27 protein-coding genes are annotated in these 45,526 nt (G+C 46.7%); 13 read left to right on the top strand and 14 right to left on the bottom strand.

All coding sequences use genetic code 11. From position 1 onward, the window contains the following. Positions 1-38 precede the first annotated feature (38 nt). The 5 genes from QZT80_RS26640 to QZT80_RS26620 are packed head-to-tail and all read right to left on the bottom strand — an operon-like array spanning position 39 to position 6,712. Positions 39-1,463 carry a hypothetical protein gene (locus QZT80_RS26640; RefSeq protein WP_295129438.1) on the bottom strand — a complete coding sequence of 475 codons (1,425 nt, stop codon included), beginning with the start codon at positions 1,461-1,463 and terminating at the stop codon, positions 39-41. Beyond that, positions 1,460-3,481, bottom strand: a complete 2,022-nt coding sequence (locus QZT80_RS26635) for a DUF4175 family protein (RefSeq protein ID WP_295129436.1) — start codon at positions 3,479-3,481, stop codon at positions 1,460-1,462. The genes QZT80_RS26640 and QZT80_RS26635 overlap by 4 nt, the downstream gene beginning before the upstream one ends. Continuing rightward, the gene (locus tag QZT80_RS26630; RefSeq protein WP_295129434.1) at positions 3,474-4,805 is read right to left on the bottom strand and encodes a BatA domain-containing protein; all 1,332 of its coding nucleotides are present in this window, start codon (positions 4,803-4,805) and stop codon (positions 3,474-3,476) included. The genes QZT80_RS26635 and QZT80_RS26630 overlap by 8 nt, the downstream gene beginning before the upstream one ends. Before the next feature lie 13 nt (positions 4,806-4,818). After that, on the bottom strand, positions 4,819-5,697 hold the full coding sequence (locus QZT80_RS26625) for a DUF58 domain-containing protein (RefSeq protein WP_295129432.1): 879 nt from the start codon (positions 5,695-5,697) through the stop codon (positions 4,819-4,821). Positions 5,698-5,710: 13 nt separating this feature from the next. Continuing rightward, positions 5,711-6,712, bottom strand: coding sequence for a MoxR family ATPase (locus QZT80_RS26620; RefSeq protein WP_295129430.1), 1,002 nt, complete (start codon positions 6,710-6,712; stop codon positions 5,711-5,713). A gap of 126 nt (positions 6,713-6,838) precedes the next feature. Between QZT80_RS26620 and QZT80_RS26615 the strand changes: the two genes are divergently transcribed. The 5 genes from QZT80_RS26615 (at position 6,839) to QZT80_RS26595 (ending at position 13,273) form a co-directional block, all read left to right on the top strand. Next, on the top strand, positions 6,839-7,462 hold the full coding sequence (locus QZT80_RS26615) for a DUF4159 domain-containing protein (RefSeq protein ID WP_295129428.1): 624 nt from the start codon (positions 6,839-6,841) through the stop codon (positions 7,460-7,462). A 245-nt stretch (positions 7,463-7,707) separates the two neighbouring features. Then, the gene (locus tag QZT80_RS26610; protein WP_295129426.1) at positions 7,708-10,227 is read left to right on the top strand and encodes a DPP IV N-terminal domain-containing protein; all 2,520 of its coding nucleotides are present in this window, start codon (positions 7,708-7,710) and stop codon (positions 10,225-10,227) included. Between the two features lie 142 nt (positions 10,228-10,369). Then, positions 10,370-10,765, top strand: coding sequence for a BlaI/MecI/CopY family transcriptional regulator (locus tag QZT80_RS26605; RefSeq protein ID WP_295129424.1), 396 nt, complete (start codon positions 10,370-10,372; stop codon positions 10,763-10,765). A gap of 11 nt (positions 10,766-10,776) precedes the next feature. After that, on the top strand, positions 10,777-12,492 hold the full coding sequence (locus QZT80_RS26600) for a M56 family metallopeptidase (protein ID WP_295129422.1): 1,716 nt from the start codon (positions 10,777-10,779) through the stop codon (positions 12,490-12,492). 175 nt (positions 12,493-12,667) lie between these two features. Then, positions 12,668-13,273 carry a hypothetical protein gene (locus QZT80_RS26595; RefSeq protein ID WP_295129420.1) on the top strand — a complete coding sequence of 202 codons (606 nt, stop codon included), beginning with the start codon at positions 12,668-12,670 and terminating at the stop codon, positions 13,271-13,273. Positions 13,274-13,314: 41 nt separating this feature from the next. Here the strand turns inward: QZT80_RS26595 and QZT80_RS26590 are convergent, their stop codons facing one another. Beyond that, positions 13,315-14,550 carry a DEAD/DEAH box helicase gene (locus QZT80_RS26590; RefSeq protein WP_295129418.1) on the bottom strand — a complete coding sequence of 412 codons (1,236 nt, stop codon included), beginning with the start codon at positions 14,548-14,550 and terminating at the stop codon, positions 13,315-13,317. 896 nt (positions 14,551-15,446) lie between these two features. Between QZT80_RS26590 and QZT80_RS26585 the strand changes: the two genes are divergently transcribed. Continuing rightward, the gene (locus tag QZT80_RS26585; RefSeq protein WP_295129416.1) at positions 15,447-15,791 is read left to right on the top strand and encodes a hypothetical protein; all 345 of its coding nucleotides are present in this window, start codon (positions 15,447-15,449) and stop codon (positions 15,789-15,791) included. A 35-nt stretch (positions 15,792-15,826) separates the two neighbouring features. Here the strand turns inward: QZT80_RS26585 and QZT80_RS26580 are convergent, their stop codons facing one another. From QZT80_RS26580 to QZT80_RS26565, 4 genes are all read right to left on the bottom strand, one after another. Continuing rightward, entirely contained in the window at positions 15,827-17,167 is a 1,341-nt protein-coding gene (locus QZT80_RS26580; protein ID WP_295129415.1) for a RagB/SusD family nutrient uptake outer membrane protein, read from the bottom strand. Between the two features lie 14 nt (positions 17,168-17,181). After that, entirely contained in the window at positions 17,182-20,688 is a 3,507-nt protein-coding gene (locus QZT80_RS26575) for a SusC/RagA family TonB-linked outer membrane protein (RefSeq protein WP_295129414.1), read from the bottom strand. 424 nt (positions 20,689-21,112) lie between these two features. Next, positions 21,113-21,730, bottom strand: a complete 618-nt coding sequence (locus QZT80_RS26570; protein WP_295129412.1) for a sigma-70 family RNA polymerase sigma factor — start codon at positions 21,728-21,730, stop codon at positions 21,113-21,115. Positions 21,731-22,709: 979 nt separating this feature from the next. Next, positions 22,710-23,888: a FecR family protein gene (locus QZT80_RS26565; RefSeq protein WP_295129411.1), complete on the bottom strand. Its 1,179-nt coding sequence runs from the start codon at positions 23,886-23,888 to the stop codon at positions 22,710-22,712. 1,014 nt (positions 23,889-24,902) lie between these two features. On the opposite strand from QZT80_RS26565, the gene dnaE reads away from it, so the two are divergent. The 6 genes from dnaE (at position 24,903) to QZT80_RS26535 (ending at position 34,819) form a co-directional block, all read left to right on the top strand. Then, on the top strand, positions 24,903-28,538 hold the full coding sequence (gene dnaE / locus QZT80_RS26560) for a DNA polymerase III subunit alpha (protein WP_295129409.1): 3,636 nt from the start codon (positions 24,903-24,905) through the stop codon (positions 28,536-28,538). Between the two features lie 118 nt (positions 28,539-28,656). Then, positions 28,657-28,974: a thioredoxin gene (gene trxA, locus QZT80_RS26555; protein ID WP_295129407.1), complete on the top strand. Its 318-nt coding sequence runs from the start codon at positions 28,657-28,659 to the stop codon at positions 28,972-28,974. A 232-nt stretch (positions 28,975-29,206) separates the two neighbouring features. Continuing rightward, entirely contained in the window at positions 29,207-30,838 is a 1,632-nt protein-coding gene (locus QZT80_RS26550) for a nucleoside transporter C-terminal domain-containing protein (protein ID WP_295129405.1), read from the top strand. 205 nt (positions 30,839-31,043) lie between these two features. Beyond that, entirely contained in the window at positions 31,044-33,050 is a 2,007-nt protein-coding gene (locus QZT80_RS26545; RefSeq protein ID WP_295129403.1) for a M43 family zinc metalloprotease, read from the top strand. Then, positions 33,047-34,231: an aminofutalosine synthase MqnE gene (gene mqnE / locus QZT80_RS26540; protein ID WP_295129401.1), complete on the top strand. Its 1,185-nt coding sequence runs from the start codon at positions 33,047-33,049 to the stop codon at positions 34,229-34,231. The genes QZT80_RS26545 and mqnE overlap by 4 nt, the downstream gene beginning before the upstream one ends. A 78-nt stretch (positions 34,232-34,309) precedes the next feature. Then, the gene (locus QZT80_RS26535) at positions 34,310-34,819 is read left to right on the top strand and encodes a DUF192 domain-containing protein (RefSeq protein WP_295129399.1); all 510 of its coding nucleotides are present in this window, start codon (positions 34,310-34,312) and stop codon (positions 34,817-34,819) included. A gap of 65 nt (positions 34,820-34,884) precedes the next feature. On the opposite strand, the gene QZT80_RS26530 is transcribed toward QZT80_RS26535, so the two are convergent. The 3 genes from QZT80_RS26530 to smc all read right to left on the bottom strand — a co-directional run bounded on the left by QZT80_RS26530 (position 34,885) and on the right by smc (position 41,268). Continuing rightward, complete coding sequence (locus QZT80_RS26530; protein WP_295129397.1) at positions 34,885-35,262, bottom strand: hypothetical protein; 378 nt, start codon at positions 35,260-35,262, stop codon at positions 34,885-34,887. 53 nt (positions 35,263-35,315) lie between these two features. Next, a complete protein-coding gene (locus tag QZT80_RS26525) occupies positions 35,316-37,613 on the bottom strand; it encodes a c-type cytochrome (protein ID WP_295129395.1) in 2,298 nt (765 codons plus the stop codon). 124 nt (positions 37,614-37,737) lie between these two features. Then, positions 37,738-41,268, bottom strand: a complete 3,531-nt coding sequence (smc, locus tag QZT80_RS26520; RefSeq protein ID WP_295129393.1) for a chromosome segregation protein SMC — start codon at positions 41,266-41,268, stop codon at positions 37,738-37,740. Between the two features lie 313 nt (positions 41,269-41,581). Here smc and QZT80_RS26515 point away from each other — a divergent pair, with 313 nt between their 5' ends. Further along, positions 41,582-43,822: an FUSC family membrane protein gene (locus QZT80_RS26515; RefSeq protein ID WP_295129391.1), complete on the top strand. Its 2,241-nt coding sequence runs from the start codon at positions 41,582-41,584 to the stop codon at positions 43,820-43,822. Here the strand turns inward: QZT80_RS26515 and bshC are convergent. Continuing rightward, positions 43,795-45,408: a bacillithiol biosynthesis cysteine-adding enzyme BshC gene (gene bshC, locus QZT80_RS26510; RefSeq protein WP_295129389.1), complete on the bottom strand. Its 1,614-nt coding sequence runs from the start codon at positions 45,406-45,408 to the stop codon at positions 43,795-43,797. The genes QZT80_RS26515 and bshC overlap by 28 nt on opposite strands. Positions 45,409-45,526 lie beyond the last annotated feature (118 nt).

The raw sequence follows: 45,526 nt of genomic DNA, 5'->3' as shown, positions 1-45,526 counted from the left end.
AATTTAAAAAATATTCAGAGAATGTTTGTTCCCATTTATCACAATTTCCGCTCTATCCACAAAAAAGCCAGGCCGCCAAGTAATGGTATGATCAGCCACCATTCGTACCGGGTCTGTTTACGGGCAATATCTGTTGCCGCAATAACATGAGCAGCAGGCATTTGCTTCCAATCGTCCTTTCCAAAGATGTATAGCCATTGTTCAGAATGAGCTGATCTAAACAACTTCCACCCTTTTTCCCGTGGCCAGTATTTGCCATCCCAACTGCCCGCCCTTAAAGGATGGCCAGCCGGCGCAATCGCCACATCATCCTGCAAAATCCGCGGAATTTCATCAAAACCGCTTTGTAGCGTGACGGTTAAATGTTCATCTGCACGCGTAATGAAGGGCGAAAAACGCCATTGCTCTGCCGGTTTTACAGACCTTGACAAGTGTTGTAATACCAAATTCCAATATTGCTCGTACGACTTTTCCTGCCCGTTAAGTAACCAGCTGTATGTATGATGCAGGCTCGTATGCACCACGCGGCCCTGCCCCTGCAGGTTAACCACAGTATATACACGGCCGGCACTGTCCTTAGCCAGCGGCAACGCATTTTTATCCCGCACCACCGCTAAAGGATCCTGTGGTAATGCCGCCAGGGAAGCATGGCTCCCCAACAACTGCAGTTTGACTGATCCCGCACGGTGACCAGCGCTATCGGTTTTCAGCAGCAGGCCAAGCCCCTCCTGCCGCACCCTGCGATCTGCCTGCACTTTTTCGCCGCCTGTCATCGCATCTTTATCCGCTATCACCACGTCGAAAGTTGCTATGTCCAGCGGTTTTTCAGGCAGGTTCAGGAAACGGGTGACGTATTGATCGCGGCTTACCCGGCTTCTGGCGGCTACAGGGTAGCCATGCTGCCCCAACCAGTCGGCAAGGAAACGATCTTCAAAGTCGGGGGATGACGATAGCAGCAATATCTTCAGAGGCACGGGTTCCTGTACAATCAAGGGGACTGGCTCGCTCATTTGCTCATCATCACCCCTGATCACTTTTATCCTGTAAACGGCCCTGCCTTTGTGGCCGGGCACTGCCTGTAAACGGAAAGGCAAATTGCCTGTTCCATCAAGTGTTACGCTATCCATATCGGTATCGAACCCAGACAGCAACAGCTTTACTGGCTTTTCAGAAGTCTTGCGGAATACTCCGTCCAACGTCAGCGATTCGCCGGATGAAATTTGTAATGGCCAGTAACAATCGATAATACCATCTTCCGGTTTCGATGCTGTTGCTGATTTGGCTGGCACCTGCCGCTCAGTTATCGCGGGAAAAGCCAGCCATACAAGACTCACCACCACTATCACCGTAGCAATAACGCGCGCGGCTAACCTCCCTTTCTGAGGTCTTCGTATTTCCCGCCATAACAGTAATACTGATAATAGTAGCGCTATAATTGGTATGATGTAAGTCCAACCCGTCATTGTTTTTTGTTTTGAAGGTTGGAAAAATACAGCGCTGATAATGCTCCGGATCTGCCTGGGGTAAGTACAGGCAATAACGGCGCCTGTTCATTCATGCGTTGCAGCCCGCGCTGAGCAGCATTAATATCCTTTTCAAGGACCTGGCCTGCATTGATCTTTTTCAATGCCTCCAGCGCAGGAAGGTAAACGGATGGTTCCATCGCAGCTTTATTGGCCACCAGTAACGTAACTTCCTGAAGTAAAACCGCATCTGGTTTTCCTCCCGACTTCAACAATTCAAGTGCTGCCAGCGCTTTTGGAATGGGCGTTTCAGCAGGTGTTGTATTTCTTTGCAAACGTGCCGGATCAATTTTATCCTGTGCGCCTGTTAATCTCTTTTCGGGTTTGAGCGGGGTGGTTTTAGTTCCTGTTTTCCCAACATAAGCGCGCGATTTCTGTTGAAGGTCTTTTAACAAACGAAGTGCTCTGTACTCGAACGGCAGCGCCTCCCGGGGTTTAGCAAGCCTCAGTTGCAACTCCGCCTTCCACATTTCATTCAATACAGCCTTTAATTGTTGTTTAACGGCCGGTTCAAAAAATGTCGCATCTTCTGCGTTATCGTGTTGGTGTGAAAATTCCTCCATTATTGCCTTAGCATCACCAAATGCGGGCGTTTCGTCGTGATCGTGGTCGTGATCTTCACCATAAGTTTCCGACTCTTCGCCCAGGAACTTACCATAACGCAGGCGCAGCAGCTTCTGATCGGTCCCCAGTTCATTGCTATGATCTTTAAACCTGGTGATGGTGATAGTATCTTTTTCGCGTAACAGCTGTTCCGTTTCGATGATGATCTGGCGCTGACTGCGGAAGTACTCCGGTTTAATGTTCACGCCTGCGATCATGCCATCGAACGACATTAGTTCTGTGGTATCGGCGAGGGTAACTATCTGTATATCCGATCGACTCTCCTGTCCGCGAGTATCTGTAGCACGCAGGTAGAAATAAAGTTCGTCGCCTGGCTGCATGTGCAGGGCGGCAAGATCGAGGGTACGCATCAACTGATAGCTGTTACGTTTAGCGGCAAAATCGGCGGGAAACGATAACTGTTCTTCTCTGAACTTTACGCCCTCTCCACTCCCGCTGGCAATGGTAGCATAAACTACGGCGCTACTGATTCCGTAATCATCCGTAACAGCAGCCTGTAACGGCAATTTCAGCGATTCGCCGTATTCCAGTGCTACAAATGGTTTGGGGGCCGACACGCTTACTACGGGCCGGCGGTCGTGTACAACATTCACGGCGTAAAACTCAGAACTGTTGCCGTCAAGCACAACCTGGTAAAAGCCATTTTTGCTGATGCGCCGCGCTGCGCGCCAAACACCGTCGTTATTTTTGAGGTTCACCAAACTCGAATCATTAAACCGCAATTCGACAGACTTCCCTTCGCTCGTAATCTCCCAGGTAACCAGCGCATCTTCTTCCCCCGTAATATTCAGCGATGCCTGTTCCTTAGCGGAAACGCCTGTATAAGCGGGTGGCTCAATCCTTACTTTAACTGATGTAATTCCTGCCGGCAAAGGTTTTTCAAGAGATGCATTAATACCGGTTGTTATCCTTTCTTTCTTTTTTGCATCCACCCAAAAACTGCCAATAGCAAAAATGAATAATGCGCCCAGCAGCAGGAAGGCCGCTTGTTTTACATCCCGGTAAAACCGCCTGGGCAAGCTGACACTATCGATAACAGGCCTGATTTTATCTGCCTGCAAATGTTCCAGCAAATTGAGCGCACCGTCTTCTTTCAAAAATAAACCAGCACTGTTTTCCAGCTCTGGAAACTGTTGATTGAGGTAAATGGCTACATCGCCGGGGCGAAGCTGCCAGGGCCTATATAACAGTAACAACAGCGCAAAAAGTGATATAAATACAAGTACCCCGATAGTTATTGAGAAAATCGCAACCAGTAGCGATAGACCCAACGAAAGCAGCAAATACAACAACACCTGCTTACGCACCCATTTATTCCTGATCTGCTCAATCATGCGCCACCTCCTTCTTTTTACGAAGCGACAACCATCTTTCCAACCCAAAAACAAGGAATAACAATAACCAACAGTGCTTTGCCAGCGGCAATTGTGTATAGTGGTTCGTGGTTGAAAGTTCTCCCCTTACAGGTAGCAATTGTTGCGGATCTATAGCACGTTTGTCATGCAAAGCATCATCCTGCGGCATCAGCAAATCCAGCAGCATGCCCGGAAACGCATCATCCCAAACTAAACTGGTATAAGTGGGATTAAAATGGCTGTAGAAGATATATTCATTGCCCCGATGACCGAGCAGCACGCCGCTCGCGTATTTCCAATCGGCGGTGATTGTATCGGTACTCGTATTTTTTTTATATAGGTGGATGGGGGTATTACCGATTGTAGTATTTACCTGCCTTACCTCTCCTGTATCGTATCGTAATAATTTCTTAAAACCTGGTGGGACAGGCTTCTCCGACAACCAAAACACCCAATCAGACAAAGCATTATTTGTTTCCGTCCAGTTCTCAATGACCACATCCCTGCCAAGGTATTGCCGGATGGCCAGCAAAGCGGCTTCGAGGTAAGCGGCATCATCCTTATAAAGATCAGTGTAGATGGCCAGGCGCAGGGGCCTGGCATCTTTGCCCTTAATATCTTCCAAATTGTAGCGGGTAGCGGCCGGTGAACTCTCCCCCTTTATCAATCGCGTACTGTCCTTATCCATCGCATAACGCAGCGCTTCCCAACGCACTACAGAATCGGCCGGTATATAAGTATGCCAGTGCAGGTCCAGCGCTGTTGCCGGGCGGGCACCTTTTACTTTATCCAGGCGTGCGGGTGTAAAAAGATGGATCGTATAGGAGGATGGTAGTTCTAACTGCAATTGCTGTAAAAGCTGCCAGTAGCCCGAGCTGTCAGGCAGGCGTTCGCTACTCAGCTCGCTGAGCTTTGCTTCTTCAAATCCCGTATCGAAATAATGTAACTCATGCCCCTGGCTTAACAACGAATCTACCTGCGGTTTGAAGTGTTGATAGGTAATATCGGCATCGTGCCCCGGTATCATTACCCAGCCTTTACCTTTATCAGCAGTCATCAGGTTTTCCCAAACCGGTTGCGCCAGCAAACAGGCAAGCAACAGGATAAAAAGACAGCGAAGCAACAGCAGCAACAACTCCGTAAGATTAAAACTCCGTGCATGTTTGATGGAAGACGCCTGCAACAGCATAATACTTCCCACCCGCAACACCTTACCTGGCTTACGTTGCCACAAATGAATGATCACAGGAATAATAACTCCTGCCGTTAAAGTCAGCCATATGGGTTGTAAAAACTGAAGCAAACTATTTTTTATTTTATCTAACCTTGTTACGCTGATTCAAAAAATCGCGTAAGGCCTGATCTAAAGGTTCATTAATTACGATCTGCCGGTAATAAATATGTTTATCCAGCATCTGCCGTTGTATACCCGCCAGCCATTGCCGCAACCGTTCCTTGTAACCGGCGTCGTTCCTGTTGTCAATTTCCACCACCTCTCCTGTTTCCAGGTCTTCCACCGCTGTATAACCTTCGTAATTCTTCTCCAGCTCGTTGCGTGCTGTTAAATGAAATACGATCAGTTCGTGCCGCATGGCACTCAGCGTATCCAGCAAAGCGGTAATCTCTCCATGCTGGTAAAAGTCGCTGACGAATACGGTAAGCTGCCGTGTATGTGCGCCTGAAAAGAGATCGCGGTATTGTTGTGGCCCGGTAAACGTTCCGCCGGGTTGCATTTGTTCAAGCTGATAATAAAAGCGCGCCATGTGCTGCGATTCTTTGCGCGCCGCCAGCGAAAACAGCTGGCCCTGCGATAATACGCCCAGCCCTGTAGCATCGCCCTGCAGGTGCGCCAGGTAACCCAGCGAGGCGGTCAGGTAGCGCGCATATTCCATTTTGCTGATACCATCATCGGTATGCGCCATCGAATTACTGGCGTCTACCAGGAAACGTACGGTAATACCTGTTTCCATCTCTGACTCACGGATGTAATAGCGGTCGGACCGGGCGTACATTTTCCAGTCGAGCGAACGGAGATCGTCGCCTGGCTGATAACTCCTGTACTGGCTGAACTCCATACCACTGCCCTTCAGTTTACCCGGGTGCATACCCGCTAAAAGTCCGTCCACCATGGTTTTAGCAGCCAGGCGAAGGTCTTTTACAGACAGTAGTACTTTTGGATCAAGTAAACGGCTCATATTGGCAGGCGTATCAGGACAAAGGTGTTTTCGTTCTTGCGATTTCTTTCAACAGTGTGTCTGTTACCTCTTGCGGCGTTATTTGTTCCGCTTCTGCACGGAAGTTCATCAGTATACGGTGCCGCAATACAGGATAGGCCATCTTCCTGATATCATCCATCACTACTGCATAACGCCCCTGCAGTAACGCATGGGCTTTGGCAGTAAGTATCAGGGCCTGGCCCGCACGGGGCCCCGCCCCCCATCTTACCCACTCCTTAACATATGCCACTGTAGTGGTTTCGGGACGTGTAGCACGTATAAAACGGCTTACATAATGCACCAGCTCTTCATCAATGCTAACCTGCCTCACCAACTGCTGCAACTCAAGTATCTCCGCTGCGTTCAGCACCGGTTCCACTTTTTCTTTTCTGCTACCGGTAGTGTTACTCAGGATGTTTGTTTCCTCCTGTTCGCTGGGATAGCCGATTTTGATGTACAATAAAAACCTGTCCAGTTGCGCTTCAGGTAAAGGATAGGTGCCAGATTGCTCTATCGGGTTTTGTGTGGCGAGTATAAAAAATGGCCTGTCCAGCGCGTACGTTTGTCCGCCATAGGTTACCTCGAACTCCTGCATGGCTTCCAGCAAGGCCGACTGTGTTTTAGGCGGTGTACGGTTTATTTCGTCGGCCAGTATGATATTGGCGAACAGCGGGCCTTTGTTGAATTTGAAGAATCGTTTGCCGGTAACATGATCTTCTTCCAGCACTTCTGTACCAATAATGTCGGTAGGCATCAGGTCGGGGGTGAACTGGATGCGCCGGAAAGGAAGGTCCAGGGCTTGCGAAAGGGTACGTACCATCAGCGTTTTAGCGAGGCCGGGCACGCCTTCCAGCAAACAATGCCCTCCGGCCAGCAGGGCGGTAAGTATTTCGTCTACCACCACCTCCTGTCCCACAATAACTTTCGCAATCTCTTGTTTTAACCGGGGAAGCTTGCTAAGCAAAGGTTTGATCGTGTTTTCTGTAAGTCCCAAATTCGGGTCGTTTTAAATGATAATGGTTGAATAGGTTTCTTTTTCTCACTGTATTGCAGGAAAATAGAAATAAAAAGAAGAAATTTAGAAAAAAATCTACCGGCGGCACAGGCCCATGATAAACGCATGCAAAGAGGTAATTTCACATTTGTTAGGTTGCGCTACCGCTCGGGCGACTGGGATACAGACCAGCGTATGCCCTCCAATATCCTGAACTCGCTTATCGAATATACGACCATCCCGGTTAATATGCAGGAAGTAGTCGTAGACCTCGCAAGCGATGAGTTATTCAACTATCCTTTCTGCTACCTCAGCGGCCACAAGCTGGTGCAGTTCGACACCCGCGAAGCCGCGAACTTTAAGAAGTATGTACAAAACGGGGGCTTTGTTTTTGTGGATGACTGCAACCATGATATCGACGGCCTCTTCGCCAAATCGTTCGAAACGCAGATGCACAAACTGTTTGGCGCAACATCTTTAAAAAAGATCCCCAATAACCATCATATCTATAACTCCTTCTTCAAATTTGAAAAAGGACCACCTACCACCAATTTCGAACTCAATGGCTGGGGCGACGACCTCGTGCACGATTACCTGAAAGCTATTGAGATTAAAGGACGTATAGGCGTTTTGTACAGTAATAAGGACTACGGCTGCGAGTGGGACTACGATTTCCGTAATAAACGATTCCTGGCGGAGGACAATACAAAGTTTGGAGTAAACATCGTCGTATACGCTATGGGAGGTTAAGGCCGTACCATTTCCTTAAAATATTACCCGCCAACCGGCAATACCGGCTATCAACCGGTCATACTGCTTTTTCCTTTTTAACTGGTTCGAAGAGGCGAAAATTACTATTTTGTGTCCCATCCAAACCCTTACTGGCAGCGGATTAACAAAAATTGTCCATTTCTTAACCACAAATATCCCTGGGTATTTCTACGGCCATTACACCGCGGAGCATCCTTTCATATCTTACCAAAATCACTTGTTGAATGAAAAAAGTATTATTGTTTTCTTTTCTCCTGTTGAGTATGCAGCTGGTGATGGCGCAGGCCCAGCCCGCCACCAAGGCCAATTACCAACTGGCATCGAGGTTTTCGCCTAAAAAACTGGCGAAAATGGCCTTTTCTACTTCCGTAAGCCCGCACTGGTTCAAGAAATCGGACCGTTTCTGGTATGTATATGAAACTACCAGCGGCAGGAAATGGTACATCGTAGATCCCGCAAAGAGAGAGAAGAAGGATATGTTCGATAATGACAAACTGGCCGCAGAACTCACGATGATCGTAAAAGATCCGTTTGATGCGCAGCACCTCACCATCGACAGTCTCCGCCTCACAGAAAGTGAGAACGGGATGAGGTTCGAAGTAAAAAGTACGATGGACGAAGACCGGAAAGACACTACCGTTCGCCGCGGCCAGCCTACTCCGCGTGGCAAAAAAACCTTCTACTTCGAATATACCTTCGCCAGCGGTAAACTCATCGAACTAAAAGACTTTAAAAAACCTGCACGCCGCCCCAATTGGGCATCCATTTCGCCAGACAGCTCCACTGTTGTTTTCGCAAGAAACTACAACCTGTACAAAATGGATAAGGATAACTATGTGAAAGCGCTGAAAAATGAAAGCGATACCACCATCGTGGAAACGCAGATCACGAAAGATGGTATTGAGTTCTTTGCATATGGAGGCGGAGAAAAAGATGAAGATAATGGACATGGCGTAAGCGACAGTGCCAAGGCAAAACCTAAGCGCAGAGCAGCTTACGTGTTATGGTCGCCCGACAGCAAACAGTTTGCAATGGTACGTTCAGACACCCGCAAACTGAAAGAAATGTGGGTGATAAATAGCATTGCCGATCCGCGCCCCACCTTAAAAACATATAAATACCAGCTGCCGGGCGAAAAAGAGGCACCTGAAGAGTACGTGCTGTTGTTTGATGCCGCTACCGGTAACCATAAAACACTCGGCGTGTCCGCCTTTAAAAACCAGGACGTATCCATATCTGCTGCCAGCTTTAAACAAAGCGAAAGAGATGACGACTGGAGGCCGCTAACCTGGTTGGGAACAAAGGACAAGTTCTATCTTACCCGCACAAGCCGGGATCTGAAGCGCATAGACATTATGAGTGTAGACGTAACTACAGGCGCCGCCAAAGTGTTGATCGAAGAAAGGATGAACACGTACGTGGAAACCCGAAAAGTCGGACTGGTAGCAGATGGGAAAGAATTGATACAATGGAGCGAGAGAGATGGCTGGGGCCACTTCTACCTGTATAATGGCGATGGCACTTTAAAAAACCAGATCACGTCAGGCCCGTTTCATTGCGAGGATATCGTAGGGATTGATGAGAAGAAACGCGTACTGTATTTCTCTGCTAACGGTCGTGAAGCCAAAGAAGATCCTTACTACCTGCACCTCTACAAAGTTAACTTTGATGGTAGCGGTCTTACATTGCTTAACAGTGGCGATTTCGACCATACCATGAGCCTGAACGATAACAGTACCTTCTTTGTAGACAACTACTCCCGCGTAAACACCATTCCCAAATCCACACTATACAGCGCCGATGGCCGTAAAGTAATGGATCTCGAAACCGCGGACCTTAAACAACTGTTCGCAGCCGGTTACAAATTCCCGGAAACGTTTGTAGTAAAGGCAGATGATGGAATTACCGACATCTACGGAGTGATGTATAAGCCTTACGATTTCGACAGCACCAAAAAGTACCCGGTGGTAGCTTACGTATATCCAGGCCCGCAAACAGAGGCAGTACTGAAGGCCTTTAGCAAAGGAGCCGACCGTACCGACCGCCTCGCGCAAATCGGTGTAATCGTCGTAACAATGGGTAACAGGGGCGGCAACCCAAGCCGTTCAAAATGGTATCACAATTACGGATACGGCAACCTGCGCGATTACGGCCTTGCAGATAAAAAAGCGGCGATCGAGCAACTGGCCGACCGCTTCTCCTACATCGACATCAATCGCGTTGGTATCCATGGCCACTCTGGTGGCGGGTTTATGTCTACCGCAGCTATGCTTGTATATCCCGACTTTTTTAAAGCAGCCGTATCCTCTTCGGGTAACCACGACAACAGCATTTACAATCGCTGGTGGAGTGAGAAACACCATGGCGTAAAAGAAATTGTCGGTGATAAAGGCGATACCAGCTTTGTATACAACATCGATAAAAACCCTGACCTGGCAAAGAACCTGAAAGGTCACCTGATGCTCACTACCGGTGATGTGGACGATAACGTGAACCCGGCCAATACCATCCGCGTTATCAACGCACTGATAAGGGCGAACAAACGTTTTGATATCATGCTGCTGCCCGGGCAGGCGCACGCCTACGGCGATATGCAGGAATGGTTCTTCTGGGGCCTTGCAGACTATTACAGCAAATGGTTGCTGGGCGACTTCTCACAACCGGTAGATATTATGGAAATGAACAGGGAGGTTGAACAGAAAGGCAGTGCAGCACCACGCACCACTATGGGAGGAAGAAGATAATATATTATTGATACAGAATTAGTAGTCCCGGAGCCCGAAGCTCCGGGATTCTTTTTTATGGTGAGAGTCATAAATATTGCTCCCACTCAACCAATGCTAAGATAAAAAGTTTTTCGTACGAAATATTTCCTACCTTTAATTTATGAAGAAAGAAAACCAGGAATTACAGGAGCCTACCCGTTCCGAACTGGAGATACTGCAGGTACTCTGGAAGTACGGCCCCTCTACCGTACGCACGGTAAATGATAAGCTGAACGAGGAGAAACGGGAAGTACAATACACCTCTACGTTGAAACTGATGCAGATAATGGTGGAGAAAGGCCTGCTCGTACGCGATGAAAGCCAGATGAAACACGTGTACAGTCCCGCCACAGAGGAAAGCAAAACCAAGAGCTTTTTGCTGGATAAGTTCGTGGACACCATGTATAACGGCTCGCCCAGCAGCCTGATGATGCAACTGCTCGGTAATAAAAAAACATCGAAGAAAGAACTGGAAGCGATTAAGGAACTGTTGAAGAAAATGGATAAAGGAAAATAAATCTTTTGCTCATGCACCTCCTTGAACAATGGTTACAAAACAGCACAGTAACCGCCATTGGCTGGACATTACTGCACTCGCTCTGGCAGGGGGCCATCGCCGCCGCTGCCACAGGAATCATCATCCTGCGTACACGCCGCTCCTCTGCCCTGCTGCGTTACAACCTTATTAGCGGCGTGGCAGTTGTGTTTTTGCTGGGTAGTCTTTTTACCCTATTCATCCAACTTACAGCCGCCAGTTCCACAACCGGCAGCACCAATGCGGCCGCCGCCGCTGTATGCCCTCCCGAACCAGGCATGGGCGGCACACTTAGCATACTCTTTAATCAATATGCGGGCTGGATGGTGATGGCATGGGGTACGATATTCTTTTTCAGGATCTGTGGCATGGCCGGCAGCTTAGCTTACATTCGCCGCCTTCGTAGTAAAGAAGCATCATTACCGTCTAACGAATGGCGCAACCGCTTTTACGATATTAAACACGACATGGGCATAAAAAAGGTAGTGAGATTGATGGAGTCGCGGCTGGTAAACGTACCGTTGACTGTTGGTATACTAAAACCTATTGTGCTGATGCCGCTCGGACTACTAGGCAATTTGCCTGTGGCTGAATTGGAAACTATACTGGTGCATGAACTGGCACATATCCGCAGAAACGATTACCTCGTTAATCTCATCCAACAGGTAACCGTTACCATCTTTTTCTTCAACCCTGCCCTGCTTTGGATTTCGGCCCTGCTAAAGGAAGAAAGGGAGGCCTGCTGCGACGAAATTGTAATTCAACATACACAACGAAAGGAAACCTATATGCAGGCGCTCGTTTCGTTCCAGGAATTTACGCTCACTCAAAACAAATACGCTATGACTTTAAAAAATCAGCAGGGAGCATTGTTCTCCCGCATTAAGCGCATGCTTACCAGCGAAAACGAGCAGTTGGGAAGTACAGGTAAACTGATGCTGCTGGCCGGCGCCATTACCATTACCGCACTTTGCTTTTTAAGTGCAACGCCGGTGGCCATAGCCGGGAAATGCGCTGCTCAGCCGGTACAGGATACCGCACCCGTTAAAAAGATAGTAATTATTGATACGGTAATTTCCCCTTCCAAAGCAGATAGAAAGAGTTTTAAGGCAAAAGAGGCCAGGGAAGCGCGCCCAACCAAAGTACACCGGGTAGAAAAAGTGATAATAGACACGGTATGGACGAAACAAAACACAACCACCTGGAAGAAACAAAAACCCACCACCTGGAAGAAACACGAAAAGTTTTCCCGCGACAGCTTACAGCATTACAAATCGCAGCAAACGCAGCATATATCCATTAAACACAACGTAAACGCTTCTCCTAAAGTCCACCGGGAGCAACATAAAATAAAAAACGTAAATGTGGACCTGAAGACGAATGTCAACGTCAACACCAAAGCTAATCTCCATACCAATATAGAGATCAGCAGGAAAAAGATGCAGTTACAAAAGAAACTAATGAGTACCGCTGCAAAATTTAAACAGGACGAAAGACGGATAACGCTAAATGAACGTCAGCTTAAACTTAAAAGCAGGTTAGTCGATCTGGATGCCAGGCAAAACAAGGTAAATCAAAAAGAAAAGAAATTGATGCTGGAAAAAGCGAAGAAACCCCTGGAATCAAGGGGAACTACACCACAATCCAGGAAAGCAAATAAGCCTTTACCAACCACAGATCCCCTGCCAGAAATAGAATCAATGCCATAAGCCAGTTACCAGGTCTTAGTTCCGGAAACGCTGCCAGCTGAACGAGGTAATGCAAAAATTACGGACGAATTGCTCTCCACATAAATTATTACATTTATGTGCTATATGTAGTCTGATTGGAATACTGCACTTTTGTTATAACCTGATATGATTTAAAGCAGGCACCATTTATCCTATGATCATCTACGGTTGGAAAAGTACTCATTTAAAACAGGAGCTGCTGGAGCAGGGCTGCCCCAGTTGCGGTAAGCAAAATACCGTAACGATGGCTGTGTTCCAGCGTTACGCGCATGTATTCTGGATTCCCCTTGTACCAATTGGCAAACAGGGTGTAAGTCGTTGCCAGCATTGTGGTGATACGCTCAATCACACCCAGATGCCCTCATCTCTTAAAAAAACCTATGGAGAGGTTAAAACCAGGTCTAAAGTTCCCGTGTGGACGTTCAGCGGGCTTGCCATTCTTTCGGGGCTTATTGTTGCCGGAGTAGTAAACGGCCGGCAGCAAACCGCCCGTAATGAGGCGATGATCGCGGCTCCTCATAAGGGTGATATCCTGGAAGTGAGAATTAAATCAGACAGTTATACTTTGTATAAGGTAGCAGACATCACACCCGACTCTGCCTACCTGCTGATGAACCAGTATGAAACTAATAAAATAAGCGGCTTATCTGCCATTAAAGGCAAAGGCCAGTCCGCCTTCCTGGCCACACCGGTAGGTTTTGGCAGGAAAGAACTGAAGTCCCTGTTTGACCAGGGAATGATTATAGATATTGAACGTTAGGCTACAATGTTTCGTGAATAGAAGAAGGAGTAGGCTTTTGCTTACTTCTTTTTTCGTTTTTTAGCCTTCATCTCCTTTTCATGCTCGTCGATGAGCAGTTGCCAGTTATCGTTAGGAATATCTTCGGAGAAACTGAGGGTTTCGCGGTATTCGCTATTGTCGATCTTCATAACCACTACCTTTTTACCTATATAGGTTTCGATAGCCTCCAGCAGCGGCTTTTCTTCCTCACTACAGAACGATACAGCCTGTCCGCGCTGAACGCCCCTGCCCGTACGTCCTACACGATGTACATAGTTTTCAGGAACATCCGGTAAATCGTAGTTTACTACGTAGTCTACGTTCGGGATATCGATACCTCTTGCATTTACATCGGTGGTAATCAGCAATTTCACATCACCCTTTTTAAACTCCTCCATTACCTGTAAACGGTCGGATTGCTCCTTACCGCCATGCATGGTAAGCGATTTGATACCAATACGTTCCATAGCAGCAAACACCCTTTCAGCCCGTACTTTCGTACGCACGAAGACCAGTATTTTACCTTCGGGGAATTCTTTCACCAGGCGTTCCAGGAAAAAGCGTTTATCGTCCATTTCCACGAAAGCCACCGCATGATTTACGTTTTTCGATACCGGGTCTTCCGGTGAAATCTGTATACGGATCGGGTTACGAACTACAGAATAAGCGAGGTCTTTAATGTCTTTATCGATGGTAGCGGAAAAGAATAAAGTCTGATGATCCCGCGGGATATGCTTCAGTACATCGCGGATATCGCGGATAAATCCGAGATCCAGCATATGGTCAGCCTCGTCCAGAATGAGGATATCAAGATTACTTAGGTCGATATGTTCCTGGTTGATGAGATCGAACATACGGCCCGGGGTGGCGATCATTACATCTACCCCTTTATCTAATTTCTTCACCTGTGAGGCCTGGTCTACCCCTCCGAAAAGGCCTAATATATTGAGCTTGGTATATTTTCCGAGGCTTTCAAACACTTCCGCGATCTGGATGGCCAGTTCGCGGGTGGGTACCATTACCAGGCAGCGTACTTCTTTGCGGCCTATACGTTTACGTTTTCGCTGCAGCATATGCAGTACGGGAATAGCGAAAGCGGCAGTTTTACCGGTACCGGTTTGAGCGATGGCAAGTACGTCGTCGCCGTTGAGAATAGAGGGAATAGCCTTAAACTGGATATCAGTTGGTCGTTTAAAACCAAGGTCTTCCAGGCTGCGTTTGATTTCCGGGGAAATATTGTATTGTTCGAATTTCATGAGTCAGTAGCGCTTTTTACAAGCTGCGAAAGCAGCGAAGGTACGATTTTAGGGCCATACTGGTGGAAGCTGTTGGCCGCGGCCCGTGTTTTGATTTTTACAATATAAAGAATTGACTATGGCAAAGCAGAGAAAGAAAAACAAGCTGGGCGTGAAAAATTCACTGGTTAACAACATTAACGCCCGTAAGAAGAAAGATAAATCGCGGAGCAAAAAAGCCGGTACCGTGAAGAAATGAAGACTATGATAAAATGAAAAAGAACGACTGGGACTAGCCATTCCTTCAAACTGTCATTACAATCAATTATAATATTACACAAAGATGTGCTTTATTAAACAAAAGTATTTATTACTTTTAGGTTAACTGGCTTAAGCCAAGCTTACTGGTATCATGTGAATTTTACAACGCAGCGAACGATTGTATCCAAACTATTAGTGACCTGGAGTTGCATTACAACCTCTTAATTTCCGATACTTTATAACTATTGGGTATATCTATACAATTAAGAGAAAGCGAATTATTATTAAAATTAACTGTGAATGTTCCAGAATAATAAAATTTTTGCTGTTTGCAATCTGTCCGGGGGGCTAATTACGTATGTCAACGTATATCCTTGCCCGGTAAATAGTGGCAGTGAATTACCATCGACCAATTCAAGTACATTTCCTCAAGCCGATCATGTTAAAAGCATTCTTCAAGATTCTCCTTTGAAGGATTTATTACTCACAAAACATAATATGCAATTTGTTAGTGGTACAGTGATCTATCATGCACCAAATCACCTGTCATGCCGATAGGTAGTTACTTATTCTTTTACTAACGATTAAATATCTCCAATGACCTGTATAGGAGATCGGCAAATTCATTTCTTTATTTTCAAAACCAATAGTATTTTATGAAAAAGCTCAGTTTAATAGTTGCACTGTTCGCAGTTGCATTAGGAACCTTATTTGTATTGAAAGCCAAGGCCGGCAAAAGTGTGAATGTCGTTGGATATTACGATTACACGGGAAACGAATTTGATGCCTTTGAGAGAATAGAGCCGTCAAATTATATATTTGCCGGATCGGCACCCGGCCAAACAGAACAATGCGCCGTAGGAAGCGAGGTACTTTGTGGAATCTATGTAAATGGTAATGGAACTAATCCTTACATCACTCCTAATTCTTCACTGGAAACCGCATTAGAAAATAACTCTTACTGGAACGGGGTTATTTATTATGCACCAATGGAACAATAATCTAAAATTGTCCGAAAGCTATACAGGTCAATTTTTCACGGTTGTTCTGTTAACTCCAAAATATACTGATTTGAGTTAGGTAATAGCTCGTATTGCTTATTATTTAGTTTCCGTACAATGGTATCCCGTAGGCCCTCTTCCAGGTTGAAACGTCTTAAATCGGACCATCTCGCGCTTCTGAACGCAAGTTCTTTTCTTCTTTCATCAATAATGAGTGCTAATGCGGCATATTTATCCCTGATTTCATAGGGCACGTAGGTATCTCGAGCATAGCGCTTGACCAGCAAAGCATTGATGTCGGCCATTGCGGCAGACAATTTATCAAGCCGCACGTTACATTCTGCACTTATTAAATACATCTCATCCACCGCCAACCCGTTAAAAAGAATGTCAGTTCTGGTTCCATTGTAGTTGCCCTTAAAGCGATGGCTGCCGTCTGCATTTCGTTGATAAAAAAGTTTACGCCTGAGATCGTCCCTTCCGTATAAAGCCAATAGTACGGTGTCCACTTTACAGATTGAAGGAAGCATTGGACTACTTCCCCTTATTACAGATTGAAACACTATTTCCGTGTTAGCCTGTGGTATAAATGGCACTGTGGCCAACGTGTCAAGGCTATTATAATCGAGCAAGTAATTATAATAACTTAAACTCGAGTCTGCAGACTGGGCAGCCAACTCATAATTGGCAGTGGCCAGGTAAACCTTAGCCAGCAAGGCCCAAACAGCAGCTCGGCTGGGTCGCGTATTAAAGACTTTTGTTTTGGGGAGAAGGCTTTGTGCTTCAAGACAATCTTTTATTATACGCTCGTAAGTTTCCTCTACTGATGCCCTAACTGAAGGAGCATTTATATCTGAAGCTACCCGTAATACGATCCCCTGATCATTTAACGTACGCGGAGAATATTGGGGAGCAAATAATTCCGCCAGATGATAGAAGCTATAAGATCTTAGAAACAGTGCCGATCCTTTAATCTGATTATACTCTTCCTTGTTGGCTTCTGTTCTCTTAATTTTCTGTAACTCCTCCAGCACAATATTGTGTTCAAAAATCTTTTTATAACAGTAATACCATTCATCGTCGCCTACCGCATCTTCTGACCAAATGTGGAGATTCTTGTCATTGGAGTTAATCATCGAACTCCAATCTGCCGATGTCAGGTAATAGTCATCGCCACCGATTTGGGCGGCAGCAGGATACTCCGCATTATGGGAACTATGGTCCAACAATTTCTGCAAATCGGCCAGGCCGCTAATCGTATTAAGATTGCTGTCCGGCGTAGCTTCCAGGAACCTGCTACAAGAGATGTTAACCGTTGTTACTATTAGTAGCACCAGCAGCAACCTTATCTTATCGTAATCATGAAAGTTGACCATTACAAATTTAAATTTTACATACTCATTTTTACCCCTACACCGATGTTAAGAGGAAGCGGAATGCGGTAAGACGGATCGATTTTAAGACTTGTTTTCTTCCAGATAATACCAATATTATTGGCGTATCCTTTAAGCGAAAAATGTAAATCACCCTTTTTTCGGGCAATATTCTTCAACGGATAATCCAAAACAATATCCTTTAATCTCACATGATCTCCTGGTTGTACATTCACCGCAGAAGAGCTATAGAAACTCTCCCTCCTGCTATTTGCCGGATAAATCATTGATGGCACATTTGTTACCTTTTCATCTCCCGGTTGCTTCCATCTATTCATATAATCATCATAGCCATTATTTTGCCAATTTGAATAAAGAGTAATATAGCTCAAAGCATATGGATTGCGGAAAAAGTACTTGAGTTCGTAAGTGATATTAAACGACAGAGAAAACTTCTTGTACGTAAATGTATTACGGATACTACCGGAAATCTCCGGCCTCGCAGATCCATGAAACACAAGGCCGCCCAAGTCTGTATTTGCAGAGATCCTAACGTAATCACTGCTTTTGTCCATACCCACATATCCCATAGGATCTCCTGTTGCCGGATCGAGCCCTGCCCACTTATAACTAACAATTCCATACAGTAACTGCCCATCAATGGGATTGATACTACCTGCTCCAATATAGCTGCTGGCACTCTTAATTCCCTTCTTGAACTCAGCAAACTTCGTGCGATTATATGAAAAAAGTAACGACGTCCGCCATTCTAAAACTCCGGCTAAATTGATAGTGTTTAATGTAAGATCAACACCATGGCCGCCCAGGGCCGCATTATTCCTGGTCACCGTTTTAAATCCAGAAGTGATGTCCACCGGTGCATACGTAATGAGATCTTCTGAATTTTTACGATAAACATCAATAGTTCCACTTAAACGATTGTCCTTTAATGAAAAATCAATTCCCAAATTAGTTGTCTTAACCTTTTCCCATCTCAGTTCCGGGTTCGGCACATTGTCGATGGTCTGACTAGGCAAATTGCTAAACAAGTTATCGGGAGCTTGTATCAGGGTAAGCACCGCCGCGACGTTCACATTTGAATTACCACTATAGCCATGAGCTAATCTTAGTTTTAAGAACGATAACCAGTTAACATCGTAAAATTTCTCGTTTGAAATTATCCATCCTGCTCCTGCCGACCACAAGGGATTCCATTTGCGGTTAGTTGTAACACCGAAAACGTTCGATGCGTCCCGCCTTAAGCTACCTGACAAAATATATCGCTGGTCATAGTTGTAAGTCAAATTTGAATATGCAGACATAAACCTGTAAAGACGAGATTCCTTTGCAAACGGCCGGGGAAGGTTGTAATTCGAGCCCTGCAAAGAATAATAACTCGGAGCCTGATTAACAGAAGGAACAACAAACCTAACCGGCCCATCTGGATCATAACCAAAAAAGCGACCACTGTTAACGTCACCCTCCCGTTGTTTTACTTCCCCACCTGCTATAAAATCAACTGTATGCTTATCAAAGAAAGATCTAGTATAATTTAGCTGAGCCCTGAAATTATTTGAGTATAATTTCGAGTCGGAATAATCCATGATATCTCCATATGGAACTATAGATTGGCTGGTTGTCCCATCGGTTGGCGTAAATAAATTAATAAGATTTCTTGTAAAATAGCTTTCGACTGAGTGTATGTTCCTGTTTTTTGTCAATGCTTTTTCAAGCTGGTACTTCAAATCCAGACTAAGATAACTGGAGAACTTATACCTGGTACCAAGAAATAAAACAAAGTCATTCAATTTACTGGTATTATCACCATACCGCACTTCATCGATTGGCTTATATTTCCAATCGAGTATCTTTCCGATCCCAACCGTATCTTTAAAGGATGTTCTAAAATCTTTGTCGATTGCGAGAGGCTTGCCATCACCGTCGGCTAATCGCATATAGGGAGGAATATATTTGAACGGCGAGGAAGAGACCGTAATCTCCCCCAAACTATTATTCCTCGTATCCGTCTCTGTAAACGTCAACCCCACTTCCACATCCAGGTTCTTCGTGACTTTGGCATTTGTGAAACTCCTGAAGCTCATTCGTTCTACCTCATCCCCTACCAGGTTGGTGCGGTTCTTATCATAACCGGCGGAAAAGTAGTAGTTAAGGCGAGCGTTTCCTCCGGTTACATTCACAGCGTATTGTTGCTGGACTGATGGTCGGTACAGGTACTTTTCATAGTCCTTACGTACATCCTGCAACTCGAATTCTTTGATTCTTGCATTGGCCTCATCAACCGAAATATCCTCGGAACGGGCAGCAGCCAACAGTTCTACCACAGGCGAAATAACCGGCCGGCTTGCTGTGTTATTCAACTGTGAGTTATAAAATCCCTTGTCAAACAGGAACCTTTCCACTTCTATGAACGCTGCTGATGTAAAGGAAGGCTGATAAAACAAATCCGGCTTCCTGCCAATCATCAGGTTCGCATTCATCGAAAGCTTAGGGGCCTGATTAAACTTACCTCTCTTCGTCGTAATAACGATCACACCATTACCAGCCCTGGCGCCCCATATAGAAGATGAAGCTGCATCCTTTAGAATAGTTACATTTTCAATATCGTTGGGATTGATATTATCCATATTACCATCGTATGGGAAGTTGTCGAGGATAATCAGCGGTTGTGCGTCTTCGCCGTTTGTAGTACCGATGGTGCTTACGCCCCTGATGCTGATATCATTCGGATTATTTTTTCCGAGGTAGCGGTTAAATACCAGACCAGCCACTGTGCCTTCGAGGCGACTGAGTACGTCCGATGACATGGTGCGGTTAAACAGGGCGTTGTTCACCACATCAACCGAACCAGTTGTTTTGCCCTGCTGGAAAAACTGGTAACCATTGCTTACTACTTCCACCGCTTTCATTTCCTGCACGAGTTTCTCCAGTTTAATGGTGATGGTGCCGGTCGGTTTTACATAGATTTCTTTTGTTTTATAACCAATATTACTAACGATAAGAGCGGAACCGGTCTTTATTTCACCAAGTGCAAAATGGCCATTATCATCAGCTACGGCCCTTGTGCTACCTCCCTTTAACAATACGGAAGCCCCTATCAATGGGTTGTCGTTATCATCCGTAATCACTCCGCTTACAAATACAGGTACAGGTGCTGCTACGGTTGTGGGAGACGCGGCACCGGCGCGACGGAGGATAAGGATCAACTTTCCTTCTACCTCATAATACAGCCCGGGTTTAAGCATTTGCTGCATTACGTACGACAATGGTTTATTGATGGCGGAGAAGCGCACTTTGCGCGTGTTGTCCAACACATCAGCGCTATATTGAAAGCGGTAGCCCGTTTCCTTTTCGATTTTTTCCAGTACTTCTTTGATGGTAATATTGCGTGCGGTAACAGAGATATAGGGGGAATCTACCTGCCGGGCCATGGTAGTATTTACCGACAACAAAGCCAGCATAAGTATATGCAGGAACAGGTGTTTTGGTATAAAATACTTCTTCATGAAGGTAGACATGTTTTCATCTAACATGGTTCAGGATACGAGAAACGCTGATTTATCTGACTATAAGCTAACGGGGAAAATTGAGAATACGGACATCATATTGATAGACATACATTTATTAGTTATGCTAACTTTACAAAGTACGAACACTGTTCTCCATATTTCTGTTTGCGACACACTGTCTTCATTATACAACTGCCTGTTTAATGAGCTGTAGTAAGAGGCACACGATTACCGGCGGCTTTATTTAATAGCGGCAGGCGGTTTCATACAGGTCGCATACCTGTAGTGATAAATGAAAGTGATCAGCTGATACCGGAAAGGTTTTCATTCCCGCTGGATGTTGTGTGTTTTAATAATCTCACTGTTAGTACATTCGGCATATTGCTAATAAGGCAAGTTTGTTTGGATGAAAAGGATATTATTAAGGCATCAGCAGGCTGATAAATATTACGATCGTATACAGTTCTTTGAGATTTTTTCGCAGTTTTGACAATGCCACCTTCAGGTGTTTTTTCACGGTACTGGCGGATATGCCCATTTCGGCGGCTGTTTCTTCGTGAGTCTTACCCTGAAAACGAATAGCGAGTACAGCGAGTCGCTGCTGCTCAGTGAGTATACTCATTGCAGCAGCAATTCGTCCACGGATGCTCCATCGCTCACTGTATGTTTCATCCTGGCGGTCCATTAATCCCGCCATATACTCGAGCGACTCCCTCCGCTCGCGTCCCGTTTTCTTCTGATAGTCAAGAAACCTGTTGTATACTGCCTTGTAGAGGTAAGCCTGCGGCTTTTCCATTTGCAGTATTTCCACTGTCTTTCTTTTCTCCCAGATATGGATAAACACGCTGGACACAACTTCATTAGCCTGGTCTTCATCAAGACCAAGCTTCACAACATACAGCACCAGCTGTCCACCAAAACGTTCAAACAACACTCTACAAGCATTCCCGATGGCTCCCGCCTGCTTTTCCATTTCCGATTGATTTTTTGCCTCCTCGGAGGACGAATAACTGTAGTCAGTTAATTTAAAATCATCCATGATAGTTAAAGTTTGTGTTTCTGCCACTCTCCACTAAAAGGTACGGGAAGAAGTCCCCAGTCCATATACCGGAAAATAGCCTGGATAATAAGTTAAATTAATTCTTAAGCTAACGATTGGACAAATAGAACGTAAACGCAACAACTGCAGACCGTACCTTACTTCAATGATCTTCTCTTTCAACTGCCATTCTGTCCTTTTTCATTGATCAGGTAAGGCCGAATATACGATTTTTATTCGTTAACAAGTCGTTATTAATACGTACTGCATCATAGTCGCGTTATCAGAAAACGACCAATTTTGGTTAATCGGTTGTTAACCAAAACAAGAGTGAGCTTACATATTCATTGCTAACAACTTATAACGCGCCGTAAGGTAAAAAACCCCTCTGTAAATAAAGAATATTTACGGACAGTTTTTTACCCACAACAAAAAAACAACCCGCAGGTAACATTACCTGCCGCTTGATGTTGCCATACATTAAAATGCCCCGCAGGCAGATGATACCTACGATCGCTTTTGTCCTAACTAAATAAGAGGGGCCAGCAAAAAACGGACTGGTTTAAATTTTGTCTTAAGCTAAACCAGAGAGGGCTAATCCAATGGACTTATTACTTACTAAAGCTAAACTGGGGGCTAACTCAACGGACATAAGTCTTAAGTTAAAATGAAGGCTTTCATGGATGGTCGAAATATCTTCTACTTAAGCTAAAAAAATGGGAAAACAATGGACGAACAAGCTATTCTATTTAAAAACCGGGTTACAATGGAGTTGTTCGAGTCAAAATCTTACGCTAAACTGGACGGGCTCAATGGACGAATAAGAATAGCTTTTACTGAAAATTAAAGCTTGATAATATAGATCATACAATTACTAATCCGTTCCTTAAAAAAACAGGGAACCCTAAAAAGGTTTCCCTGCGTAACATGGCTATATATTTAGAAATGGAGAAAAGCGAATCCTGCATCAAAGAAAGGGCTATTCGAAACGAACAACTCCATCTTTTAATGTATAATTCAAACCGCCAGACGACAACTTCACTAATCGGTTCAGCGCATTCTCTATCGGTTTTGACTTCTCAATTGTCAGGTTATAGCGTGTTCCCTTCAGGCCGGGCCGGTTAAATACGACATCTACGTCGTACCACCTCGACAGGGTTGCTGAAATGGACTCGAGTGATGCATCTTCAAAGTTCATCACTCCGTTTTTCCAGCTAAATACATTCAGATCATTAAAAGAGCTTATAGTGATACCCGCACCTTCCAGACTACTGGCTTCATCGCCTGGCTTCAGTAAAGTACTTGTATTACCTCCATGTACCCTCACGCTACCATCGCGAAGGCTTGTTCTAATGTCTTTGGGGTTATAAGAGTTAACATTAAAAACAGTACCCAACACTTCTACTTTTGTACCGTGGCTCTTTACTACAAACGGACTGGAAGCGTTTTTCGCAACGTCGAAATATGCTTCGCCTGTCAGCTCCACCTCCCGGTTCCCCTTGCCGAAAGCAACAGGAAAACGTAGACTGGATGCGGAGTTAAGGGTGGCCACTGTACCATCGGGCAACTCAATTGTGTGCTGCTTCCCTGCAGGAACTTCTAAGCTGGCATAACCAGCACCGGCGTTACCGCCGGCCGAAAACCGAAGTTCATCTTTTTCGTTGTCGAGGTTAACAGTTCCCACATTAAAGTGCTGGTCAGACAGGGTTTCATCAAGATTGATGACCCGTCCGCCCGGCATGTTAAGGTGTGTGCTTTTTGTGGCTAACAAAGGATTGGATGTCGGCCGCTCCTCTGGGGTCCTGAACATACTGATACCCATGGCCAGTACAGCTACTGCTGCTACAGCACCAACAAAGCGCTTCAGCAAAACGATACGTCCAGTACGGATATCGGCTGCCGAACGCTGCTCGGGAACATGTTCTTCGTATTTTTTCTTAATCTGCTGCCAGCGTAAATTGTTTACTTCGGGGTCCAGCTGGCGCTTACTTTCGTCAGAATTAAGGTCAAGGTCCCAGTCCGAACATAACGCCCGCAGTTCCTCATCCTCTTTAAGCACGTTCTCCAGGTAAACCAGGTCATCTTCGCTGATGGTGCCGGCTACCTTTTGAACATAAAGCTGTAATATGTAATGACTTTTGTGCTTCATTCTATCCATAAAACGACAAATTGGGTCATGAGGGACCATATAGTGAGAAAAAAAATTTCAAAACAGCAGGGATTTTCTCAAAATAGGGATCTATCATACTGGTTATCAATAGTTGTGCAATTTTGTTCTTTATTCAAAACACGCCGGGAGCGCCGGATATTTAATGTAAAATACTACTCTGCCACAAATGTTAGGGGTTAAATCGTACCAAAAATTACAATCCGGAGAGTTCGCTACTGGTTGTCAATCAGAAAAAATCGGGGGTAATGATGCGAGGCTGCTGCAGTGAGCCATTCCTCCCTCCCTTCGTCCGATACTGTAGCAAAAACCACCCCACTTTCTTACCGCCCGGATAGGCACCTATAGAGGATCCTTCGTGGATCCTTGCTGTATTGTTGCTAAAATTACCCGTCCAGCTTATGTTTCAGCAAGGTTTCAGCAACAAAACAGCAACAAACCGGCTCTTTTAGCAAGGTTTCAGCAACCACACAGCAACAAATCAGCAACAAACAGCTGGTTTACAGCATAGTGACAGCAGGGATCCACGAACGATGCAGCCAGGAACCAGCATTGACCATGGTTTACATATCCATGGTATATCGATCCTATATCGATCCTATATCCCCTGTTCGCACCAGCAAGGGTTTCAGGCGAAACGGGTATAGGATGGGTAAAGGATCAATATAGGATCGCCAGGCGACAAAACGCCTTTTAGCATACATTTATCAACTTTAACCTTTACACACCCGGCATTTGAACCGACGCACCACACGCGCCCTACACTTCACGGCGACTTCCTCCCTAACGATAAACTTCCGCCAAAGGCAGTAACTCACATCTTCAGCAATTAATATCTCTAAATAACTGATTGATAGCTAAACAAATAACCTTTTAAAACAGTGCGTGGTTTGTGGAAAAGTAGGAAGCTCATGATTTTGCTATCTGCCTTAACTGTTGTTTTTTTGCTGGTTGCAATTATACCGAAAACGGACCCCATGCCGTTAAAACCTAATTAGACATTATATGAAATTTTCTCACCTGCACGTGCACACGCAATATTCGCTGCTGGATGGCGCCGCGGATATCAAACAGTTGTACAAAAAGTCGATAGCCGACGGCATGCCCGCGCTGGCCATCACCGACCATGGCAACATGTTTGGAGCGTTCTCGTTCGTTGCAGAGGCTTATAATAATAAGCTGAACCCGGAAGATCCGAAAGACAAACGACTGAAAGTTAAGCCTGTAGTGGGTTGTGAGTTTTATCTCGTAGAAAATCGCCACAAACGCGCTTTTACGAGGGAGGAAAAAGACATTCGGTACCACCAGGTACTGCTGGCCAAAAACGATGAAGGATACCGCAACCTCATCAAACTTTGTTCACTCGGGTACATGGAAGGCCTGTACGGCAAATACCCCCGTATCGATAAAGAACTCATCCTCCAATACCATAAAGGCCTTATCGCCACCACCTGCTGCCTCGGCGCATCGGTACCTAAAACGATCCTTAAAAAAGGAGAAGATGAAGGGGAAAAGGAATTTAGATGGTGGCTGGATATTTTTGGCGAGGACTTCTATGTAGAAATGCAACGCCATGGCATCCCTGAGCAGGATAAAGTGAATGTTTGCCTGGCCCGCTGGGCGGAGAAGTACAATGTGAAAATCATTGCCTCCAACGACTCTCACTACGTAGACCAGGAAGATGCCAATGCACACGACATCCTCTTGTGTATTAACACGGGCGAAAAGAAAAGTACGCCGACCATGAAGGATTTTGACGATGATACGGTGATGAAGAACAGGCGTTTCGCTTTCTACAACGACCAGTTCTATTTCAAATCCACGGCGGAAATGACGAAACTGTTCTCGGACATCCCGGCCGCTATCGACAATACCAACGAAATCGTAGATAAAGTGGAGCTGTTGGACCTGAAAAGAGACATCCTGCTGCCGAACTTCCCCATCCCACCCCAATTCTTTACCCAGGACCAATACCTGCGCCACCTTACCATGGAAGGCGCCCATCAGCGCTACCAGGAAATGACGGCCGAAATTGAGGAACGCCTGAACTTCGAACTGAACGTGATCGAGAACATGGGTTTCGCCGGTTACTTCCTGATCGTATCTGATTTTATCAAAGCGGGGCGCGACTTAGGCGTATTTATTGGCCCGGGACGTGGATCGGCCGCGGGATCGGCGGTGGCCTACTGTGTCGGTATTACTAATATCGACCCGATTAAGTATAACCTGCTGTTCGAAAGGTTCCTTAACCCGGAACGTAAGAGCATGCCGGATATTGATACGGACTTCGATGATGAAGGCCGTCAGAAAGTAATTGATTATGTAGTTGACAAATACGGCAAAAACCAGGTAGCGCAAATCATCACCTACGGTACCATGGCAGCCAAAATGAGTATAAAAGACGTTGCCCGTGTACTCGATCTCCCCCTGCAGGACTCGAATGGGCTGGCCAAACTGGTGCCTGATAAACCAGGCATACAGCTCGACAGGATATTTAATGCGCCGCTGGAAGGTGATAAAAGTCTGGCCGACAAAGAAGGCCTGATGGGCGAAGACATCGAGAACGTAAAAAAACTCCGCGAACTCATTAAAGGCGAAGACCTGCAAGGCGAGGTACTGAGAGAAGCCTGTATATTGGAAGGCTCTGTTCGTAACACGGGCATCCACGCAGCAGGTATCATCATCGCCCCCACCGACCTTTCGGACCTTATTCCGGTTTCTACTGCCAAGGATTCGGACCTGCTGGTAACACAGTTCGAGGGTAGTATTATTGAATCGGCCGGTGTAATCAAGATGGACTTTCTGGGTCTGAAAACCCTTACCATTATCAAAGGTGCGCTTGCGCTGATTAAGCAGAACCACGGCATCGAAATAAGTATTGACGATATTCCGCTGGACGATGACAAAACTTATGAACTGTACCAGAAAGGCGAAACCAACGGTACGTTCCAGTTTGAAAGTCCCGGCATGCAGAAGTACCTCCGTGAACTTCGTCCGGACAGGTTCGATGACCTCATTGCGATGAACGCCTTGTACCGTCCGGGCCCGCTGGAGTACATCCCCTTGTTTATCCGCCGTAAACACGGTTTGGAAGAAACGGTGTACGACCTGCCGGAAATGGAGGAATACATGCGGGATACTTACGGTATCTCGGTTTACCAGGAACAGGTAATGCTACTGAGCCAGAAGCTGGCTAACTTCTCCAAAGGTGATGCGGACGTACTGCGTAAGGCGATGGGTAAAAAGCAGAAGGCAGTACTGGATAAAATGAAGAAACAGTTCATGGACGGTTGTAAAACCAATGGCCATGACCTTAAGATATGTGATAAGATCTGGACCGACTGGGAGGCATTTGCATCCTACGCTTTCAACAAATCGCACTCCACCTGTTATGCCTTTGTGGCTTACCAAACGGCTTACCTGAAAGCTCACTACCCTGCCGAGTACATGGCATCGGTACTGAATAACGCCAGCAACATTGAAAAGATCACCTTCTTTATGGAGGAGTGTAAACGCATGGGCATCGACGTACTGCCGCCGGACGTGAACGAATCGTTCAAAGGTTTTGCGGTGAACAAACAGGGCCAGGTACGTTTTGGTTTGGCGGGCTTAAAAGGTGTGGGCGAAGCAGCCATCGAGAACCTGCTGGAAGAACGTGATAAGGGAGGCAACTACACCTCTGTTTTTGATATGATCAAACGGGTGAACCAACGCGCAGTAAACAAAAAATCGCTGGAGGCCATGTGTATGGCCGGTGCCTTCGATTGTTTCCCGGAACTGCACCGTGCCCAATATTTCCATAAAGGAGATGGCGATAACAGTACCGGGTTGGAAAAGATCGTGAAGTTCGGTCAGCAGGCTTCGGCCGGTACCAGTGGAATGGGCAGTTTGTTCGGCGAGGTAGAAATGCCCGACATTGTACCGCCTAAAATACCGCCCTGCGACCAATGGCCGTTAACCATTAAACTGAACAACGAACGCGATATTACAGGCATCTATATATCCGGACACCCGCTGGACGATTACCGTTTTGAGCTGAAGTATTATAATATGAATACGATCCAGGAAGTGCTGGATTACCAGCAAATACTACAGGCACCCGGTGATAATAAAAAGGGGATGGAACGTTCGTTCCGCCTGGCCATCTATGTTACCTCTGCCATGGAGCGGATTTCGCGTAACAACAAACAGTTTGGCGTAATGGTGATGGAAGATTATACCGGCAAGTTCGAATTTGCTTTATGGAGCGAAGATTACCTGCGGTTTATCAACTATATGAAAGCCGGTATCTGTTTGTTCGTAAATGCCGCGTTTAAACCCCGCCGTTTCAACGAAAACGAGTACGAGTTTAAGGTACAGAGCATCCAGTTGCTACAGGAAGTGAAAAAAACGCACACCCGGCAGATAGCCCTTGTTACCATGCCGAAGTTCCTTACCCGTGAGATGGTTGACTTCCTGATGGACAATGCGGCTAAAAATCCGGGTAAGGCCGAACTGTATGTACAGCTCATCGACCGCGACGCCGATATGAGTATTCGCATGCACACCGTGAACAAACACCTCGAAATGAATGACGATCTGGCACATTACCTGCAAAAACAACCGGATATTGATGTGTATATAGACACTATCAATAAGTAACCTGTCAAAAAAACATTAATTTTACGCCGGTTTAATATTTGCAGCGTTATAACGTAATGATTGAAATTGTGAAAATGCGCTGAAAATCAATAATTATAAACTTTTAAATTCATACACAATGGCTTTAGAATTCACAGACGCGAACTTCCAAACAACGGTGCTGGATTCGGACAAACTCACAGTAGTAGACTTTTGGGCTGAATGGTGTGGTCCTTGTCGCGCGATAGGTCCGGTTATCGAGGAGTTGGCTAAAGATTACGCGGGTAAAGTAAACGTAGGTAAAGTAAACGTGGACCAGAATCCACAGGTTTCTGTAGACTACGGTATTACGAGCATCCCGGCTATCCTGTTCATTAAGAACGGCCAGGTAGTAGACAAACAAGTAGGTGCTGTTCCGAAATCAGTACTGGATAAGAAAATTCAGTCCAACCTTTAATAAACGAATTTTCCTATACAAGGCGCTCCGTAACTACGGGGCGCTTTTTTTATGTGGATAGGTGATACCAGCCACAGGCAATCCATCAACAAAAAAAGTGATTTATACAAATACATGGCAAATGCATCTCCCGGTGACTGTATTTTACCCTTAAATATTGCACATTGATCGATAATTATTGCCGAAAAGCTTATTTTCCGTTTTATTTGTTAAAATCTAAATCTAGAGCCGAATGACGTTTCACTGGGATAACCTGTTGCGTGGTGGAATTGGGATGTTGTTTCTTATAGGGGTTTGTTATTTGCTGAGTAATAACCGGGGCGCCATTAACTGGAAATTGATAGGGATGGGCATTTTTGCCCAGGTGATGTTCGCGATGGGTGTTTTACACGTTACGGTGGCGGGTCAGCCCGCATTCTGGCTGGCATTCGGTATTATACTGCTCTATGTTATTATCAACCGGGTGATAAAAAAACGAGGTACAGGCTACAAACCCGACGCCATCAGTATTTTACTCGCCATAGGCTGGCTGGCAGCCTTTTTTGCCGGTATTATCCGCTCCGGCGCTTATCCCAATCCCCCGATAGCCTTTATCATAGCTCTTGTACCTGTATGTTATTTCATCTGGCTGCTGAGTAAAAGAAGCACCGAAACATTAAAATGGTCGATCCTGGGAGCGCTGGTACTGTTAACGCTTAGCGTTTACATGAAATGGTGCCCGCCCGAGGTGTTCCGCAACATTCTTTCCTCCTGCTCCAACGCCTTTGTAAGCCTCATTAACCTGAGTCATAAAGGAACAGAGTTTATGTTTGGCCGCCTGGCAGATCCATCCGGCTCGTGGGCCTATGTGTTTGCAGTACAGGTGTTACCAAACATTATCTTCTTCGCAGCGTTATCCTCTATATTATACTACCTGGGTATTTTACAGAAGATAGTTTTTGTATTTGCCTACCTGTTAAATAAGCTGAACATCTCCGGTGCGGAAAGCGTATCCACAGCAGCTAACATCTTTTTAGGCCAAACAGAAGCGCCTTTGATGATCAGGCCTTACCTCGACAAAATGACCCGGTCGGAAATACTATGTATCATGATCGGCGGCATGGCCAATACCGCAGGCAGTGTTATGGCGGCTTATGTAGAAATGTTAGGTGGTTCCGACCCTTCGCAGAAGCAGATGTTCGCCCTGCACATGCTTAGTCAGAGTATCATGAGTGCGCCGGCAGCTATCGTGTGTTCTAAAATACTATTCCCCCAGCCAACAGGGTTCGAAATATCCAAGGACCTGAAAGTACCACGGGAGAAACTGGGCGATAACTTCCTCGATGCTTTGTCGATGGGTACCACCGATGGTTTGAAACTGGCCGTAAACGTGGCCGCCATGCTAATCGTATTTACCGCCATGATGTGGGTAGTAAACGAAATGCTGGCCTGGGGAGGTGGTATAACCAACCTTAATCCTCAAATTGACGTACTTACCGGGGGAAGGTATAAAGAGTTAAGCCTGCAGTTTATGCTGGGTTATATATTCTCGCCCGTGGCATGGCTCATAGGTGTGCCTACGCCCGACATAACATCCGTGGGGCAATTGCTGGGCGAAAAGACGATCCTGAACGAATTTGTGGCTTATGGTCACCTGGCAGATATGACACAGGCGGGAATACTCGTTAATCCGAAGTCCATCCTGATATCCACCTATGCCCTTTGCGGATTTGCTAACTTTGCCTCCATAGGCATCCAGATCGGGGGGATTAGTCAACTGGCGCCCAACCAGCGTAAAAACCTTACGGAATTGGGTATAAGAGCCCTGATAGGCGGGACCATTGCGTGCCTGATGTGCGGTTGTATTGCAGGTGCGCTTACTTAAAAAACGAATACCGGGCAGGGGGAACAACCGCTGCCCGCAACGGATATAACCATAGATCGACAAAAAACTGTTCCCTTTGCGTACCGCGACCTTTCTGCTCCTGTTGAGCACCTTTTTCTGGCTACCTGCAACTGCACAACGAAAATGCGGTACTGCCGAAGTATTACAACAAAAAATACAGGCCAATCCAAAATTGCAGTTGCGCATGCAAGTTACAGAGCAGGAATTACAGCGTGTACGCCCCCTGCAGTTCGCTAAAACTGCCGCCACCGTTACTGTTCCCGTGGTAGTACACATCGTTATGCAAAACCCCTCGCTGGTAACCGATGCGCAGGTATATGAGCAACTGCAAATGCTGAATGCCGACTTCTCCGCCAGTAATACCGACATCGCAAATGTGCCCAATGTATGGCAACCCATTATCGGCGATGCACAAATACAGTTTTGTCTGGCTCAGCGCACGCCCAATGGCGATCCCAGCACCGGCATTATACGCAAAGTAACCAGCAGGACAGGCTTCGACGTGCCCGGGGCAGGCAACAGTGCGCAGGACGTGAAGTACAACGCTACCGGTGGCGATGATGCATGGGATTACAGGCGTTACCTGAACATATGGGTTTGTGTGCTGAACGACAGCTATATAGGCGTGGCTACTCCGCCCGGCAACGTGTTTCCGGCAGCAGAAGAAGGCATTGTGGTAACCAGTACCGCATTTGGCTCCAGTGGTTCTGCCCGTTCGCCCTTTAACAAAGGCCGCACCTGTACGCATGAAATAGGCCACTACTTTGGTCTTATCCATATCTGGGGTGATGATAACGGTTGTGCAGGCAGCGATTATGTAGACGATACGCCTAACCAGGCCGGCAATACTTACAATTGTCCCTCGTTCCCTACCACCGACCAATGCTCGCCGGCAGCGCCGGGTAAAATGTTCATGAACTTCATGGACTATACCGACGATGCCTGTATGAGCCTGTTTACCGCAGGCCAGGCCGTGCGCATGCAGAATGCGCTGGCCTCCTCCTCCCGCTCGTCGCTGCTCAGCTCCAATGGATGCAGCCCGGTAAACCAGAAAGCGCTGGACGCCGCCGTGGAAGTAGTAAGCTCCCCCAACGGTAAAATATGCGTGACCGGTCAAACACCGATGGTCCAATTGAAAAACAAGGGTACCAATGTTCTCACCTCCACCATTATCAGGTATAAAATAGATAACGGGCAGGAAGTAAGTTACACCTGGACGGGGTCACTGGCGTCGTTACAAGGCACCACGGTGCAGTTAGCCAACTTCACCGCCTCCGAGGGTCAGCACGTTATTTCCGCCTACTCTACCCTGCCCAACGGCGCCGCCGACCAGGACCAGACCAACGATACGGCCAGGGCCAGCTTTAATTATGATAATGAAGGTACTTTCCCTTATACAGAAGGTTTTGAAAGCGGCGTGTTCCCGCCATATGGCTGGAGCCGTAACAACGCCGACAACAGCTTCACCTGGGAATTAACCACAGAAGCGGCCAGATCAGGCACCAGTTCAGTAGTGATGCGTAACCTGGGTTATGCCTCCAACGGCCCGGTAGACGATCTCCTGTCGCCCGTGTTTGACGGAAGTGCGGGGGACTCCCTGTTCGTGTTCTTTGACCTGGCAGCCGCGGCCCAAACAGCGGCCAGCGAAACAGGCAATGTATGGGATACCCTGGAAGTACTGGTGACGATGGACTGCGGACAAACCTTCATCCCTACCGGGTATAAAAGATGGGGTAAAACGCTGGTGACGCGTACTGTGCCCACCCCCGCAGAGTTCATACCTACGGCCAGTGAGTGGCGGCGCGACAGCGTAGACCTTACGCCCTTTGTGCGTAATTCGAAGTTCCGCGTGGCCTTCCGCAACACCACCAACTATGAAAACAACATCTATCTAGATAATATTAACCTGATCACCCGCAGCGTAAACCCTAACCTGGTGGAAAAGGGCGTACTGATACGTCCAAACCCTTTTTCTTCAATGCTTTATGTAGAGTTCCTGGAGTACCCGGACGAGCTCGAAAGTGTAGGTGTATATAACGTTTCGGGCAGGCTGGTGCGCAGTATGAGGCAAACCGCGCTGGTGAACAACCGCATCACTTTTGATTTGGTAAATGAGCCAAATGGTGTTTACTTTGTGAAGTTATTCTATAAGAACAAGGTAAGGACTTTTAAAATAGTGAAAGCACAATGATGACGAAAGAAACGTATCCTGCCCTGCCAACTATTCTCCAGGAAGCATCGCTCGATAAAAGGTTAAAACAGATTGCAGATAAGGTATTAGCACAGGAAAGACTGACACAGGAAGAAGGCATAATACTGTTTGAGAAGGGAGAACTGGGGTTCGTAGGCGCATTGGCCAACCACGTGAGGGAGAGGATGCATGGCGATAAAACTTATTTTAACAGGAACTTCCATATAGAGCCCACGAACGTTTGCGTGTTTACCTGCAAATTCTGTTCTTACTCAAAACTGTACAAAAACCGCGAAGATGGCTGGGAACTGAGCGTAGACCAGATGATGCACATCGTGCAGAAATACGACAACCAGCCGGTTACAGAAGTACATATCGTAGGTGGCGTACATCCTAAAATGGACCTCGACTTCTTCTGCGAACTGTTACAACGCATCCGCACACATCGCCCGGACCTTCATATTAAAGCCTTTACACCGGTTGAGCTGGACTACATGTTCCGCAAAGCCAAACTGACGGTAGAAGAAGGCATGAAAAAACTGCATGATGCCGGCCTGCAATCTATGCCAGGCGGTGGGGCCGAAATCTTTCATCCCGATGTACGTTCCGAGATTTGCCATGATAAGGTAGATGCAGAAGGCTGGCTGAAAATTCACCGTACGGCCCATGCCCTGGGTATGCATAGCAACTGTACTATGTTGTATGGCCATGTAGAAAAATTCTGGCACCGTGTAGATCATATGGAGCGTTTGCGTAACCTCCAGGATGAAACACACGGCTTTAATACTTTTATTCCGCTGAAGTTCCGCAATAAGGACAATGATATGGCGCACATCCCCGAATCTTCTGTAATAGAAGACCTTCGTTTGTATGCTATCGCCCGTCTTTACATGGATAACATCCCCCACCTGAAAGCCTATTGGCCGATGCTGGGAAGGAACAGCGCCCAGCTCACCCTGTCTTTCGGCGTTAACGACCTGGACGGCACCATTGACGATACTACGAAAATCTATTCTATGGCCGGTTCAGAAGAACAAACACCTTCGATGAACACCGCGCAACTGGCGTTACTAATTCGCCAGGCAGGCAGAAGGCCGGTAGAAAGAGATACCGTGTACAATGAGATCAAAGATTATACGGATGTAGAATTTACCGATACGGAAATCTTATCCAAAAACTAGATATCAGAAAGGCCTGCGCGATGCAGGCCTTTTTGTTTACCAGCTTTTCTTATCTTAAGGTGCAGAAAAATAGTGATTATGGCCATTATACAGAAAATCCTGCTGGGCATTGCCCTGGTAGTAAACGCAGCAGCATGCGGCGACAGGAAAGCACCCGCTAACACCAGTACCGAAACCACTACGGCAAGTGCGCCCGCATTTAACAAACAAGGCGAGTTATCCTTCATTAGTAAAGCCACCGGCGATACGATACGTAGCATAGACGTAGAACTGGCCACCACCAATGAACAACGGGCTACCGGTTTAATGTACCGCAAGTCCATGGATGAATCGCAGGGCATGTTGTTCATCTTCCCCGAAGCCGGACAACAATCATTTTATATGAAGAACACCTACATCTCGCTTGACATCGTATATGTAAATGCTGATAAGGAAATTGTATCAGTGCAGAAGTACGCTACGCCCCTTTCTGAAGAAAGTTTGCCATCTTATAAAGACGCGATGTACGTGGTAGAAGTGAATGCCGGATTTATTGATAAACACAAGATCGTATTTGGCGATAAGATAGCTTTTACAACCAGTAAGTAACTGCCATGTATCCCAATAAAAAAGAGGTTACTCAAAACTGAGCAACCTTTTTTTTATTTATCTGATTAATCTTTTTTTGCTGGTGGTACTGGTGGCGGAGGAGGAGGAACTTCTTTTACTTTAGGAGGAGCTGGCGGAGGCGGAGGTGGCGTTTCCTTTATTTTAGGAGGTGCAAACTTCACCTTCTCCACTTTCGGTGGTGGCGGCGGCGCTTTAGGCGACCCGGACACGGCCGGAGATGGTGCCTTTTTCATTTTGGGTGGAGGTGGTGGCGGCACAGGCCTCTCCTCGTCTTTTTTAATAACAGGCGGTTTAAATTTAACCGGCTCCGTATCCTTTTTTATCACAGGTGGTGTGAACTTCACCTGCTCGGCCTTCTTCTCTTGCGCGGCAACGATGCCTGCAAAACTAAGCGCCATACAAGACAAAATTAGTTTCTTCATATACCAGGAATTTAGGAGGAAGATGCACTCCTCCTCCTTTTCCATATATATTTTCACAATTTTAGAATTTCTTCAATGGTGAAGGCCTTTTGCCTGCCTTTTAAACGTTTACGCACATCCTGGATATCTTTCGCGGTTATCTTCTCCGCGTTATTGCTCCAGGCGTTTCTGATAAAGCTGAGTAGCTGCGCAATGTCTGCATCGGAGAACTCGTCATTATTACCAATACCGGGCATATCGCCACCATATTCAGGCGCCTTATAGAGCTTCCCATTTACTTCCACAGGGCCGGTTAAGCCATGCAATACGATGGCGATCAGCCTTTGCCTTTCGCCGGTAACCCATTGCGATTCGTTTAACGGCGGCGCCAGCGATTGTATACCGTTACCATCCGGGCCATGGCAGGTTTGGCAAACGGTTGTGAATATTTTATAACCGCGCGGATAGTCGTTCAATACCGCGTCACTCAGTTTAGCGTTCTTACTTTCTTCAATATCGCGCATCACTTTCTGCAAACGCTTATTGATGACCAGTGCCGTATCCGGGTTCCAGGCGCGGATATCTTGCAGGAGTTCCTTTTCATGGTTCTGCGAAGCGCTGATGACCGCATCGGCCACGAAACGGTTGTTGGCGTACAGGCGGCTCAACTGCGTAAGTAATGCATCCGCAGCCGGGGCATCATATTTACGCAGGAAAGGCAGCAAATAGCCCAGTAAAGGCGCAGTGCGGGGATCGGTGTCAAAAGTTTTCAACAAGCCGATAATGGCTGCCTGGTTGCCTGCATTTAGTATCGAGGGCAGCGTGGCCATTGCCTGTAGTTTAAGCTGACCATCACCCTGTAGTAACAAAGGTTTTACGATATCGAAGTTCAGCACGTTCATCCCTTCCAGCGTCCACAGCGCGTGCAGGAGGCCAATTGGCTTCGAGGTATTAAGCAGTCGTTCCTTCAATAATGGAACAGCATCGGCCGGATGTTTATCTACCAGCAACTGTTGCGCCTTATCGCGCACCCAGCCATTAGGATGATCTAACAGCGCTACCAAACTACCGGATGGAACGTTGAAATCGGGCACTGTAGCTGTTTTATTCGTCGGTGCAATGCGGTAAATACGGCCACAGTTCAGCGGCAGCGTAAGGTTGCGCATACGTATTTCATTCTTCAGATAGTCTGTGAGGAAGGTTTTATGCTGAATGATCCCGCGGTACATATCTAATACATACATAGCGCCATCGGGACCGGTGAAGAGGTTTACCGGGCGGAAGCGCTCATCTGTACTGGCCACAAACTCACTATCGGCATACGCCTGTTTACCTACTACCGCATAATCACTATCGTGCAGGATATTGCGTTTAATAAGGTTGGCAGAAGGCTCGGCAACAAAGGCGTTTTGGTCATAGTCCTTTCCAAACAGGCCGCCACGGTAGATCATCGGTCCGCAGGCGGCGGTGAAGTTCACCAGGCGCAGGCTGTCACTGAGCGTACCTTTTGAGTAACCACGGTTTACACCCGGTGTAGCACGGATAGGATATACGCGGTTATTTTTTACAATGCGTTCTTTATAACCGGCAACGCTTCGCTGGTTTTCATTGGCAGCACCGAAGCCGGGCGGAAAGAAATCCCCTTCGAGATTTACAGAGTTGTTGTTGACGTACAGCCGGCCATAGTTGTCCTGCGTGATGCCCCATTGTCCGCGGAAATGTGTTTTCTCTATCAGCCACTGGTTACCTTTTTTACGGTAACGTGTGTCCGATTTGGCATTATAAATCCAATTATCCATGGCGCGTAAAAGACCATTGGGTTGATGTTCTACATTGCCATCCGGCGCATACGCGGCGTCTACCAGGGTTTTGCGGCCGGGCTTGTCGCCGTCGCGCTCTACAAACCACAGGTATGGCGGCTCGGCAATGAGTACGCCATTTTCAATAAGACATACGGCGCGGGGCATTACAAGAGAGTCCAGGAATACGGTACGTTTATCCACGCGTCCGTCCTTGTCGGTATCTTCAAGGATCACCACCTTACCATCTTTCAGATCTTCCCCTGTGCCAACAGTATCGGGCATATACCCCGTCATTTCCACCACCCACATGCGTCCGTGTTCGTCGAAGGTCATGGCAACGGGTGCAATTACCTGCGGTTCGGAGGCGACGAGGCCGATGGAAAAACCCTTTTCGATCTGTAAATGCTTCAGGGATTGCTCAGCGGATACCACCGGGGAATTCGCAAATTCCTTTCGGGCGGCCAGGGAGTCGGCCGCTCTTTTATTGTCGGTAGCAGGTGACTGGTTGCAGGCTGTAACGAGGAAACAGGCGGCGGCCAGTAATACGTGAATTTGGCTGTTGTACTTCATTTATTCTATCGATTGCAAAAAACCGCCTTTAGTTATCTAAAGTGCGGTCTGGCGCTAAAATAAAAGGAAATTCAAAACAATCTCCTTAAAAATCGATTAAACGGGAGGAACGGTAAAAATCTGGTTAGTTCAGGCTTCTGAAATCCACCGGCACCAGCTTGCTCACCCCGGGCTCCTGCATGGTTACACCGTAAATAACGTCTACAGAGGCCATTGTTTGCTTGTTGTGCGTAACAATGATGAACTGAGAGTTATCGGAGAATTTGCGGATCATGTTCGTGAATTTACCAACGTTTGCGTCATCCAGCGGTGCGTCCACCTCATCGAGGATACAGAACGGTGCAGGTTTGATCAGGTAAATAGCGAACAATAGTGCCGTAGCGGTGAGTGTTTTTTCACCACCAGACAGCTGGGTGATGGCGGCAGGGCGTTTGCCTTTCGGTTTGGCGATGATCTCGATACCGGTATCCGCCAGGTTGGACGGGTCGTTAAGGATCATATCACACTGGTCTTCTTCAGTAAACAGTGCCTTAAATACGCGAACGAAGTTTTCTTTTACCTGGTTAAAGGTATCGAGGAACTTCTGGTTGGCAGTGGTTTCTACTTCCTGTATTGTGGCGAGGAGTGATTCTTTCGCACTTACAAGGTCGTTTTTCTGTTCGAGGATGAACTCGTAACGTTTGCGCATTTCGGTGTAGGCTTCAATGGCGGTTGGGTTGATCTCCCCCATATTTTCGAGACGTTTTTTCAAACGCTCGGCACTACCCTGCAGTTCGTCGGCAGACAGCGTGCTGCTGCGGGCCTCGTCAAGGATCTCATCCAGGTTTACTTTGAACTCCACGCTCAGGCGCTCTTTCATAGAGGCCAGTTGCAGTTTGAGTTCATTCACCTTGTCTTTGATAAGGGTGAGGGCCTGGTCCATCTGCTCACGGCTGCGTTGTTTGGCACGCAGGGCGGTTTCTCTTTCCTGGAGTCCGTTACGGAAGTTGTAGTATTCCTGGTCTTTCTCGTTCAGCTCTTTCTCTTCTTCTTCTTTCTTACGGAACAGGTCAAGCAGGCCATCTTCCGCAGTACCCAGTTTATCCTCAGCCGCCGACAGGTTAGCTACCGTGTCTTCCAGCTGGGCTTTATTGTTAGTGATCTGAATATGCAGATCGCTCAGTTGTTTACGTTTGAACTCCAGTTCCTGCGCCAGGCCGGCCACTTTGCTTTGCTGACGGGTATGCTGCAGGTTCTGGTTATTAAATTGCACGTTGGCCTGGTTAAACTGCGATTCTGCGTCCTGAGCAGCGCGATCAGCTTCTACGATGCTGTCGTGCAGAACATGTACGCGGTCGTTGAGTGTATCCAGCTCATCACGAACATCAGAAATGCTGTCCTGGTTATCCTGCAGCGATTGCTGCATTTCCGCCAGGCGTTTATCGCCGGTTTCTATCAGGTGATGAAAGTTCTCGATCCTGTTCTGGAGGCCGAACACCTGGTTGTTTAACTGGTTGATACGCTCTTTGGCAGCATTAATATTATTCTCGTTCAGCTGGCTGTTGTAACCCAGCACTTCATTATGTTTCGCCTGGATGGCATCACGAAGGTCGCCCACCGTATTTTCCAGGTCGCGGATTTCCGCTTCCAGTTTTTCCAGGTTCTTTGCACGGCCCAGTTTTTTACCTTCGAAGGCACCTACCGATCCACCGCTGAAGCTGTATTTACCACGATGCATACGGCCGCTTTTCTCAATGATCAGCACATCCTTTTCAGGCAGTTGGTCAAAATCAATAGCAGTAACATCTTCCGAGATAAATACTTTGGCGAGCAGGTAGTTACCCAGTCCCCTGTATTTTTCATCTATCTCCACCACATCAAGTGCGGAAATAGTACCTGGGGGCGTAAACAGCGCGCCCGCCTGGTGATTGAACTGATCGAGGATAAAGAAATTGGCTTTACCCTTTTTATTAGCATCCAGCAGGTGAATAGCCTGTATGGCCTCTGCTGCATTGTTTACTACGTAATAGTTGAGATACGGTTCCAACAGGTTCTCCACGCAGGTGCGGTATTCTTCTTTACAGAAAAACACATCACTGAGGATGGGTGCTTTGTTATTCCACTCGTTATTCTTTTTCAGGAACTTGATGCTCTCCGGATAACCTTCGAGACTATCCACTAGCGATTTTAACAGGTCGTATTCGTTCTTGCGGCTGTCCAGTTTACGGTTTTCGTCCACCAGTTTATCACGCAGTGCTTCAATATCGCCCTGGGTGGCCAGTATCTTGCCTTTCGTTTCTTCCTGGAAACGCACCATTTCTTCCAGTTCGTCTTTGCGGGTATCTACGGTATCCTGGAGAATTTCCTTCTCTTCTTTCAGTTGCTGGATCTGTGTTTCGCGGGCCGTCTTTTCTTCCTGTAACTGTTGAATGCTCCTTTGCAGGTTCTGTACAGATGTATCGGCCACCGCTACTTTCTTTTCCGCTTCAAATTGCTGGCGTTGCCATTGTTGCTGGTCGCGGCGCAGGTTTTCGAGGTTTTGTTTCTTTTGATGGAACTGTTCCTTCTTGCCATCCACCATTTCCTGGAGCGTTTCCAGTTCGTCCTGCATTGATTCGAACACCTCGGCTTCTTCTTCGCCCTGCCTTTGGGTAAAACTGATAGACTCTGTTAAGCCCTGCAGGTTACTTTCCGCATTGTTCAGGAAGTCGCTGAGATTCTTTTCCCTCTCGCGCAGATAAGTGAGTTGCTGCGAGGCAAGGTTCTTATCATTCTCTTTAGTACGGATGGTAGATACCAGTTCGTTGAAGGAGCGCTGCAACACCTGCAGTTCGCGTTCCTTGGCAACAAAGTGCAGTTTGTCCTCTTCCACGGACGCCTCTTCAGTGGCTATTTCCGCTTCCAGGGCCGATTTCTTGTCTATTTCCGCCTGCTGCTGGTCGGTAAGGTCCTTAAACGTTACGTTAAAGCCTTCGAGGGCAGCTTTGGCCAGTTCTATACTGATCTCTTTGTATTCCTTCTTGATTTCGTAGAAGCGTTCCGCCTTACGGGCCTGGCTTTCGAGCGTTTTTAAGTTGTTGTTGATCTCAAACAGCAGGTCCTCGATACGGTTGAGGTCACCTTCGGTGGCATCCAGTTTGGATTTAGCTTCTTTTTTACGGGTTTTGTAGATGGAGATACCAGCGGCCTGCTCCAGCATGCGGCGGCGGCTGTTCTCCTTATCCTTGATGATATCGTCTACCATGCCCAGCTCGATAATGGCGTAGGAGTCAGTGCTTACCCCGGTGTCCATAAAGAGGTTGTGGATGTCTTTAAGGCGGCAGGCCACATCGTTAAGGCGGTATTCGCTATCGCCGTTCTTATAAAATTTACGTGTAATAGTTACCGTAGTAAACTCGGTAGGAAGTACGTTTTTGGTATTTTCGAAGGTAAGGCTCACTTCCGCCATACCACTGGCGGAGCGGGTACGGGAACCGTTAAACACCAGCCCGGCCTGGTTCTCCGAACGCAGGTTGCTGATCTTATGTTCCCCTATCACCCAGCGGATAGAGTCGATGATATTACTTTTGCCGCAGCCGTTAGGCCCGATTACGCCAGTTACACCCTCATCGAAGTGTAACACCGTTTTATCGGCAAAACTTTTAAATCCTTTAATCTCTAGTGTTTTTAAGCGCACTGGTCCTTTTTTAAATAAGCCGTCAAAGATATAATTTTAAACCATATAGCCGGTAAATTTAGCCATCAGCTTGTGAACCAAGGGGTTAGCCAGGTTTGTGAGCCAGATATGGTGCAAAAGGATTCGTAATTTAATTTTCTCTCTTTAATAACCCCCGTTTATTTATACACAGTTGTTGATAAGCGTTGGCCATGGCTGCTTAATCAACTGAGCAACAGCGAAAAAATACAACGCTCCCTATAACAGGCACAGCATTTGACGCTTGCGGATAGTCAGTTAATTGTACCTTTGTAAATAAATCAATTTCATTCGTTTGCAGACAGAACGTTGGCTCAAAGAAGTAAAGGCATTTCTCTACAGTTATCATTTCAGTAATGGCCTGCGCGTTTCCCTGAGTGTGGTGGTACCTTCGGTTATTTTCGCAGCACAGGGACGGCTGGATGTGGGCATTTCCATTTCCATGGGCGCATTATGTACAGCCCTGGCCGATATACCCGGCACCATCATCCATAAACGGAATGGGCTGCTCATTAGTACGGGTTTAATTTTCATTACTGCCCTGGTAACAGGCATTGTAAGCACTAACCCCTGGCTCACTACCGGATGGGTGGCCATTTGCAGCTTTTTTTACGCCATGTTGCTGGTATATGGCAACCGCGGCGGCAATATTGGTATTGGCTGTTTACTGGTCATGGTATCGACCATTGGCGAGCAGTTTCCGATGGCGAAGGCACTGGAAGCCTCTTTCCTCGTATTATCCGGTTGTATCTGGTATTCGCTGCTGGCCTTGTTATTATGGCAAATACGGCCCTATCTCACCATTCAGCAAACCCTGGGCGATTGTATACAGGAAACGGCAGATTACCTGCGGTTAAGGGCTAATTTCTATAAAGATGACATTGATATCACCGAAAATTATAAAGCCGTACTGTCGCAGCAGGTACTGGTAAACGAACGGCAGGAGGCTGTGCGCGAATTATTACTGAAAATGCGTTCTGCGCAACAAGGCACTACGAGTATCAGTAAAAGCATGGTGCTTATCTTCCTGCATATGGTGGATATGCAGGAAGAAATTATGGCCTCCCAGATCGATTACACATCACTCCAGAAGAGCCTGAAAGGCACGCCCCTGCTCACCCAATTGCACAACACCATTTTACAGGTAACCGAGGAACTCGAATCGATCGGTATGTCAGTTGCTTCAGGACAACGGTCGCTGCCCAAAATGAACCTAAAGCTGGAAATAGGAAAACTGGAGAAGGAAATACGGGCGATCGGCGCCACCATTCCCACCCTGAAAGAACGAAGTGTAAGATTAATACCGCTGAACAACATTGTCGACAACCTGCAGCACATTGCCCAGCGTATTTACAACCTGCACCGCCTTACCAGGCTCGAAAGGGTGAAAGACGAAGAAATAGATCCGCAGCTGGAGTTGGCTAAATTCACGACACGCCAGCGTTACGATTTCGAAACATTCCGCAACAACCTGTCTTTCAACTCGCACTTATTCCGCCACGGCGTACGCACCAGCCTGGCCATTGTAACAGGCTACCTGCTTGGCCACGCGCTGGACATCAGCCGTACTTACTGGATACTACTGACCATCGTAGTGATCATGAAACCGGGCTTCAGCCTTACCAAATCGCGCAGTTATCAGCGTATGATAGGCACCATCATAGGGGCTTTGTTCGCGGTAGGCGTACTGTTTGTTACGCAAAACCCAACGGCCATATTCGTCATTATGCTTATCTGCATTATCGGCTCGTACAGCTTTATGACTTACAACTATACGGTGAGCGTGGTTTTTACAACACCATTTATCGTATTCCTGCTACATTACCTCTACCCTGCCGACTTTCAAAACATCAGCCAGCGTGTGCTGGACACGCTCATTGGCGGAGCCATTGCGTTTACCTATAATTACATCTTCTGGCCAAGCTGGGAGTACAAGTTCCTGCCCGACTATATGTTTAAAATGCTGCACACCAACCGGCAATATTTTGAGCAGATCATGAAGTTGTATACCGCACAGGATTTTTCGCTTACAGATTATAAATTATCAAGGAAAGATGTGCATGTAAGTACAGCCAACCTGATGGCGGCTTTCCAGCGAATGTTATCGGAGCCGAAAAACAAACAGAAGAACGGTTCAGAAGTGTATCATTTCGTGGTATTAAGTCATTCCCTATCATCCCACATCGCTCAGTTGGCGCACTATGCGTTGCAGCACCAGATTAAATACCAGCGGCCTGAATATGCGGGCATCGCTCAATATATTACCACCATCATCGACCAGGTAGAACATTTCATGAAAACCGGCGAACACCTGGAAGACATGCCGAAGCTGGGCGCTTTCCAGGAACTGGAATCGCACCTGGACAATGTGGTAGCGCTTCGCCAGGAACAGATTAACCAGGGACAAGGTCACACACCTGCCCGCGAGGAAATGCTGGAAATAAAACACGTACGCGACCAGCTGCACGCGATTTACTCGGTACTAAAAGACATGAAAAAAGCGGCGGTTCACGCCTCGGCTATCACGCAAAACTGATCGGTTACGGGCGTCATGGCTTCCAGTAAACGGTCGAAAAAGGCCGGGCCGAATTGTGCATAGTAAGGCAGGAAGTTCTCGCGACGCTCCTGCAAAGAATTTGAGGGGAATAAACGAGCTTTCAGCTGCCGTATTTGCTCCGTTTGCCATTCAAACTTCTTCTTCTCAGCACGCAGGAATTTATGCTCCACCTTACCGAGCGATTTCATCGCCCGTTTAAGTTCGGCATTTACAGAGGCCACCAGCGTTACGTCTATACTCTTCGCTTTCGTTTCGAGTTGTGCGAACAGTATCTCAATATCCTCATATTCCTTTTTCAGCACCAGGTTATTATTCGTGTTTTTATGCACGTAACTGTTGATCAATAGTTCTGTTTCCTGGAAAAATTCCGTGATGGAGATATTCAGTTTCTGTAGACGTTCTGAAGAAAATTTATCCACCCATAAAAAAGAATTACGCAGTAACAAAATGGGATAGGGTACGCTGTAATGCTCGAACAGGGCCTTTAACTCAATCCAGTAAGCGATTTCGCCACCACCGCCAATGAAGGCAACGTTGGGCAGTATAGTTTCCTGCAGAATACCACGTAAGATCACATTGGGACTAAAACGTTCCGGGTGCTGCTCGATTTCAGCTTTTAAACCCTGTTCGTCGAACACCAACGGAGTGTGCAACACTTTCCACAATTCCCCATCTTTCACGATACGTTCCCTGGAATTTTCCTGCAGGTAGAATAAATTTATCTCCCTGGGCGAAGCCTGCACTTTGTGATGCTGTAATATTTCCTCGGTAGTGCCCGAAACAATTTTATGAGAGGATTGTTGCCAGAGTTCTTCTTTAAGAATATGTTTAATCTGTTTCTTAAACAGCGGCGTGTCGGGAATTAGCACCACGAGGCCATAACGGCCGAAAAGCCGGTTAACGAGGTAAAGTGTCGCCTGCTGAATGGTATCGTGCTGACCGTAAGCCGTTTCAAGTATCTCTTTGACTTCTTCGCCGAAAGGCGCAAAACTCAGCTTTTTAACGATTTCTTCCGTGATTACTTCCAGCCCTTTGGTATTCATGCGACCAACGGCCCCCTGCTGGCCCGTGTTCCAGGTAAGTTTTTTATCATCAAGATAAATACTGCCCAACTCGTCGAGGTCAGCATCTTCGCTGCCCATATAGTAAACAGGTACAAAGTTCTTTTCCGGGAACTGTTGCTTTAGGTCAGCCGCCAATTTAACAGTTTGCAGAATTTTATATACGAAGTACAGGTAACCGGTGAAAATATTAGGCTGATGCGCGGTGCAAATGCTGAATGTATTGCTCTGGCCGAGCAGCCTGATATTATTTTTAACCGTCTCTTCCGGATTTAAAGCTGTATATTGTTCCTCCAGCGCCCGCACTAATAACTCTCTATCCAGCGGCTGTGTACTTTTCGCTCGTATCGCCCCCTCATAATCCGGTTTAACAGGAGAATACTGATAAAAAGGCCTGACTGATGGATGCTCCGACAGAAAATCGATAACTAACTGGCTGAAAAAACCTGTTTCCCGGTAAGGGATATGATGAACGCCCTGCTTCATAATTGCGCTTGTGGTCAAAAATTGAATGCACGAATTTAGGGAATTTGATGGTGGAACGCCCACTTTTTGGTTTAACCGTGCCAATCCGCTGTTTATCGGTTACTTTTTACTCCTGACCTACACTATTCACATCCTG

Origin of the sequence: uncultured Chitinophaga sp. (assembly GCF_902168175.1) — a bacterium.
Taxonomy (GTDB): domain Bacteria; phylum Bacteroidota; class Bacteroidia; order Chitinophagales; family Chitinophagaceae; genus Chitinophaga.
Note: the sequence above shows the minus strand (reverse complement) of the source record. Positions and strands in the feature narration are given on the sequence as shown.

Coding starts and splice junctions, on each gene's coding strand:
- QZT80_RS26640 (WP_295129438.1), bottom strand. CDS start 1,463: ATGACGGGTTGGACTTACATCATACCAATTATAGCGCTACTATTATCA.
- QZT80_RS26635 (WP_295129436.1), bottom strand. CDS start 3,481: ATGATTGAGCAGATCAGGAATAAATGGGTGCGTAAGCAGGTGTTGTTG.
- QZT80_RS26625 (WP_295129432.1), bottom strand. CDS start 5,697: ATGAGCCGTTTACTTGATCCAAAAGTACTACTGTCTGTAAAAGACCTT.
- QZT80_RS26615 (WP_295129428.1), top strand. CDS start 6,839: ATGCAAAGAGGTAATTTCACATTTGTTAGGTTGCGCTACCGCTCGGGC.
- QZT80_RS26610 (WP_295129426.1), top strand. CDS start 7,708: ATGAAAAAAGTATTATTGTTTTCTTTTCTCCTGTTGAGTATGCAGCTG.
- QZT80_RS26605 (WP_295129424.1), top strand. CDS start 10,370: ATGAAGAAAGAAAACCAGGAATTACAGGAGCCTACCCGTTCCGAACTG.
- QZT80_RS26600 (WP_295129422.1), top strand. CDS start 10,777: ATGCACCTCCTTGAACAATGGTTACAAAACAGCACAGTAACCGCCATT.
- QZT80_RS26595 (WP_295129420.1), top strand. CDS start 12,668: ATGATCATCTACGGTTGGAAAAGTACTCATTTAAAACAGGAGCTGCTG.
- QZT80_RS26590 (WP_295129418.1), bottom strand. CDS start 14,550: ATGAAATTCGAACAATACAATATTTCCCCGGAAATCAAACGCAGCCTG.
- QZT80_RS26585 (WP_295129416.1), top strand. CDS start 15,447: ATGAAAAAGCTCAGTTTAATAGTTGCACTGTTCGCAGTTGCATTAGGA.
- QZT80_RS26580 (WP_295129415.1), bottom strand. CDS start 17,167: ATGGTCAACTTTCATGATTACGATAAGATAAGGTTGCTGCTGGTGCTA.
- QZT80_RS26575 (WP_295129414.1), bottom strand. CDS start 20,688: ATGAAGAAGTATTTTATACCAAAACACCTGTTCCTGCATATACTTATG.
- QZT80_RS26570 (WP_295129412.1), bottom strand. CDS start 21,730: ATGGATGATTTTAAATTAACTGACTACAGTTATTCGTCCTCCGAGGAG.
- QZT80_RS26565 (WP_295129411.1), bottom strand. CDS start 23,888: ATGGATAGAATGAAGCACAAAAGTCATTACATATTACAGCTTTATGTT.
- dnaE (WP_295129409.1), top strand. CDS start 24,903: ATGAAATTTTCTCACCTGCACGTGCACACGCAATATTCGCTGCTGGAT.
- trxA (WP_295129407.1), top strand. CDS start 28,657: ATGGCTTTAGAATTCACAGACGCGAACTTCCAAACAACGGTGCTGGAT.
- QZT80_RS26550 (WP_295129405.1), top strand. CDS start 29,207: ATGACGTTTCACTGGGATAACCTGTTGCGTGGTGGAATTGGGATGTTG.
- QZT80_RS26545 (WP_295129403.1), top strand. CDS start 31,044: ATGCAAGTTACAGAGCAGGAATTACAGCGTGTACGCCCCCTGCAGTTC.
- mqnE (WP_295129401.1), top strand. CDS start 33,047: ATGATGACGAAAGAAACGTATCCTGCCCTGCCAACTATTCTCCAGGAA.
- QZT80_RS26535 (WP_295129399.1), top strand. CDS start 34,310: ATGGCCATTATACAGAAAATCCTGCTGGGCATTGCCCTGGTAGTAAAC.
- QZT80_RS26530 (WP_295129397.1), bottom strand. CDS start 35,262: ATGAAGAAACTAATTTTGTCTTGTATGGCGCTTAGTTTTGCAGGCATC.
- QZT80_RS26525 (WP_295129395.1), bottom strand. CDS start 37,613: ATGAAGTACAACAGCCAAATTCACGTATTACTGGCCGCCGCCTGTTTC.